This is a genomic window from Rhizobium sp. CFBP 13644 (assembly GCF_014842165.1).
In the GTDB taxonomy this organism is placed as follows: Bacteria; Pseudomonadota; Alphaproteobacteria; order Rhizobiales; family Rhizobiaceae; genus Agrobacterium; species Agrobacterium tumefaciens_C.
In genome coordinates, this window is the sequence record NZ_JACYVF010000006.1 from 57,672 (window position 1) to 115,342 (window position 57,671).

Genomic DNA, 57,671 nt, shown 5'->3' on the forward strand with positions numbered 1-57,671 from the left:
GCGCCAAGGCCTGAACAGACTGTTCACAATCATGGCGATACAATCGCTGATCGGCGCACTATATGTTTGGCAACGAAACATATGCAGATCAGGTGAAATAACATGAAGAAGATTGGCTTTCTGTCATTCGGTCACTGGGGACCCGGAGCCTATTCCCAGGCGCGCACCGCCAAGGACGTGCTGCACCAGTCCATCGATCTGGCCGTTGCCGCAGAAGAGATCGGGATCGATGGCGCTTATTACCGGGTGCACCATTTCGCCCGCCAGCTTGCCTCGCCCTTCCCGCTTCTGGCAGCGGTCGGCGCACGCACCAGCAAAATCGAAATCGGCACCGGCGTCATCGACATGCGCTATGAAAATCCGCTCTACATGGCGGAAGACGCAGGCGCTGCCGACCTCATTTCAGACGGTCGCCTGCAACTTGGCCTCAGCCGTGGCTCCCCCGAACAGGTCATCGAAGGCTGGCGTTATTTCGGTTATCAGCCGAAGGAAGGCGCAGATGATGCCGATATGGGCCGTAACAATGCGGAAGTCTTTCTGGAAGTTCTGAAAGGCGAAGGCTTTGCGGAGCCCAATCCCCGCCCGATGTTTCCCAACCCGCCGGGCTTGCTACGTCTGGAGCCCCATTCGGAGGGCCTGCGCGAGCGCATCTGGTGGGGTGCCGGTTCCAACGCCACCGCCGTCTGGGCGGCAAAACTCGGTATGAACCTGCAAAGCTCGACGCTGAAGAACGACGAGACCGGCGAGCCGTTCCACATTCAGCAGGCAGCGCAGATCCGCGCTTATCGTGAGGCATGGAAAGAAGCGGGCCATACCCGCACCCCTCGTGTGTCCGTCAGCCGCAGCATCTTCGCGCTGATGGATGACCGTGACCGGTCCTATTTCGGTGGAAGCGGCAAGGATGGCGACAGCATCGGCTATCTGGATGCGCAAACACGTGCCGTTTTCGGGCGCTCTTATGCGGCAGAACCGGAGCAACTCATCAAGCAACTGGCGCAGGATGAGGCCATTGCCGAGGCCGATACGCTGCTCCTCACGATCCCCAACCAGCTGGGCGTCGATTACAATGTGCATGTCCTTGATTCCATTCTGAAACATGTCGCGCCCGCACTCGGCTGGCGGTAATTGTTCCAAGTCCACGGCATTCCAATCTGAATGCCGTGGACCAAAGCTTACTCAGCAACATCCATCACAAGTCCCTTGGTCAGTTCCAGCGCCTGACGCTCGAACAGCCCGCGATAGATGCCGCCCTTTTTCTGGATGAGGCTGGCATGCGTCCCCTCTTCCGCAATGTTGCCGTGGCTGAACACCAGCAACCGGTCCAGCGACCGAACCGTGGACAGGCGGTGCGCGACCACAAGCGTCGTGCGCCCCTGCATCAACCGTTCCATCGCGGTCTGGATCAGCATTTCCGATTCCGAATCCAGACTTGATGTCGCCTCATCCAGAATGAGGATTGGCGCATCGGCCAGAAATGCCCGCGCAATGGCAATACGCTGGCGCTCGCCACCGGAAAGCTTCACGCCCCGCTCCCCCACCAGCGTTCCATAACCCTTGGGCAAGGCGCTGATGAAGCCATGGGCGCTGGCCAGTCTGGCCGCGTTTTCAATCTCCCGCTGCGTCGCGTTCGGCTTGGCATAGGCAATGTTTTCCGCCAGCGACCGGTGAAACAGGATCGGCTCCTGCTGCACGATGGCAATCTGCTGGCGAAGAGACGTTTGCGACACCTGCGAAATATCCTGCCCGTCAATGCGGATCGTTCCATCACTCACATCATGAAGCCGCTGGATGAGCTTGATGAATGTGGTCTTGCCAGAGCCGGAATGGCCGACAAGCCCCACCCGCTCACCCGGCTTGATGGTGACGGAAAAATCCTTGTAGAGCGGCGCCAGATGCTTTCCGTAATGGAAACTCACCCGCTCGAACTCGATTTTCCCCTCGTTGATCCGCAGTGCCTTTGCGTCCGGCACGTCATCAATGCCCAGCGGCTGCGAATGGATCGAGACCAGCTCTTCCATGTCGTTCACAGACCGTTGCAGATTGCGAATATGCATGCCGATTTCACGCAAATATCCCTGCAAAATGAAAAAGGACGTGAGCACGAAGGTGATATCGCCCGCATTGGCATTGCCGCTTGCCCACAGCATCAAGGCCAGACCGATGACGCCAGCGCGCATGATGCTGAGCAAACCGGCCTGAAGCGTGCCATTGATGGTGCCACGCACCCAGGTCCGCCGTGTCCGGTCCTCCCATTTGCGCATGACGCGGGTCAGCCGCGCATCCTCACGCTCTTCCGCGCCGAATGCTTTCACCACACCATTGCAGGTCACCGCATCGGCCAGCGAACCGCCCAGACGCGTGTCCCAGCTATTGGCAAGGCTTGCCATTGGTGCCACGAAACCGAGCGACATGGACATGGTGATGATGACGAAGAGCAACGAGCCGAGACCCACCAAGAGGCCCATCATCGGCCAGTACCATGTCATCAGCGCCGTTGTACCAATCAGCATGACAATGGATGGAAACAGCGCCACGAACACAGTGTCGTTCAGCACATCCAGCGCCCACATGCCACGCGTCACCTTGCGCACGGTGGAGCCGGCAAAGCTGTTGGCGTGCCAATCAGACGAAAACCGCTGAATACGGTGAAACGAACCCGCCGCAATATCCGTCATGGATCGCAACGTGAATTTGATGATGGTGAGAAACGTCGCGTGCCGCAGGATGACCGCTAAAACGGCAAGCCCCATCAGCCAGCCGAAGGCCGAGAGCGCGCTGTTCCACGCACCGGCATCGCTTGCCGAACCTGAGACAACGGCATCCACCAGACGCCCCGCGAACATGGGCGTCAGGACATCGGCCAGCGTCGAAAACAGAACGGCACACAGCATGAAGGCGACCCGGCCCGGTTGCTGTCGCCAATGGCCCCAGCAGAAGCGAAAAACGCTGCGAAACGCCTCACTGCGGCGCAATTTCAATCCAAAAGACATGATAAGCATCACCGGCTAAGACCGGTCCCAAGACAGATTTGAAAGGGAAATCCGCGCGCATTGGCTCGCGAAAAATTCTGACGAATGTGAGAAATGACCGGCCTACCGGTTGGTACGTGTCGATCTTTTGTCGGAAAAAGAGAGAGCGTCAGCTCTGCGCGGCGCTAGCCACCGGGGAGGTTGAAAAATATGACATCTATACCTCCCTCGTTCACGTTGATCTGCACATCTTATGCAAGCAGAAAGAAAACGCCAAGCTGGTTTTATGCGGTATGGTCGACTAAACCTCTAGGTGCGGCAAACTTGCCACAGGGCTTTCGTGGAAAACGGTTGTTGTCTGCGGGGCTGTGGCGAATAGATGTGCTCATCATTGCACATATTCTGGATGAATATTTGGCGACTTTGGGCAGCCAAACAGCGAAGATCAGCGCATAACCCTTCACCGGAGTATGCCATGACCTTGCGTATCAATCAGACCGCCCCTGACTTCACTGCCGATACAACACAAGGAGCCATCCATTTCCATGAGTGGATCGGGGATAGCTGGGCGGTTCTGTTTTCGCACCCGAAGAATTTCACGCCTGTCTGCACCACGGAGCTGGGCGCGATGGCGGGTCTGGATGGAGAGTTTAAGAAGCGCAACGTCAAGGTCATCGGCATCTCTGTCGATCCGGTCGAAAGCCATGCAAAGTGGAAGCAGGATATCCAGACGGCAACCGGTTTCGAGGTGGCCTACCCGTTGATCGGCGACAAGGATCTCAAGGTTGCCAAGCTCTATGACATGTTGCCGGATGATGCCGGTGACAGTTCCGAGGGACGCACCCCTGCCGATAACGCCACGGTTCGCTCGGTCTATGTTATAGGTCCCGACAAGAAGGTGAAGCTGATCCTCACCTACCCGATGACGACGGGCCGCAATTTCGATGAAATCCTGCGCACCATCGATTCCATCCAGCTCACCGCAAAACATCAGGTCGCCACACCGGCAAACTGGAAGCAGGGCGAAGATGTCATCATCACGGCTGCCGTTTCAAACGAGGATGCGATCACCCGTTTCGGCTCGTTCGACACCGTCCTGCCCTATCTGCGCAAGACGAAGCAGCCAGCGTAATCTCCCGAGACCTCGGGCCTTGCCATATGGCGGGCCCGAGGCTGACTATTTTTAGCCGTTGTCGCGCTTGAAGATCCAGTCGTGATCTGGATGGTTCTGGAACCGCCATTTGCGCATCGGTCCGGCCATCACGTTGAGATAATACATCTCATAGCCATAGGGCGCACCGCAGGGGTGGTGTCCCTTCGGCACCAGCACCACGTCGCCATCAGACACCGCCATGGTCTCATCCAGCGTGCCGTCTTCGGTAAAGACCCGCTGGAAACCGAAACCCTGCGCCGGGTTGAGACGGTGGTAATAGGTCTCTTCCAGATAAGTCATATCAGGGTAATTGTCTTCATCATGCCGGTGAGGCGGGTAGGATGACCAGTGGCCTGACGGCGTAAACACTTCCGTCACCAGCAGACTATCGGCCACATCGCGGTCTTCCATCGCAATCGGGAAAATATAGCGCGTGTTGGCACCCTTACCGCGTTCGCTGAGAGAAATCCCGGCAGGACCAATCACCTGCGCCTTGCGTCCGGGCTTTGCCGGTGCCGTGCACACACCGATGGTGCAATCGCTCGTGGCAGTCACCGACCAGGAAGAACCAGCGGGAATATAGACGCAATGCGGTGGCTTGCGCTCGAAGACATTCATGCGGTCGCCAAGTTCGCCGAAAGTCTGCTCTTCGCTCGAGACTTCCGCCTTGCCCTCTACAAGAACCAGAATGACTTCCTTGTCACCGGTTTCTTCCGTGGCCACCTCACCCGGCTTCAGCCGGTAGAGACCAAAACCGACATAGCCCCACTCGGCGCTTTCAGGCGTGATATCATGGACCTTGCCGGACTGGCCGGTCGGCTTGCGCAGCAGATTTGCCATCACTCATCTCCTCATTCAGGCTTTATCAAGCCCGGCTTCCTTGGCGAATGCCCGAAGCGATTTCAGCCCGAGGCTCTGATATTCGAAGGGGTTGCGAACATCAGGATCCTGCTCGGCCTCGATCACCAGCCAGCCACTGTAACCATGGTCTGCGGCAACTTTCAGAACGGGCAGAAAATCCACCCCGCCCTCGGCATCACCAGGCACGGTGAAAACGCCACGCCGCACACCTTCGAGGAAGGACAGCTTCTCGTCGCGCACCTGGCGTGCAATCTCAGGCCGCACATTTTTCGCGTGGATGTGGCCGACGCGGCCCATATGCTTCTTCGCAAGGCGCTCAGGGTTTCCACCGCCAAACAGGCAATGGCCGGTGTCCAGCAAAAGCTTGGCATGCGGCCCGGTATGCTCCATCAGCCGGTCGATCTCATCCTCGCTCTCGATGATGGTGCCCATATGATGATGGTAAACCAGCGCAATGCCCTGATCGGCAGCAAACTTTGCCAGCGCTTCCACGCCTTCGCCAAAGGATGCCCAATGCGCATCATCCAGTTTCGGGCGGTTATTCACCGGCTTTGCATCGTCACCGTGAATGGCATTGGACGTTTCGCAGACGATGATGACCTTGCAACCCATGGCCTTCAAAAGATCAAGCACCGGCTGCATCGCAGCCTTCTCGTCCTCGATGGAGTTGGTCAAAAGGTTCAGCGAATGCCAGCCGGAAACATAGCGCAGATTGCGCGGCTCAAGCACCGCTTTCAGCGCATCCGGTTCCTGCGGAAACTTGTGGCCCTTCTCGATGCCGTCGAAACCGATCTTCGATGTCTCATCCAGGCACTGCTCTAGGCTGATATGGGCGCCGAGCGTGCGGTCATCGTCATTGCTCCAGGCAATGGGGTTTGTGCCGTAGAGAATCATGATGACTGCCTTTCCTTCAACGCCGCTTCGTAAGCTGTGCGTGCATCGTTAACATTCTTGCGCTCAGAAACCTCCGGCACCGCCACATCCCACCAGTACCCACCCGCATCGGGCGTGGGGTAAGGGTCCGTGTCGATCACGATAACGGTTGTCACCGTTGCCGCGCGGGCCGCCTCAAGCGCTTTTTCAAGCTCTGCAATCGAGGTTACCTTGTACGCATCCGCGCCCATGCTGGCGGCGTGCTTGGTAAAATCGATGGCGATGGGGTTGGTGTGGTTGGTGTGGGCGTAAAGATTGTTGAACTCGGCCCCGCCGGTGCCCATCTGCAGCCGGTTGATGCAGCCATAGCCCCGGTTATCGGTGATCACGACCGTGATTTTCACCCCCATGGCAACGGCGGTGGCAAGTTCGGAATTCGCCATCATGTAGGATCCATCACCCACCATCACGATCACATCGCGCTCAGGCTGCGCCATCGCAATGCCAAGACCACCGGCAATCTCGTATCCCATGCAGGAAAAGCCGTATTCCATATGGTAGGAGAGCGGCAGCTTGGCCTTCCACAGCTGGTGCAATTCACCCGGCATGGTGCCTGCCGCACACATGACAACCGTGTTGTCACGCGAGGCACGCTGCACAGCGCCAATAACCTGCATGTCCGTCGGCAGGCTGTTGGCCTCAGCTGGCGCCGCCGTCACCGCGTCGGCCTTCGCAAACCACGCCTGTTTCAGCGCCGTATCAGGCGCTGCGAAGCGATGGCTTCCCAAAGCGTTAGAAAGCTTCTCAAGCCCAACCTTCGCATCCGCCGTCAGGCTGATCGCATCATGCTTGGCGCTGTCATAGGCCTGCACGTTGAGCGCCAGAAGCTTCCGTTGCGGGTTCTTGAACAACGCCCAGGAGCCTGTCGTAAAGTCCTGAAATCGGGTGCCGATACCGAAAATGAGATCGGCCTTTTCGGCAATCGCATTGGCGCTATCTGCACCCGTCACGCCCACGGGGCCGAAATTGAGCGCATGGTCCCAGGCCAGCGCAGATTTTCCCGCCTGCGTCTCGATCACGGGAATGGAATGCGTCTCGGCAAAGACTTTGAGCGTTTCCGTCGCACCGGAAAAATGCACACCGCCACCCGCAATGATGACAGGGTTCTTGGCAGCCTTCAGAGCCGCGACCGCCTCTTCAAACTCGGCATGGTCAGGCTCAGGGCGGCGCTGGCGCCAGACTTTTTTCTCAAAGAAGCTCGCCGGATAGTCATAAGCCTCAGCCTGCACATCCTGGCAGAAAGCCAGCGTCACGGGCCCGCAATCGGCAGGGTCCGTCATGGTGCGCATGGCGCGCGGCAGCGCGGTCAAAAGCTGTTCGGGGCGCGTGATGCGGTCGAAATAGCGGCTGACGGGCTTGAAGCAATCATTGGCGGACACGGTGCCATCGCCGAAATCCTCGATCTGCTGCAACACCGGGTCAGGGCCGCGATTGGCAAAGACATCGCCGGGAATGAGCAGCACCGGCAGACGGTTGACATGGGCAAGCGCCGCAGCCGTCACCATATTCGTGGCACCGGGACCGATGGAAGACGTGACCGCCATGGCACGACGGCGTCCAAGCTGCTTGGCGTAAGCAATGGCGGAATGCGCCATGGTCTGCTCGTTCTGGCCGCGATAGGTCTTCAACTCATCGCGGATGCCATAAAGCGCCTCACCGATACCGGCCACATTGCCATGGCCGAAAATGGCCCAGACACCGGCAATATAGGTATCGCCATCCTCATTCAGTTGCGCGGCCAGATAGCGCATCATCGCCTGCGCGGCTGTCAAACGGTATGTGGTCACGCTGCACCTCCCTTGTTGCTTGCGGCGCGCGCCTCATCCCATTTCTGGCAGAGTGCGCTGTAACGTTGCGTCATCTGCGCAACGGCCTCCTCATCGCTCATCTTGCCCGAAAGCCATGCGCGGGCCGCATCCGCAAAAATCGTGCGCCCCACCGCAAAGCCCTTCACAAGATCAAACCCTGCCGCCAGCCGGAAGCTCTCCTCCAGCTCCGCCTGCGGCGCATCCAGACCTAGCACCACGATGCCCCGCACGTAAGGGTCGTTGCGCTCCACGGCATCAGATGCGGCTCTCCACGCGGCTTCGCTTTTCATCGGTTCCAGCTTCCACCAGTCGGGATAAACGCCGATTTCGTAGAAACGCTCAATGATCCGCGCCGTCGTCGTGTCATCGACATTGCCAACCTTGGACGGGATGATTTCAAGAAGCAGTTCCAGCCGGTTGCGCCGCGCGGCTTGCGCCAGTCGCAGCACCGTGTCTTCCTGCTCTTTCCGCAACTCCTCGGCATCATCTGGGTGATAGAAGCACAGAACCTTGACGACATTGTTCGCCGGCCATTCATTCAGGCCACCAAAATCGAGGCCAAGTTCCGGCTCCAGCGTCAGCGGGCGCGAACCCGGCCATTCCACCGGTCGGCCAACCCACAGCTTGGTGCCGCTTGCCTCATAAAGCGCATCACGCCCCAAGCGGCTGTCGCACAAAATGCCGTATCCCGCATTATCTCCGGCCACTTCAAGGGCTGCTTTCAAACACAGCTGCTTGAATGCGCCAATCCTTGCGTGATCGACATCAGCCTCATCCGCCATGGCTTCCAGCTGCATGCGGTGGTCGAAGGCAAAGACGCGCATGGTGTTCCAGTCACCCTTGCGGTTGGTGGCCCAATGCACCTGCTCCAGCGCCGCATCCTTGCGCAGCGCCTTGTTTTTAATGCCGGTGCGGAAGAAATATTGCAGCTCTTCCCAGCTTGGATAGGCCGGTGTGCAGCCATGGCGAGACACCGCGAAAGCGCCACAGGCATTCGCGTATTTCAGCGTTGTCGGCCAATCCTCGCCACGCAACCACCCCCGGAACAGGCCCGCCATGAAGCCATCGCCCGCACCCAGCACATTGAACACCTCAATCGGAAAACCCTGACCGGATTCGCCATCATCAAGGCTTGCAGGAATATCGCCGGTAAAGACAGACGCGCCCATCGGGCCGCGCTTGCATACAAGCGTTGCCTTGGAAACCTTGCGCACGGCCTCCAACGCTTCCAGCGTATCGGTGGAACCACCGGCGATGTGAAACTCTTCTTCGGTCCCGACAATCAGATCAAAAAAGTGCAGCGTCGATTGAAGCTTCGCGGTCACTTTCGCAGATTCCACGAAACGGCTTTCACCATCGCCATGGCCCGCCACACCCCAGAGATTGGGCCGGTAATCGATATCGAGCGCCGTCTTCGCACCGTTTTCACGCGCCAGCCGCAGCGCCTTCAACACGGCAGCTTCCGTGCGCGGATGCGACAGATGCGTGCCGGTGGCGCAGATGCATTCCGCGCTGGCAATGAAATCCGGGTCGATATCGTCTTCGCACAGCGCCATGTCGGCGCAGTTTTCGCGGTAGAATATCAGCGGGAATTGGGCTTGATCGCGAATGCCGAGCAGCACCAGCGCCGTCAGCCGCTCCGCATCCGTCACCACGCCGCTCACGTCAACGCCTTCGCGCACCAGCTGCTCACGAATGAAGCGGCCCATATGCTCGTTGCCGACGCGGGTTATGACGGCAGTTTTCAAACCCAGCCGCGCAGCACCCGCCGCAATGTTGGTGGGGGAGCCGCCAATGTATTTGTTGAATGAGGACATGTCCTCCAGACGGCCACCCACCTGGGCGCCATAAAGATCAACCGACGAGCGGCCGATCGTAATCAGATCAAGCTTTTTCACGACCGTCCTCCTTCGCGATTTCGCGGCGCTGGAATGACACTCCAATATCATTCCATTTCATGCTATTTTTGGACTATAAATTCCATTTTGCCTGATTTCAACATAAATATTCAATCCGCGCGGTGTGTTCCCACGCCAACCGCCAGAGCAATTGCCACGCATAAAGTGGCTGAAAGCGAGCGGAATGCCCCGAAATCCACCTCGGAAACTGCAAGGATCGTTGCACCGAGTTTTCGCATCGGGCTGACGCTGCTGTCGCTCAGCGCCACCACGGGCACGTTCCGCGCAAGGCTGGATGAAACCAGCTCCATGGTCTCGGACGAGTAGGGTGAAAAGGTAATTGCCAGCACCACATCGCCTGACCGAATGGCGCTATCGCTGTGCAACTGCCCCACAGAGGCGTGCAGCATGGCAGGGACACGCATTTTCTCAAACGCATAGGCAAGATAGCTGGCAACAGGGAAGGATCGCCGCAACCCTATGATATGGATGATGTTTGCCGCCGAGAGAAGCCGGATCGCGGTTTCGAATTCCTGCGGATCGACCGTGTTCAGCACACCTTCCAGCGAAGCGCGGCCTGCCTCCACGAATTCGGCCAGAAGCAGCGAGCCGCTATCCTCATGATTATCGCGCAGATTGCTCAGACGGGTCGTATAGTCGGGCCAGCCACCGGTATAATGCTCGCGAAACAGCCGCTGCATCTCGGAAAAGCCTGAAAAGCCCATGATCTGGCTGAAGCGCATGATGGCCGAAGGCTGAACCCCCGCCCCTTCCGCCAGTTCCGCCACCGTCGATACCGCTATGCGGTCGGCATGGGCGGCAACATAGTCGGCGCATTGGCGCAGCCGTTTCGGCAAGCTGTCCGATAGTTCCAGCAATCGCTCCTGAAAGGCTTCCACTGTTGCCGGAGGCGTGTTCTCGCCCATGGCCTTCTCCTCACTTTTATCCCCACCCGCGATATGGAATATCCATTCCAAATTATTTGACAAGTATTCCAAGACGATTCATCGGGTGACAGTGCGGGTCGGGCGTGGCATAGGGACCGCCAAACCTCCAGCTTATCGGTTACACCACTCATGATCCGCATCGAAAATATCAGCAAATCCGCCAGCCATCGCATTCTCTTCATCGAGGCATCGGCCGCGCTTAATCGTGGGGAAAAGGTGGGTCTGGTCGGCCCCAACGGCGCGGGCAAGACCACGCTGTTTCGCATGATTACCGGCCAGGAAATGCCGGATGAGGGTCAGGTCGCCTCTGACAAGCATGTCACCATCGGTTATTTCAATCAGGATGTCGGCGAAATGGCAGGCCGCAGCGCGGTCGCCGAGGCCATGGAAGGTGCAGGCCCCGTCAGCGCGGTTGCGACCGAGCTTCGGGCGCTCGAAGCCCGCATGGTCGATCCCGATCAACTCGACCAGATGGACGAGATCATCGAACGCTACGGCGAGGTGCAGGCGCGCTATGAAGAGCTTGACGGCTATTCGCTGGAAGGCCGCGCCCGCGAGGTTCTGGCCGGCTTGAGCTTCAGCCAGGAGATGATGGACGGCGATGTCGGCAAACTCTCCGGCGGCTGGAAGATGCGCGTGGCGCTCGCCCGTATTCTTCTCATGCGCCCAGACGTCATGCTGCTCGACGAACCGAGCAACCATTTGGACATTGAAAGCCTGATCTGGCTCGAAAACTTCCTGAAGACCTATGACGGCGCGCTGTTAATGACCTCGCATGACCGCGAGTTCATGAACCGCATCGTCAACAAGATCATCGAAATCGATGCGGGCTCGCTCACCAGCTATACCGGCGATTACGGCTTTTACGAGCAGCAGCGCGCCCAGAACGAGAAGCAGCAGCAGGCGCAGTTCGAGCGTCAGCAGGCCATGCTTGCCAAGGAAATCAAGTTCATCGAGCGGTTCAAGGCTCGTGCCTCCCACGCCTCACAGGTACAGAGCCGCGTCAAGAAACTCGAAAAGATTGACCGCGTCGAGCCGCCCAAGCGCCGCCAGACGGTTGCTTTCGATTTTCAGGCACCGCCACGCTCCGGTGAAGATGTCGTCTCCCTGAAACAGGTCCACAAGGCCTATGGCCAGCGCACGATCTATGAAGGTCTGGATTTCATGATCCGCCGCAAGGAACGCTGGTGCATCATGGGCGTCAATGGCGCGGGCAAATCGACTCTGCTCAAGCTGATTGCGGGAACCTCTGAACCGGACACGGGCAGCGTCAATGTCGGTGCCAGCGTCAAGCTCGGCTATTTCGCCCAGCATTCCATGGATCTGCTGGATGGTGATGCGACCATTCTCCAATGGCTGGAACAGCGTTTCCCAAAAGCCGGTCAGGCTCCCCTGCGTGCACTCTCAGGCTGCTTCGGTTTTTCCGGTGATGACGTGGAGAAGAAGTGCCGCGTTCTTTCCGGCGGTGAAAAGGCGCGCCTCGTCATGGCCGCCATGCTGTTTGATCCACCGAATTTCCTCGTGCTGGACGAACCGACCAACCACTTGGACCTCGACACCAAGGAAATGCTGATCAAGGCGCTCAGCGAATATGAAGGCACCATGCTCTTCGTCTCGCATGATCGCCACTTTCTGGCCGCCCTTTCCAACCGCGTGCTGGAACTGACACCTGAGGGCATCCACCAATATGGCGGGGGTTATGTCGAATATGTCGAGCGCACGGGTGCAGAAGCACCGGGTCTGCTAAAGGCATAAAAAATGCGGCCCTCGGCCGCATTTTTCGATCTGGAATTGCCCGCTTAATTCAGTCTTTCCGGCCTAGAAAAGTGCGTCGGCAAAGAGGTCATCATCGTCGGCAGCGGCCGTTGAATGGCTCGCAGCAGCAGGCGCTGAACTGGACGAAGAAGCGTTGGCTGGCAGGAAGCGGAGGTGAATATCGCGCTCCTGAGACATGGTGTAGAGTTTGAACACCCGGCTCGTGAACGGGTTGATCTTGTCGGCAAAGCCAGACACATCGGCGTTGAAGCCCTGCGGCATCTGCGCGGCAATCTCGCAGCATTGCTTGAAGGTGTCACCGAGTTCGCTTTCGAAATCGAGGCTGACAACGGCCGAGCTGATGCGGCTAAACACCGCCTGGCCTTCTTCAGCCAGCGCATCGATGCCGGATTCCATCTGCGTCTTTGCCTCGCGAATGGTCGACAATGCTTCGTTCAGCGGCGCTGCCAGATCGCCGGAAAGCCCGCGTCCCTGCTGGGCCAGTTCCTTCGTCGTCGTTTCAACGCGATGCAGTTCGTCCACAATCGCGTCGGCTGGTGTTTCCAGCTTGCCCGCAAACACGCGCATTTCACCGCTGACGACGTTGACGGAGCGACCAGCGTCGCCCAGTTTCGAGCAGCGAAGGTTCGAGTTCAACGCCATGTAATGAATGTCGATCTTGATGGATCGCAGGATCTCAATGCCACGGGACAATTCCTGCGCGCTGTTCGTCACCGATTCCACCACTTCGTCGGCTTCTGCGCTGCTTTCCTGCACGCGGGCCACCAGATCGCAGGCTTCGGTAATGCCCTGCTCCATCAATGCCAGCACATTGCTGTCGCTGTTTTTGGTCTTGTCCACCAGCTCATCGCGCAGGGAAAGAATGCGTGCGGCATCATCGGCGAAGCTGGAAATGCTTGTGAAAATCTTGGCGCAATCACGCTGGAAGTCGGACGCCGTTTCGTCCATCTGTGCGCTGGCCATTTGCAGCACAGCCTCTCGCAGGATCACATTTTCATTGTGGTCGAGCGTCTTGCCTTCGGGCGAAGCGGTAAAATCATCCAGTGCTTCCAGCATGCTCTGGATATGCTCAATGCGCTGGCGCGTGATATCGCCGATCTGCAACAGAGACAGAACCGTTCCGATCTTGCCCTGAATGGCCTGGGCGATTTTCTTGGCCTGCGCGGCGGTATCGGCCATTTCCTGCTGCTGCTGGGCAATGCGGGTGGAATTTTCGTTGAGACCCTTGATGATCTGCGGGATCGTGTCGTCAAAATCCGCCTTCGTTCCCGAAGAGAACGAAAGCGCCTTGATCAATTGCATGCGCATGACGCCAAGGTTCTTGGCAAAGCGCCCCACTTCATCGGCACCGGATTGAATTCGCTCGCGGATTTCATCGGCAAAACCGGCAAATTCGGAAAGACCGGCACCGGTGATTTTCACCGTGATGGCAAAGGTCTTGAGATAACGGATGGTTTCAGAGATATCATCGATATGGCCACCCGTTGAGGCACACATATCGGCCAGCGACTGGAACCCGGCCTGGCGGTTTTCCTCGGTCTTTGGCAATTGGGCAAGATCGTTGATGGTGTTGTGGAAACCCTTGATATTATGCTCAACGGACCTGCCGTTCAGCGTGCCGGTCATGCCGTCGAGAATGCCTGTAAGGTTGCCCAGAATTTCCATCACGGAGACGAGCACCGCGCCACCATCGAGAAAGCGCTTTTCGATCTTTGCATGCGCAGCCGTCAGCTTGGCGCTGAGTTCGCCTTGCTTATCAAGTGTATATGCCATGTTAGGCTTATGCAAAGTATTCATCGTCGTTTCCGATCTTGCGTTATAGTTGAACGCTAAGCGGATTTAGGAAACGACAGGTAAATCCATCGGCCCCACGCCGCACTATTACCAAACACAGTTAACAGTTGAGTCACTACAGCTGGTTAACGGCGAGCGCGAAAAAGCACATTACGCTGCGGCGTATCGAAACGTCAGATTAAACCGCACAGAGCCCGCTTCATCATGCACCCCTTTCTTCAAAGGCAGGATGCCGTGAAAGAACAGGCGCGACGGGCCACCCCAGACAACCACATCGCCATGGCTGAGAATGAATTTGCGCACTGGATCAGCCCTGTTGAGGCCGCCAAACTGAAATGTAGCGGCTAAGCCAAGGGAAACGGAAACAATGGGATTGCTGAAATCCTTCTCGTCCTTATCCTGATGCAAAGACATTTTCGCACCCGGCTCATAGCGATTGATCAGGCAGGCATTGGGCACGAAATCAGGATACCCGGCTTCTTTCGCCGCGCTCAGCGCAAGCGCCATAAAGCTCTGCGGCATTGCCGGCCAAGGCTTTGCGCTTTCAGGGTCTGTCGCCTGATAGCGATACCCCCTGCGGTCCGTCACCCAGCCAAAATCACCACAATTGGTCATGGCGACAGACATGGAGAAACCACCCGGCGTGACCATGTGCCGAAAGGGCGCTACCGCAGAAATGCTGTCGATATCCCGCAACAATTGCCCCGCGACGCTAGAAGCCGACCGATGCAGCAGCCACGCACCCTCCGCCATCATCTCGCGAGACGGCTTTTCATTCTCCAATGCTGCAAACAGATCATCCATCATGGGTGCTGGCTCTTTTGATAGGCTTTGTGTTTCATACACTACAGAATACGATGCCTGACCACACCTTGCGAAGATGTCCATATGTTGACGCTACAGGGCCTGTAGCCGCGTTTCATATTGACGGACCCGTCATTTGGGATTATTCAAATAATCACTTCTAGGGTCAGCCGAGACCTCCTTAAACGGCAAATGCGAAAAAGCTCGCGGGGGTGATGACCTAGCGGGCTTTTTTGTTTGCAGACACAGTGCACGGGCACCGTATCTGCCTCAGTCATTTATCGCTTAAAGCGATCGACGATCTGCACAATAGCCAAAACCGCTGCCGGTATGGCCACAATCAGCAGAAGTACTTCTAGAGACATGAGGCCTCCTTTCTTTCGGCTGGGTTGGATTGTCTCTTGATGAGGGAGACCCCCACCCGTTGGACACGTTAGGCATCCCGTGATGCTTTACCGCTTTTCTAGTCCTTCGGATGTTGCCGGAAACACTCTATCTCACGTTGAAATGAGCTTTGCCAAGGCCTAGTTTGAAACCACAAGCACCCTTGTGAAGGTTCCCATGCGAAGGGGGGAAAGGTAGCTATCTCATAGGCATGCGGTAGTTAGGTTAATGGCACGGGCGTCCACTTACCGCATCCACGCCATCGTAATGTGGCGTTAAGTATAATGGTTCATACCTGCATACTAATATTCGCACCCATCCACTACCGCAAGGACGCTCCGCTCACCATGCCAGCCACCGAAATGCGCCGGAAGCTGTTTTCGCACGAAAGGCCCGATGTCATCTATGCGGTTGGTGATGTGCATGGTTGCCTCGACCAATTGGAGCGGCTGCAACACAAGATCCTGACCGATGCTGCCCAGCAGCATGGTTCGAAGTGGATCGTGATGCTGGGTGACTATGTTGATCGCGGCCCGAAATCCCGCGGCGTCATCGATGAGCTGATGAAACCGATGACGGGCGATATTGAACGCTTCTGCCTTGCAGGCAACCATGAAGCGACGATGCTGGATTTCTTGGGTGATCCGCGTCTGGATCACCTCTGGCTGCAATTTGGCGGCGTGGAAACCTTGCGCTCCTATGGCATTTCGGAACTGCCGGAAGACAGGCGCAGGCTGAAGGCGCTGGTGCAGGAGGCCATTCCGGCAAGCCATGTGGCGTTTCTCACCGAATTGCCATCGCTTCTGGCCGTTCCCGGCTTCTGCTTTGTGCATGCGGGCGTGGTCAATGGCGTTCCCCTTCAACGGCAGGAAGACAAGCACCTTCTGTGGATCAGACCGAAAGATCAGGTCGGGTCAGGCGCGGACAACCTGTTTCTCACCGTCCATGGTCACACGCCTGTGCGAACTGCTGCCCTTTCAGACAACCGCCTGAATGTCGATACCGGCGCCTTCATGACGGGCCGGCTATCTGCCGCAAGGCTTGCGCGCGATGGCACGATCAGCGTCATGCATGCCGAATAAAACAAATAGGGCGCGGTTTGGAACCGCGCCCGAAATATCAAGATGTCAGCACCTCACGCGGCTGAGATTTTCTCGCCCACGACGCGCCAGTTCACGAGATTTTCCAGCACGGCCTTGATGTGTTCAGGCTTGCGGTTTTCATAATCCACATAATAGGCATGCTCCCAGATATCGATGCCAAGATAGGCGGGGCGGCCGACGGCGACCGGGTTGTTGCCATCCTCATAACCCACCAGCGCCAGCTTGTTCTCATCATCGCGGGTCAGCCATACCCAACCGGTACCGAACACTTCATCCGATGTAGCAACGGCTTTCTCGATGAATTTGCCGTAATCGCCAAATGCGGCGTTGAGTTCATCAGCTGCCTTGCCCTCGGGCCGGTTCGGGCCGCCGGGAGTGAACTGCTCCCAGTAAACGACGTGGTTCCAGGCCTGTGCCGCATTGTTGAAAATCTTCTTGTCTGCAGCCTTACCGGCTGATCCTTTGACGATCTGCTCCAACTCCATGTCGGCATAGGGGGTGTCTTTCGCAAGCGTGTTCAGCTTGTCGAAATATGCCTTGTGATGCTTGCCGTAATGAAGAGAAAGGGTCTTGGCGGAGATATGCGGGGCGAGAGCGTCTTCGGCAAAAGGCAAAGCAGGCTGTTTCAGCGGAAGTGCGGCCTTTGCAATGGATGGAGCGGAAAGCGTGGCGGCGGCAGCGGTTGCTGCTGTGGCGGCCATAACGGCGCGTCTCGTCATTAACATGTCTCATTCTCCCGGTTGATATCCAAGTCAGGCAAACCGGTAGGCGTCGGAAAAGTTTCTTTTCGACCTTGCTTATTGATGCAGTTCCCGGTTTTGTTACCGCAAATGGACGTTTAAGGTCGAGGAGGACCGCATGCAGTCGCAAGGAATATCGGGCATGGGTGAGGAGCGCGCGCTCGTTCTCGAGGAATTGGGCAAGCTTTCGCTGCGGCCCTTCCCGCTGGAAGAACAGGTGGGCCCGCATGATGTGCGCATTGCCATTCACACGGTCGGCATTTGCGGCAGCGACGTGCATTATTACACCCACGGCGCCATCGGCAATTTCGTGGTTCGTGAGCCGATGATTCTCGGCCATGAGGCCTCCGGCACGGTGACCGAGGTCGGCTCCGGCGTAACAAACCTTTCCGTTGGCGACCGCGTTTGCATGGAACCGGGCATTCCCGATCCCATCAGCCGCGCCAGCCGCATCGGCCACTATAATCTCGATCCCGCCGTGCGCTTCTGGGCAACGCCACCCGTGCATGGAGTGCTGCGGGCGTCTGTTGTGCATCCCGCCGCCTATACGTTCAAACTGCCTGACAACGTGTCCTTTGCAGCAGGCGCGATGGTGGAGCCGCTGGCCGTTGGCGTTCAGGCGGCAACGCAGGCCAAGGTCAAGCCGGGCGATATCGCCGTCGTCATCGGTGCCGGTCCTATCGGTCTCGTCACCGTGCTGGCAGCCCTTGCAGCCGGTTGTGCCCGCGTCATCGTATCGGATGTCGATCCTGTGAAACTCGATATGGCCCGCTCCCTCGGTCCGGTCGAAACCGTCAATGTGCGCGAGGATAACCTCGCCGAGAAGGTGATGGCTTCCACAAGTGGCTGGGGTGCCGATCTCATATTCGAATGCTCTGGCGCAGAAGCGGCCATCTCACGGGTGTTTGAGGCCCTGCGTCCGGCTGGCACCGTTGTTTTCGTCGGCATGCCGACCAAGCTCGTGGCCTATGACATGGTGGCGGCGCAGGTTCGTGAGGCCCGCGTCGAGCATGTCTTCCGTTACGCCAATGTGTTTGGTCGTTGCGTCGATATGCTGGCATCCGGTGCCATTGATGTTGCGCCGCTGATTACCCGCACATTCGACTTCAATGACAGCATCAAGGCGTTCGATATCGCCGCCTCGGCACCCGCCGGTGAGGTCAAGATGCAAATTATCATGCCCGGCTGAGAATTCAGGGTTGCACGAAATTTAACAGCGGTTAGCTTGATCGCCGTTGACGGACGGAGGCTTGGACCGCTCAACTGTATCGATGCAGGAGGAAGAATTCATGAAGACGATCAAAGGGCCGGGTCTATTCCTCGGTCAGTTCGCAGGCGATGCTGCCCCCTTCAACACCTGGGACGGCATTACCAAATGGGCGGCTGAAAAGGGCTATCTCGGCGTGCAGGTTCCCACATGGGCCAGCCAGTTGATTGACCTTAAAAAAGCTGCCGAATCAAAAGATTATTGTGACGAGCTGGCCGGCGTCGCGCGCCAGAACGGCGTTGAAATCACCGAGCTTTCCACCCACCTGCAAGGTCAGCTGGTGGCGGTGCACCCGGCTTATGACGAAGCCTTCGATGGCTTTGCCGCACCGCATGTGCGCGGCAATCCAAAGGCACGTCAGGAATGGGCCGTCGAGCAGGTGAAAATGGCGCTGAAAGCATCGCGCAATCTCGGCATCGATGCCCATGCGACCTTCTCCGGTGCATTGGCGTGGCCCTTCATCTATCCATGGCCGCAGCGCCCCGCCGGTTTGGTGGAAGCCGCCTTTGACGAGCTTGCTAAGCGCTGGACGCCGATCCTTGACTATGCCGATGAGCAGGGCGTTGACGTCTGCTACGAAATCCATCCGGGCGAAGATCTGCACGACGGCGTGACCTTCGAGATGTTCCTGGAGCGGGTGAAGAACCATAGCCGCGCCAACATGCTCTATGACCCCTCGCATTACGTGCTGCAATGCCTGGATTATCTCGACAATATCGACATCTACAAAGACCGGATCAAGATGTTCCACGTCAAGGATGCCGAGTTCAACCCAACCGGCCGTCAGGGCGTCTATGGCGGATATCAGGGGTGGGTCAACCGCGCTGGCCGCTTCCGTTCGCTGGGCGATGGGCAGGTGGATTTCGGCGCTGTCTTCTCCAAGATGACCGCCAATGACTTCTCCGGCTGGGCCGTTGTGGAGTGGGAATGCGCACTGAAGCATCCGGAAGACGGGGCAGCAGAGGGTGCAGAATTCGTCAAGGCGCACATTATTCGCGTCACCGAGAAGGCATTCGATGACTTCGCATCTTCAGGCACCGACGATGCCGCCAACCGCCGCATGCTCGGCCTCTCGTAATTTGCAGGAGACACAATGACGATCGAAGGAAAAACGACCGACAAGGCCAATGCGCGCATTCGTCTGGGCATGGTGGGCGGCGGCTCCGGCGCGTTCATCGGCGGTGTACACCGCATGGCGGCACGGCTGGATAACCGGTTCGAACTGGTGGCGGGGGCTCTATCCTCCACGCCTGAAAAGTCCAAAGCATCAGGTCTGGAACTGGGTCTGGACGAAGACCGCTGCTACGGCTCGTTTGAAGAGATGGCGGAAAAGGAAGCGGCGCGGCCCGATGGCATTCAGGCGGTGTCCATCGTCACGCCCAACCATGTGCACTATCCGGCGGCGAAGGCCTTTCTGGAGCGGGGCATCCATGTCATCTGCGACAAGCCTCTCACCTCCAATCTGGAAGATGCAAAGAAGCTGAAAGCGGTTGCCGACAAGGCCGACGCCCTCTTCGTTCTGACCCATAACTACACCGGCTACCCCATGGCGCGGCATGCTCGCGAATTGGTGGAAACCGGCGCGCTGGGGGATATCCGCCTTGTGCAGATGGAATATCCGCAGGATTGGCTGGCCGAACCTGTGGAACAGACCGGAGCCAAACAGGCCGTGTGGCGCACGGACCCGGCGCAATCGGGTGCAGGTGGATCGACAGGGGATATCGGCACACACGCCTATAATCTCGGTTGCTTCATGTCCGGTCTTGAAGCCGATGAGCTGGCAGCCGATGTGCACACCTTCGTGGAAGGCCGTCGTCTTGACGATAATGCCCATGTGATGCTGCGCTTCAAGGCTGCACAGGGCAAGGCACCGGCCAAGGGCCTTCTGTGGTGCAGCCAGGTGGCAGTCGGCAACGAAAACGGCCTCAAGGTGCGCATCTATGGCACCAAGGCTGGTATCGAGTGGACGCAGGCCGATCCGAACTATCTCTGGTTCACAAAGCTGGGTGAGCCGAAGCAGCTCATTACCCGTGGTGGTGCCGGGGCCGGGGCCGCAGCAGGTCGCGTCAGCCGTATTCCATCCGGTCACCCGGAAGGCTATCTCGAAGCCTTTGCCACGATCTACACCGAAGCCGCCAACGCCATTCAGGCGCGCCGCGACGGCACGGCGTTGGATAGCGCCGTGCACTACCCAACCATCGATGATGGCGTCAAAGGCGTGGCCTTCGTGGAGGCCTGCATCGCCTCTTCGAAGCAGAACGGCAACTGGGTCAAACTCTAAGGTTTGCGAGAACAGGCCGGGGTGTTGCGCAGTCCGGCCGTTTTGCCTCGAATGAAAAATATCTTCGGCCAATCAATGGCTTGATAGAAATTTGCAAAAACTCGAAAAAAAGTTTCTCAATCTTCCCCCGACCCGAGCCTACAATCTCCCAGCTTCTCAAAGCCTAAGTGGATCGCGAGCCACGGTTGGTGAGAGAAGTGGCGTGTTGATGCCAGACCGGAACGTGCGGTCGGGAAACAAGGCGTCGATTGAGGCAGCCAATGGGTTGGACCGCTTGACCGAGATGCTATTCCGGGTCTCGAACGCGCAGCGCAAAACCCATTGGAGCGAAATACAAACGGCTGGACTGGGTCATTAACGCCCCGGCCCGGTCGTTCCACCTTTGAAACACCGAAAAGAGCAATGGCCACGCAAATGCGGACGCCAGACAGCCATACAGACCAGAGACATCACCGCATTTGCGTGTGCTCTTCCGGTTTGATGAAAGCAGATCACGGGCGCTCCTGCGCCGCGTGACGATTTACCCTGTCCGATTATCGGTCAGCCCGGCTTGGTTGCCGAAATGGCGAAGCGGTGCTGGATGCCTCTGGCTGCTGCTTTCAGCATATTCCAGTTCTTCGCCTGAGTTTTATGGATGGCGCGAAGATCGGTATCGATGACGACATTTTCAAAACCCGCCTCACGCAAAAGTGCCGCGACCGCCTCGGCCCGCGCGCCTTGAGAAAAATAGACACGTGACAGGATAGAGTTGTGGATACCCATCATCTCTGCCGTGGCATGCAACGGATCGGCTTTCAACACGCCATATTTTTGCAGCCAGGCGGCGAGTTTCTTCAACAGCTTTTCGGTCGTGCTAACATTGACAAAATCACCATCGACAATCAGCACCTTGCCGCCGGGCTTCAACACCCGCAGCCATTCCGTAAACGCCGCCTGCGGGTCCACCAATGTCCAGACCAGATGTCGGTTGATGATGACATCATGGGCGTTCTCAGGCTCCATGGTGTTCTCAGCATCGCCCATGCGAAATGTGATGCTGCGGTTTCGGCTTGCCGCTTTGGCCTTGGCGCGCTCCAGCATGGGCTCTGCCCAGTCCAGCCCGGTGACGCGGTAACCCAGATCATCCATGAGGTGTGAAATGACGCCGGTGCCGGAGGCAAGGTCGAGCGCAGTTCTACCCTCGCCGCGCCCAAGATGCTTTTCCACAAGACGGTGCCATGCAGCGCGCTCTTCCTCGGAGAAAATTTCGTGGCCGGGAGACAGATCAAATGTCGGGGCGCGCTGGGACCAATAGGCCTTGATCTCATCGCGCAGGCTGAAATTGTTACCGTATTTGTTAGCACCCGTTACCATTTCCGTCTTCCCAAATCTCTGCCTTAGAAACTGTCTAAAAGATAAAACTTGACTATTGCAATCATAAAACCATAAAGCGCAAACAGTTTTTACCGGAGAACAATTTCGATGCGCATTAGAGGCAAATCCGCCATTCTTGCAATGGGTCTTCTCGTTTCAACCGTCTTGCCCGCCTTTGCCGAAAAGGTAACGGTCAAGGATGTGACCGGTCGCGATGTCGAGGTCAATGTCCCGGTAAAGCACGTCATTCTGGGCGAAGGCCGCCAGATCTACTTCCTCGCAGCGCTGGACAAGAGCAACCCCTTCGAACACGTTGTGGGCTGGCGCGATGACCTGCCGAAGGCCGACCCTGAGTCCTATCAGGCCTATCTCGCAAAATACCCTGAAATCGCCAAGCTGCCGACATTCGGCGGCATGAAGGATGGCACGTTCGATATCGAACAGGCTGTTGCGCTGAAGCCCGACGTCATCCTGATGAACGTCGACGCCAAGACCGCAACGGAAGAAGCCGGCTACATCGAAAAGCTTGGCAAGGTCGGCATTCCCCTGGTTTACGTCGATTTCCGTGAAAAGCCGATGGAAAACACAGAGCCAAGCATGCGCGTCATGGGCAAGCTGATGGGCAAGTCGGATGTTGCGGAAGACTTCATCAAGTTCCGTGCAGACAGCATCAGCCGCGTCACCGACGTTCTGGCAAAAGAAAATCCAAAGCGCCCCGTCGTTTTCGTTGAGCGCGCCGGTGGATATTCCGAAGATTGCTGCATGTCCTTCGGCAACGAGAATTTCGGCAAGATGGTCGAACTCGCCGGTGGCATCAACATGGCCAAGGGCATCATCCCCGGCACTTTCGGCACTGTTAACCCAGAACAGATTATCGCATCCAACCCTGACCAGATCATCATCACCGGCGGCAAGTGGGAAGCCTATGTTCCCGGCGGCAACTGGGTGGGCGTTGGCTATGGCGCAGACCTGAAAGAAGCACGCCGCAAGCTGGAAAATCTGACCAAGCGCCCAGCCTTTACCGGCGTCAAGGCGGTTGCGGATGGCAATGTCCACGCCATCTGGCACCAGTTCTACAACAACCCGTACCAGTTCGTGGCCATTCAGGAAATTGCCAAGTGGCTGCACCCTGAGCTGTTCAAGGAACTCGACCCTGAAGCAACCTTCAAGGAACTGCATGCCCGTTTCCTGCCGCTTGATTACAAGCCCGGCTACTTCGTGTCCCTGAAGGACGACAAGTAAGACAGGGGCGGCGAAGGAGGAGCGCTGTCCAGCATCAAGGCAAGGCCTGACGACAGGGCCTTGCCGATTGCGTTTCCAGATCGAAAAGGAATGACCATGTCCCGCACCATGCTCACGCGGATCGCTGCCCTCGCCATCGCGCTCATCGCAGCACCTGCGCTTTCAGCAGAAATTATCGACGCTGCCGGTCGCAAGGTCGATATCGACCTGCCCGCAAAGCGCGTCATTGTTGGCGAAGCACGGCAGATCCACGTTATTGCGGCACTCAAGGGCGACAAGACATTCGACACCATTGTCGGCTGGCGCGATGATTTTCTGACCAAGGACCCTGATAGCTACAAGGCGTATGTCGAGCGCTTCCCGCAGATCGCCGATCTGCCGCGCTTCGGCTATATTCCGCAGGGCGATTTCAGCCTGGAAAAAGCCATTGCGCTTTCGCCTGATGTGCTCACCCTCAATCTTGAAGCGGAAAAGGGCGCCAAGGAAAGCGGCCTTGAAGAAAAGGCAGCCGCCGCGGGCATCAAGGTCGTCTATCTGGATTTCCGCCTCAACCCTGAAAAGAACAGCGAAAACTCGGTGCGAACCCTCGGCCAGATCTTCGGTGCCGAGCGCGGCGCGGAGGAATTCCTGGCCTACCGCAAAGACCAGATCGCGCTGGTCACCGACCGGCTGGCTTCCGTCAAAGACCTGAAGCGCCCCGTCGTCTTCATTGAGCGCGCACCGGGCATATCAGGCGAAAACAACTGCTGCCGCACATTCGGCCCGGCCAATTTCGGCAAGATGATTGATGAGGCCGGTGGAAAGAACATCGGCTCCGAAGTGTTCAAGACAACATTCGGCGATCTCAACCCAGAGCAGTTGATCGTGTCCAATCCCGAGCATGTCATCGTGACCGGCTCCAACTGGGCGGCAGAATCCGACATCAACCAGTTCGTCCCGGCAGGGCGCGGTGCCGATATGGTTGTGGCCCGTCAGCGGCTGGCAAAGCTGATGGAGCGCACTCCGTTTTCAGAGCTGGATGCCGTGAAGAAGGGCCATGTCCACGCGGTGTGGCACCAGTTTTATGGCGCACCGTATGAATTCGCGCCGATCCAGCAATTTGCCAAATGGTTCCACCCCGAGCTGTTTGCAGACCTCGACCCGGAAAAGAACTTCGCGGAATTTCATAAAAAATTCCTGCCCGTGACCTACAAGCCGGGATATTTCGTTTCACTGGAAGGCGCACAATAAATGGCATCCATCGTGGAAACCGTGACTGAAGAGACAGGTGGCGCGCAATACCGCGCCCTTGCCGCCCGGCGCATTCTGATCCTGATCGGGCTGGTCGTTGCCCTTTGTCTCAGCCTTGCGACAGATATGGCGCTTGGACCGGCTCGTTACACGCTCTCGCAAGTCGTCAGCGCGATCCTTGATCCCACGGGTGTTGCCAACCAGTTGCGCGTCGTCATCTGGGACATTCGCATGCCGATTGCGCTGATGGCGGTCACGGTTGGCGCATCGCTTTCCGTGGCTGGTGCGCAGATGCAGACCATTCTGGCCAACCCGCTTGCAAGCCCGTTTACGCTGGGCATTTCAGCGGCCGCCAGCTTCGGTGCCGCCCTTGCGCTGGTTGGCGGTGTCGCGCTTTTTCCCGGTGCGGTCGAATATATGGTGCCCATCAACGCCTTCGTCATGGCCATGGTCGCGGCTCTCTTCATTCACTTCGCATCGACCATGCGCGGCGTGACCGTTGAGACCATCGTGCTTTTGGGCATCGCGCTGGTCTTTACCTTCAACGCCGCTCTTTCCATGCTGGAATATCTGGCATCCGAACAGGCGCTGGCCGCCGTTGTGTTCTGGACGATGGGCAGCCTGACCAAGGCAACATGGGCCAAGGTCTATGTAACAGCCGCCATTCTGGTGCTGACCGTTCCCCTGTTCATGAAAAATGCCTGGGCACTAACGGCCCTGCGTCTGGGTGATGACAAGGCCGCGAGCATGGGCATCAATGTGCGCCGCCTGCGGCTTCACACCATGCTCACCGTCAGCCTGCTGGCCTCCATCCCCGTTTCCTTCGTCGGCACCATCGGCTTTATCGGCCTAGTCGGCCCGCATATTGCCCGCATGGTGGTGGGTGAGGACCAGCGCTTCTTCCTGCCCGGCTCGGTCATTTGCGGTGCGTTGCTGCTTTCGGTTACGTCAGTTGTCAGCAAGGTGCTGATCCCCGGCGCCATTCTGCCCATCGGCGTCATCACGGCACTGGTTGGCGTTCCCTTCTTCTTTGTCCTCATCTTCTCCAACAGGAGACGCGCATGGTAGCCCTCGCCCTTCAGGATGTTGGCGCCAAATACGGGCGCATCACGGTGCTGGCCGATGTGACCATGGACATGCTGGAAGCCGGAAGCGTGACTGCCGTGATCGGTCCCAATGCGGCTGGAAAATCTACGCTGTTCAAGCGCATTGCGGGCCTCATCAACGGCCCCGGTGTCGTGACCCTGTCACAGACGGATAAAGGCCCACGCACCATCTGCTACATGCCGCAGGATACGGGTGCCAATGCAGTTCTGACGGTCTACGAATCCATTCTTCTGTCTGCCAAGCAGGGCAGTAGCTGGAAGGTGCATGATGATGAGCTGGCGGAAATCGATGCCATATTGAAGGCGCTCAACATCGGCGAGCTGGCTTTCCGTGGCCTTGGTGAATTGTCTGGCGGACAACGCCAGCTCGTTTCGCTGGCGCAGGCGCTGGTGCGCAAGCCGGAAGTGCTGCTGATGGACGAGCCGACTTCGGCGCTGGACCTGCACAGACAGGTGGAGGTGCTCGATTTCATCTCCAAGCTTGCCCGCAGCCAAGGCATGATCGTGCTGATTGCGCTGCATGACCTGAACCATGCGCTGCGCTACTGCGAGCACACGCTCGTGATTGCCGGTGGTGCGATGGCGGTGAGTGGCCGCACGGGCGATGTCATCACCAGCGACATGCTGCGTCGAATCTACCGGGTGGAAGCGCGCATCGAGATGTGCTCCAAGGGACAGCCCTTCATTCTGGTGGATGGCACGGCTTGACGTGAGCAACAGACGTGCCGTCCAACAGGGCGGCATGTCTTAGACGGCCTACTCCACGAAAATGCGAACGCTCGATGCACGTCCGTCCGCATCGATGACCGTCAACGTCGAAAAGCCCTGCCCCTCAGGCAACCATTCGGAGCTTCGGCGGCGCGAAGGCTCTGGCAGCGGCTTGCCATTGGCCAGCCAATGGAACGGCGCACGGCCGCCTTGCAGCTTCAGAACCAGCGGCGACAGGCTGCCGCTCTGGCTTGTGAGTTCGATGCGTGCCCCTTCCGGCGGATAGACGATCTGCGGCGAGGCTTCGCGCCGCGATGTGGATAAAAGACCGCTACTCGTGACGCTGAAGCGGGCCTGGTTTGCGGGAAGATCCCGATAGGCCAGCCGTGTTATGCCTGACGGTGGTGCGGGAAAGGGCGTGATGGCGACGCCTGATTTCGCGAAGGCCTCAAACAGGATGGGCGCTGCCGACACATAACCCGCAAGCCCGGGAACCGAGCCATTGTCGGCCCGCCCGGCCCATACGCCGATGACGTAACGGCCATCAAAACCAACAGACCATGCGTCGCGATAACCATAGCTGGTGCCGGTCTTATAAGCGATGCCGCGCTGCTTCATGCCAAGCGGCGGCAGAACGTCGGAGAGAATATCGGTGATGTTCCAGATGGCCGCCTTTGAAAACAGCGGATCGACATCCAGCACTTCAGGCGCACTTCGAACACCATCCCCCAGCGCAACAGGTTGGCCGCCATTGGCAAGGGGGGCGTAAAGTTGCACGAGATCAACCAGGGACAGACCGGCACCACCAAGCGCAATGGCCAGCCCCGGAGCCTCGGCCTTTGGCAGGGTCAGCTTCACCGAGGCGCGGCGAAAGCGGACCATGAGGGCAGCGGGGCTGACGGCATCCAGCAGGCGCACCGAGGGCACGTTGAGGGAAAGTTGCAGGGCCTGGCGAATGGAGACATCGCCCTGATATTGCATGTCGAAATTGCGCGGACGATAACCGGAAAAATCCGCCGGGCGATCTTCGATGACCGTTTCCTGCGCGATGAGGCCGTTCTCGAAGGCCAGACCATAGATGAAGGGCTTCAGCGTCGAACCGGGAGAGCGCACGGCACGCGACATTTCCACCCAGCCCCGGCGGGAACTATCGAGAAAATCGGACGAGCCGACCTCGGCTATGATGTCGCCCGTCGTGCTGTCTGCCATGACGATGGCGATGGAAACTCTGTCGCCCAGTTTTTCAGCCGAACGGCGTGCCAGATCTTCCAGCTCTTTTTGAACGGGCAGACGCAGCGTCGAGCCTATGGTGACGGACGTTGGAAATTTGGCGCGGGCCGCTTGCGCGAGATGCGGAGCATAAGACGGCAGGTCTATGCGCCTTGCCGGAATGGCGGCGATAGAAGCCCGCGCCGCCTCGCCTTCTCCCACAACTTCGGAAACGGCAAGCCGTTGCAGCACGCGTTCCCGCGCCTGTTTTGCGGCTTGCGGGTAACGATCCGGCCTCCGTTTTTCCGGCAATTGCGGAAGCGCGACGAGAAGGGCAGCTTCAGCCGTTTCAAGCCGTCGCGGGTCCTTGCCGAACCACGCGAGGCTCGCGGCCCTGACACCTTCCAGATTGCCGCCATAGGGCGCGATGTTGAGATAGAGGTCGATAATTTGGCTCTTAGTCAGCCGCCGCTCGATCTGGATGGCGCGCACCATCTGGAGCAGCTTGGCGCTGAGTGAACGGTCGGCACGCGGCTCTATCAACCGCGCCACCTGCATGGACAGGGTCGATGCGCCCGAGACGATGCGGCCATTGGTGAGCAACTGCCATCCGGCCCGTGCCAGCGCCTGAAAATCCACGCCGCCATGCTCGAAGAACCGCTGATCCTCATAGGCGACCAGCATTTTCACAAATTGCGGATCGACATCGGCGGCACTCGTGTGGAGCTGCCAGCGCCCCTCAGGCGTGGCGAAGGCGCGAAGCAGCTTGCCGTCTTTATCCAGCAGTTCCTGCGAGACTACCCGGGCGTTTTGCAAAGGTGGCGGAAAGGCGCGGTCCAGACGGTCGAGCCCGTAAACCGCAGCGCCGGTCAGGGCTGCTGCGAACACGAACCCGCCAATGAACGCCCGCCACCTGATCATTGCTGCGCCGCGCTGACCTCCATTCGGCCAGTGGCCGTGCGGGCCGAAAACTGCGGACGATACATATCTTCCACCGATGCCGCCGGGTTATCGTAAGTTCCGGGTGTGACAGCACGAACCACATAGGCAAGCGTGATATCGCCGCTTTCGCCAGCGGTACGATCAAAAGCTGCGACGAAACGGTCATAGCGGAATTCGGTATGGGCGGCTTCAGTTTCCGGCAACCAGTCGAAGTTGGACAGGGCCGCACTGTTGACGAGGCTCGGATTATCGATCTCAAAGCCCGAGGGCAGAAGATCTGTTAGCATAATGCGCTGTTGCCAATCATGTTTGGGCGTGACCGAGAGAACCACCACATAACGCTCGTTTTGCGTGGCCTCGCTGATATTCACTTCCTCGCCCTCAAGCGAATAATAGGTCTTGGTGATCTCGAAACCATCGCCGCCCGCAGGCAGTGGCTGGGCCGGTGGAGCGACCGTGGTGATGACAGCCGTAACAGGATCTTTCGACACGTTGGTGATCTTGATCGGAGATTGCAGAAGATCATCGCCAGCTATGTTTTTGGCATATCCGCCCGTTTCAAGTGAACCATTGATATCCAGCTTCACATCCTTGTCTTCGCCCTTCAGCGCGCGTGCGGCGAGAAGCATCCACGCCTGTTCCTGCGTGCTGGTATAGGCTTTTGCATCCCATGCCTTGGAAACAGCGCTGGCCAGTTGCGGCACGACCGCTGGCACAGGGCGGCTTTCGGCGGCGAGGGCGAGCGAGGCTGCGCTATCGCGCAGCACCGAGCCATAATCCGACCGCGCAAGGCTGACCTTGGTGGTGGCGGCCGCCATGGAAAGCGATGCACCGAAGACGGCCTTGGACCGCGCCGCATCTCCATAGAGCGACAACGCCGAAGCCAGTTGCGCCTTGGCAAGCGGGGTCGGGAAATCCTTCAGAGCCGTATCCGCATAATAGCGCAGATCATTGATGGCGGCCTTGCGGTTGCGGGCGAGAACATAGAGCGAGTAGGCGATTTCGTTGCCGCGATCCTTGACATTGCTGTCATAGGCCAGACCATTTTGCAGATTGGTCAGCGCCTGCACCATGGCGGCCTCAGGCACGTCATAGGACTGTTCGCGGGCGCGGGTCAGGAAGTCCGTGATGTAGGAATCCAGCCACAAATCGCCCTCACCCGGAGCCCACAAGCCAAAGCTTCCCGAGGAAGACTGGAAGGATAGCACGCGATAGATCGCATCCTGCACCCGCTTGCGCAGATCCGGATCCTCGGCACCGCCGCGTTGCTTCATCAGCTCTGTCACGTAGAGCAGAGGCAAGGCGCGGCTGGTGGTCTGCTCGGCGCAGCCATAGGGGTATTTGTCGAGCATCATGACCAATGCGGGCACATCGAAAGCTGGAGACCGGGTGACGTTGACCGCGACGGATGAGCCTAGAAGCATGCTGTCTGCAAGCAATGCGCCATCCACCGAGAGGCTGCTATTGGGTGCGATCTTGATATTGCGCCTTGTTGTGACCGGCAGCACGGAAGGGCGCACCGGAATGTTCAACACCTGCTCCAACGACAGGCCGTTTGCATTGGCAAGCGTGATGGTGATGGCACCATCGCCGGGATTTTCGCCGGTCAACGGAACAGTCAGCGATGTCTTGCCGCCCTTCTGCAAGGCGAGTGTCTGCGAGACTTCACCCTGATCAACCGTCAGCGCCATGTTGCTGGCGATGCCGAGCGTATAATCGCCCGCCTCACCATCCGTATTGGCGATATCGATGCGCATTTGCGAGACATCGCCGGGGCTAAGGAATTTCGGTGCGCTGGCGGTGATCACAACGGGATCGCGGATGACGACATCGGACACGGCATGGCCGACACCGGTTTTTGTCCAGGCCACAGCCATGACGCGGGCCGTGCCGTTGAACTGCGGAATATCAAAACGGATCGTTGCCTTGCCATCGCCATCCAGTTCAACCGGACCGGCAAAGAAGGCCACAAGCTTTTCCTTCGGTGGGCTGCCCTGAAGGGCGACCTGACCACCATCACCACCGGTTCTGAGACGCCCGGTGGCACCCAGCGAACCATCGATCAGACGGCCATAGATATCGCGGATTTCAAGGCCGAGACGCCGCTGGCCGAAATACCATTCATCCGGCTTGGGTGGTTCGTAACGGGTAAGGTTGAGAATGCCGACATCCACAGCCGCGACCGTGACATAGGCCTTGTCGCCAGCACCGGCGCCCGACACGTGCACGGGTATTTCCAGCGCCTGACGCGGCAGTGTTTGCTTGGGAATATCCAATGCGATGCCGAGCTTGCGTTCACCGGGATCGACCGCCAGCCATTTCACGCCGATGGCGCGCATGGGCATGCGGCTTTCCTGCGCATCACCGGGACGAAACAGGGTGGCGGTAACGTAGGAACCCGCGCCCCATGCTTCGGTAACGGGAATTTCGACCTCTCCGCCCTTCTCTCCGATATCGACATTCTGAACGGCGATCAGCTTTTCAGAGCCTGAAACCACCATCAACTGGCCAGCATAGCGGGATGTGACCTGCAATTTGGCAGTATCGCCGATTTTATAGCTTTGCCTGTCGAGCGCGATTTCCAGCGCATCCGGGGTTTCGGTCGAGCTTGCGGAGACGAACCAGCCAGCATCGAATTCCACGCTCGATGTCGGTCCACCAGCCTCTGCGGATTCGACCTCCAGACGGTAGCGGCCCCATGTGGCGGGAACGGAAATCTCGCCGCCGTTTGCATCCACCGACAAGGCGCCGGTCTCAACCTGCTTGGTGTAGACGACAGGTTCATAGCGCCAGGAACTGCCCTGACGATACCACTGATAGTTCCGCTCGACCTTGATGAGCTTCCATGTCAGCCTGCTCATCGGCTGTTTGACGCCATCGGCACCCAAGCCGATGACGTGGAAACGGCCAATGGCGTTTTCCGGAAGATCGCCGGAAAATTGCGGCTTGATGCCGATCATCGGTGTTTCGGATTTGACCGGCAGCGTCAATGAACGCTCGACAGCGCGGCCACCGGCCTCGCGCATGCGCACGGTGATGTTGGCGGACAGAAACTGTGTGGTGGATGGAAGATCGCCCAGCGACACATCGAAACTCGCCTTACCCTCTTCATCCAGCACCGGCAGGGCATCCAGCGTGGTGCGGCTTTCTTCCTGTGATTCCTCATCGGCGAGGCCGAAAACATAGCCTTCGTAATCCGGCCGGGTGCGTGTTGCCTTCAGAGCAACCTCGCCCTCAAGCTCAAGGCCGGATGCAGGCGCGCCATAGAGATAGCGGCCATCGACATTCACAGCCGTATCAGCGGCGGGATCGATCTGCTTGGCGTCGCTGGTCAGGGTGAATTCGGTGCGATCCGGCACGAAATCATCGACCAGAAAGGATTTTTCGCTGATGGCTGAGGTTTTCGGGTCGGTGTGAACACGCACGGTCCAGGTGCCCCGCATGGCGCTGTCCTGCAAGGCGAAGTCCACGGCGTAGCCGCCCAATGCTTCGCCACTGCGCACGAAGCGACGATCTTCCACGCCATCGGGGCGCGAGAAAATGAAGGTGAGCGGCAGGTTCTCCACCGCATTGCCTTCGATATCACGCGCTAGCGCCGCCGCATGCACGGTTTCGCCAGCGCGGTAGATGCCCCGTTCCGTCCAGCTGAAAACATCCAGCGCGCCGGGGGCGGCGCGACCAGTGACGCCACGGTCCGACAGATCGAAACCGGCGCGGGTCATATCCAGAAAAACATAGTCATCGGCACCGTTGCGTGCCGTGATGATGGCAGGTGCCTGACCCGCCGTGCCGCGCATCAGCCCCGCAGAAAACACGGCGCGGCCATCCGCATCCGTCTTGGCGGTGCCGAGGATTTCATTGTTCTTGGCCAGAAGCTGAAGATCAACGCCCGCAAGCGGTTTTGCGGTGCTTAAAGCCCGCACGAAGACATTGAGACCATCCGTTCCGGCATAGGTGGTGATGCCGGTATCGGAGACGAGGAACCATTGCGTCGCGCGTGAATCCCAGTTCTCACCCGGTGTTGTGGGGGGAACGGCTGTCAGAACATAAATGCCGGGCTTGCGCTGCGGCAAGGCTTCATCAACGGGCACGCTGGTGACGACATCCTTGTTCAGCTCGTTCTGGATATCGATGCCGCCCTGCCAGACGAGTTCGCCGATTTCGCTTTCAATGCGGTCCGTGCCGTAACCATCCATCTGCGTCAGGAATTGCGAGTTGCTGAGCAGCGCGGTGATGTTGCGATCACCCACACGGTAAAGCTTGAGATTGGCGCTGGTGACATTGACGGACACAAGCGGAATGCCGCGGCGGGCGGTGCCGGGAAGCACGAAATTCTCCCCCGTAAAGCGCACCGAACCGGATCTATCGCGCACGTAAATATCGAGATCGACCTGCTTTTCCAGCGGTTCTGCAACCGAAGACGGAAGACCGGCGCGCAGCGCGATCTTGTAGCGCTGGCCGTGGGTCAAGCCTTCCACGCAAATCTCGGAACCCTTGGCTTCCATGGCTTTTGGCGCTGCGCCATCCAAAGTGACGAAGGAGGAATAATCCACGCCCTGTTTGACGAGCGCCTCTGAAAACTGGATGCAGGCACGCGGGCTGACACTATCGGTATCGACCGTGTTGTTGATGACGCGGAAGCCCTGACGGGTCTTCAAATCGGCATAGGTGGCGCGGGTCTGGGCATTATCGGAAAGCGCAAGGCTTGCCTTGTAGCTGTTGAGGGCAGCGCGGTAGCTCTGCGTCTTTTCAAACGCAAATGCCAGCGCGTTGAGCGCCTCCACCCGTGCGGACACGGTGCGGCTGAGCGAATAGGCGTTGAGCGCGGCTGCTGCCGCCTGGCCCGACACTTCGTAATTATTCTCGACTTTGGCCGCAGTGCGCGCAAGGCCGGCCCAGACGGCGCTATCTTCCGGGTCCAGCGCAAGCGCTGCCTTGTAATTGTCAGTCGCCGCTATGAGATTGGTCGCATCGGATTGCTGTTGGGCGAGCGAAAGCAGGCTTTCAACATCTTGTCCGTCTACGGCGTCTGGCAGGCCAGCCTTCAGGCGTCTGGCTTGCAGATAAAGGCTGTCATCGACGAAAGAGAGCTTTTGCGGCGCGCCGATATCCGGCTCGCTGGCAACCTCCACGACCTTTCCAGCTACAGCGCCGGGAAAGGCGTTAAGCTGGTTGAAATCCGATTTCAGGAAGCACCATTGCACCTTGGGATTATAGGTGAAAGCCTTGCAGGAGGTGTCATTGATGCAGATGTCTTCGCATTGCGGCAGGGAGACATTCTGCTCCGTGCGCAAATCGAAACCGAAATAATCGCCGTTTTGGGTGGTGACGACCTTGCGCGTCGCTTCCTGCGCTGCGAGCGGTTGAACGGTCAATGCCGCGACAACGAACAACAGGATTTTCATAACACCACGCATGGACATCAGTCCCTCCCCCGGTCTGCATGACCGCGCCGACTCTGGGGGGATTTATAAGCGAAAGTCAACGCAAAGTGATGAAGAGGAATAAGGGGTGTGGGTAGAGCGGCGCTTGATTGCGGCCACCGGCTTTCAACTCATATTACGACTTATAGAGATTAATGGCCCAATATGTGGCGTGAAAGCGCATTCAAGCAGACGCCACCACAATCCGGCACGAATTGATGTCGATTGACATGCGCTTGCCATGCCATATAGATATGATGACTTGTAAAGAAATATGATTGGGCAGGATATGAGCCAGACACAATATACCAACCGCTTCGCAATCGACCCGAAGACCGCGGCCAAATTCGGCACCGAGGAGCTGCGCGAAAACTTTCTGTTGCCGCCGCTGTTTGTGAATGACACCGTTCAGCTGCACTACACGAATTACGACCGCTTGATCGTGGGTGGCGCGGTGCCTGTGTCTGGCGCTCTGGAATTGGAAGCCATCAAGCCGACGGGTACGAAATCCTTCCTCGACCGCCGCGAACTGATCGTTGTCAACATTGGCGGAAAGGGCACTGTTACCGTCGATGGCACAGCATTCGAGACCGGCACGCGCGACATGGTCTATGCAGGCCTTGGCGCAAAAGTGTCATTTTCGTCTGCCTCAGCAGATGCGCCTGCGAAATTCTACCTGCTGAGCGCGCCCGCGCATGCTGCCTATCCGGCAAAGCATATCAGCATCAACGACGCAAAGCGCGTCGATCTCGGCTCACAGGCCACCAGCAATGAACGCTCGATCTTCCAGTTCATTCACCCCGAAGGCGTGAAGACCTGCCAGCTGGTGGTGGGCATGACCAGCCTTGCACCGGGATCGGTGTGGAACACGATGCCATGCCACATTCACGACCGGCGCATGGAAGCCTATCTCTATTTCGACCTGCCGGAAACAGCCCGCGTCTTCCATTTCCTCGGTGAACCGAACGAAACGCGCCATCTGGTGATGAAGAACGAGGAGGCCGCTCTTTCGCCGGGTTGGTCGATCCATTCGGGCGCTGGAACCGCGAATTATTCCTTTATCTGGGCGATGGCCGGTGACAATGTCGACTATACCGACGTCGATCTCGTGACCATGGATGACCTCAAATAAGGGACTGCGACATGAGCGAGAGCAACGCATTTGTACAGGCCGGTGACGGCACATGGACGCCGACGGAGCCCGGCGTTTCCCGGCGCATCATGGCCTATCTGCCTGAAATGATGATGGTCGAAGTCGTTTTCGAGGAAGGCGCTATCGGCTCGCTGCACTCGCATCCGCATATCCAGGCTAGCTATGTTGCCGAGGGTCGCTTCGAGGTAACGATTGATGGCGTGACTAAGGAGCTTGGGCAGGGCGGAACATTCATCGTGAAGCCGGATCTGGTCCATGGCGTGAAGGCTCTGGCCAAGGGTCGGCTAATCGATACATTCACGCCGCACCGCGCAGAGTTTCTGTAAGATTAAAGAGGGCTGGCGGTAACGCCGGCCCTCAAGCCCTAAACCTCAATCGTGCGGGCTTCCGACATCAGCATGATCGGCACGCCATCCCGGATGGGATAGGCAAGTCTTGCGCTTTCCGACACGAGTTCGCTTTTCTCACGATCATAGGACAGCCGACCTTTGGTCAGCGGGCAGACAAGCAGATCCAGAAGTTTGGGATCCACGCGGCTTACTTTTTCATCCATGATCGCGGCCTATTGCAACAGCGTGCCGGGCTCACTGCTGCCCTGAGCCAAAGCGATTTCCGTGATGGCAACCAAGGTGTCTGCGCGCGCCTTGAGATCCGGCGCCTCAAGCAGCGCCTGCTTTTCTGCAGGGCCGAAAGGCGACATCATGGACAGTGAATTGACGAGCACGCGGTTTCCTGCGCGCTCCACACTGTCCCAGTCAGCCTCAAGCTGATTTGCGTCGAGAAAGGAGCGGAACACCCGCAACAGGCTTTCGCGATCAACCGCATCCTCATCATCTTCGCCGGTCAGATCCGAGATGAAGGGCGCGTGACGGAAGATACGGTAGGGCTTGGTGGATGGCGCTTCTTCCAAAAGACGGAACCTGCAGACGCCGCTGAGCGACACCATGTAGCGGCCATCGCCTGTTTCGGAAAAGGATGTTATGCGCCCGAGGCACCCGATCTGGCTCAGCGCCCCGGTGCCGGTGCCGCTATCCAGCACTTGCAATGAGGGCTGCACCATACCGATCAGCCTGTCTCCAGCCAGCGCATCGTCCAACATGGCAAGGTAGCGCGGCTCGAAGATATTCAGCGGCAATTGCCCTTCCGGCAGCAGCAAAACGCCCTGCAAAGGAAATACAGGCACCAGTTCCGGCAGATCGGTGCTCTTGAGATATCGCGCATTTCCGACATGCATTGGGTGGCTCCTCACGTGAACAGAGATTGATGGTGCATCGGGTGGATGCCGCGACCCGCAAGTCCAGAGCGAACTGCGCGGGCGGCGACAGCCATGCACATCTCAGGAAAACAGGATGGATGACATCTTGCGGCGGGCAGAGACAGACGCCGGGTCCTTGAAGCCCCAGCCTTCCAGAAACTCGACCAGCTGCTTGCGCGCGCCGTCATCCTCAAAGGTCCGGTCACGGCGCATGACGGTCAACAACTGCTCGGCAGCCTCATCACGACGGCCCTGCGCGTTGAAAATCCGGGCAAGCTTCATGCGTGCATCATGATTGTCAGGATTGGCGACCAGATCACGCTCGAGAGCTGCGGGATCACCCAACAGACGGGCTTCCTCAAACTGCGCCAGCTTTTTGGAGGCGGCCTGAATGGCGGCATCTGCCATGAGTTCTTCAGGAACCGATGCCAGAAGATCGCTGGCGCGCTGATGCTCGCCCACGGCAATCATGCATTCTGCAATACCGGCGATCGCTGCCGCATTATCCGGGTCTACCTGCATGACGAAGCCGAAAAGCTGGGCCGCACCCTGATGATCACCATCGGCAAAAAGCTGCTTGGCTTCGGCCAGCGCGGCGTCGATTTCCGCCTGCGGATCATTGGCGGCAGGACCTGCAATCTTGTCGATGAATTCGCGAATCTGGCTTTCCGGCACGGCACCCATGAATCCATCCACAGGACGACCATCCTGAAACGCGACGATGGCCGGGATGGACTGGATGCCCAGCTGGCCGGGAATGGAGGGGTGGTCATCAATGTTGAGCTTGACCAGCTTGACGCGGCCACCAGCCTCGTTGACGACTTTCTCGATCACCGGCGTCAGTTGCTTGCAGGGGCCGCACCATGGCGCCCAGAAATCCACCAGCACCGGCTGCTTGCGGGAGGCCTCGACGACATCCTTGCCAAAATTGGCGGTGGTCGTATCAGAAACATGCGAGGCAGCAGCACTTTCAGGCGCGCCGCCAAACTGAACGGAGCCGGTCATCTGTCCACCCATTGATGTTCCGTAAGGATTGTCGCTCATTCAAGGTCTCCGTTCATTTCACATCATCTTGGCATCTTTGGCCCAAAGATCGTACTTTATTCGGTGACTTTCAAGACGAGCGGCACATGACCTGTCGCCTCCAGGAACCGAATGAGGTCATCTCGACCGATTGTGGTGGTCGCATCATTGGAAAGCGGATGGCCGTTAATGAGGTCGTGGCGCATCAGCTCCTCGTCCAGCACGAAGGTGACATTGTTTGCCGTATCGTTGATGGCACCAAAAACCGTGACGGAGCCTGGAACGACGCCCAGATATTCCAGCATCTTTTCCGGCTTGCCGAATGACACCCGGCTCGATGCGTCGATAACCTTGTGGACCGTCTTCAAATCCACCACCGCGTTTTCCTCGACGGTCAGGACGAAATACTGGTCCTTCTTGTCTTTGACGAAAAGGTTCTTGGTGTGGCCACCGGGAATACGGTCTCGCAACGATTCCGACTCCGCGACAGTGAAGACCGGCTCATGTTGCGTGGTCTTGTGTTCAATGCCGAGCCCATCCAGCATTGAGAAAAGATCCTGTGCTGTCTTGGGTGTTTGCTCTGTCATATCAGCCTTCCCGCTCCCTCGGATTCGCTACTCCATGGCATCGTCATTAGGCCTTCGGACAAGCATTTGCAATCACCCCGTCAATTTTCCCATCAAAAAAAGCGAATGATTTCCGTAGCTTGTATGCTTTTTTTCAAAAATTCCGCACCTTTTGTCATTTCCCTGTTGCATTTAAAAAGCGGTTGAGCGATATAGCCCTCGTCGCAGCAATGCAGCGGCCCGCGGTTCAGCGATCTACCCCGAACCAGCGGACTATGAGCGGGTGTAGCTCAGGGGTAGAGCACAACCTTGCCAAGGTTGGGGTCGAGGGTTCAAATCCCTTCGCCCGCTCCAGTCTTTCCAATAGATTAAGTTGCTTGCCCGGCTAGGGCGTTTCCACCATGGGCCACTCTTCCAGAACCATGCGAGCAAGCGTCTTTCAGACGACATTGCTTGCAGATGCATTGTCCGATCAACGTCGATGCGATTGGCCCTGCGCTCCGAAAACGAAGCGCCACTCAAAATAACACTTGAAAGACCATCATTTTTTTGGCTTCTGATCGCACTGGCTGTTGCATTTGAAAAGCGGTTGAGCGATATAGCGCTCGTCGCCGCAATGCAGCGACCCGCGGTTCAGCGAACTACCCCGAACCAGCGGATTATGAGCGGGTGTAGCTCAGGGGTAGAGCACAACCTTGCCAAGGTTGGGGTCGAGGGTTCAAATCCCTTCGCCCGCTCCAATTTTCTCTAAGTAACAGAATTGCACACAGGTCCTGATATCTGGACCTAGCCAACCTTCAATTCTCAATCCGTTTTATTGAATTTTCTAAACTTCATTCTCCAATCCCAGATTCGCTGAGCCTGTCGAAAATACGCGAGCGATAATGGCGCGGAGCGAGTCGTGGATGCTGTGCGCTTTTTCATCCGACGTTCACATCGCATAGCTCATCGTGATGCTGCGGCATGGAACCGCTGATCCCTGTAAACGTTATTGGGCATCACAAGGAGAGATCACATGAAAATTGTTACGGCGGCTTTGTGCCTGCTATCGGTCGGCGTTTTGAGCGGCTGCGTAGACGACCGTGGCTACCGGGGCGGTGGCGGGTACTACGCCTCCAGCACCGTGACGCGGACATACGACCGTGACCGGTATAACAGATACAACAGACATTATGACCGCGACTACCGACGCGACCGTGACTATCGCGGAGACCGTGGCAACTGGCGCGGCGACCACCGTCGTTACCCGCCAGCCAGCGGCGGAACGCAATATGGCGTCATCATTCGCTAAATGTCATCCTGCTTCACCGACCGCGCCCCAAAAGCGCGGTCGTTCTGCTTTGGGCACCTAGGCCGCAAGCCGCTGTTCGGCGAGCTTGACCCAGTATGAGATGCCGTAAGCGATGGCTTCATCGTTGAAGTCATAGCCGGGATTGTGCAGCCCCGCGCTGTCGCCGTTTCCGAGAAAGATGAAGGCGCCCGGGCGCTCTTTCAGCATGTAAGAGAAATCTTCTCCGGCCATGGATGGATCGACATCGGGATCCACGTTTTTCTCACCCACAATATCTCTCGCAACGCGTATCGCGTGGTCTGTCTCATCGGCGTGATTGACGGTGACGGGACAGAACCGGTCATAGATAGCCTCAACTTCCGCGCCATTGGCGTGGGCGATGCCTTCTGCCATCTGTTTGATGCGCGCTTCGGCCTCGTCGCGCACACCTTCATCCAGCGTTCTGACAGTGCCGGCAATCAGCGCCTCGTTGGGGATGATATTGTGGCTGGAACCCGCCTGAAAGCGTGTCACGGAAACCACGACCGAGCGGATGGGATCGGTATTGCGAGAAGCGATCATCTGCAGGTTGGTGACGATCTGCGCGCCGATGGCAATTGGGTCAATCGTGCGATGCGGTTGCGCGGCATGACCGCCCCGGCCTTTGACCAGAATCGAAAACTTATCCGGTGCTGCCATGATGCCGCCTTTGCGAATGGCAAAGGAGCCCAAGGGTATGCCCGGCATATTGTGCATCCCATAGACCTCATCCATGTCGAACCGGGTCATCAAACCGTCTTCGACCATTGCCAGCGCACCTGCGCCACCCTCTTCGGCAGGCTGGAAAATCAGGGCGATGGAGCCTGCGAAATTGCGTGTTTCGGCCAGATGCTTCGCGGCACCCAGCAACATGGCCATGTGGCCATCATGACCGCAGGCGTGCATCTTGCCCGGCACTTTTGATGCCCATGGCTTGGCCGTTTCCTCAACGATAGGAAGCGCATCCATATCCGACCGGAAGCCAACCATGCGGCCCTTGCCGTGGCGACCGTGGATGACACCCACGACGCCGGTGCGGCCAATGCCTGTGACGATCTCGTCAACGCCGAAGGATTTCAGCTTATCGGCAACGAAGGCTGCCGTATCGTTCACATCGTAAAGCAGCTCAGGGTTTTCATGAAGATGACGCCGCCACTCGGTTGCTTCCGCCTGCAATTGCGCGGCACTATTTAAAACTGGCATTCATTAATTCCCGATGTTCCATTCCGGCATGTTGACTGACGCTCCTCCAAGCGGTGGATATTGCGCCGTATATTTGACGCAATCAATGTACTTTGCCATTGCGAGGCCATATATGTTGAATATTGCAAATCCCGTAACGAAGACGGGAATCCGAGGATACGCCTTGCAACATACATCGATATCCAGCCGCACCGCAGGGCGGCTCGTAAAAACCTTTGCCGCTGTAACGGCCAGCATACTGGCCATGACATCCGTTGCCCAAGCTAATCCCAAGATGGTGATTGATGTGAGGACTGGCAAGGTGATTTCCCATCAGGATGCGTTTCGCAAGTGGTATCCCGCTTCGCTGACCAAGCTGATGACCGCCTATCTGGCCTTCAGCGCCATGAAAACCGGCAGGCTTAGCCCTGAAACTGAAGTGGTGATGAGCAAGAAGGCGGCAGACCAGCCCGCCAGCAAGATGTATTTCAAGCCCGGCTCCAGGCTGACGCTGGACAGCGCGCTGAAACTGCTTCTGATCAAATCCGCCAATGACGTGGCGGTGGCCATTGCCGAGACGGTGGGTGGCACAAACGAGAATTTTGTGGCGCAGATGAATGCGCAAGCCGCACGGCTTGGCATGTCGTCCACCCATTTCATCAATGCCAATGGCCTGCCCGGCAAGGGGCAGTATACGACGGCACGCGATCTGGCCGTTCTGGCGCTTGTTCTGAAGCGTGAATTTCCCGAATATGCGACCTATTTCTCGCTGGAAGGCGTCAGCACCGGCAAAAAGAATTACGCCAATTACAACATGCTCGTCGGCCGCTTTCAGGGCGCCGATGGCATGAAGACCGGCTTCATCTGCGCGTCCGGCTTCAATCAGGTCTCATCTGCCTCGCGCAATGGCCGTCAGGTCATCAGCGTTGTTTTGGGCGCTGACAGCCTTGCAGGCCGCACGGAACAATCCGCAGAACTTTTGCAGATGGGGCTGACATCGGCGAACAATCAGGGTGTTTCGATTGCATCGCTGGCACCTTATGGCGAAACGCAGTTCGTCAATGATATCAGTTCCGATATCTGCAACCCGAAAGCCGCCAAGGTGCGCAGCGAAGGTCGCGATGATGCGGGCCGGATGATCATCAAATCGCCTTTCGTGCAAGAATTGACGCGCCCGCCCGTCTATTCCTATGCGGGTCTGCTGCCCGGTAGCGAGACCGTTGCGGCCAACACGGGTGGCAATACTGGCGCGTCCAGCGGGACTGCGGCCAATGTGCCTATTCCCATGCCACGCCCGACATTCTGATCCGCGCTTATGGAGGGCTTCGTCGCAGATGGACAAGGCCCTCCTCCCATGTTTCAGCGCTGATTTCGCAAATCCATGCTTCCGTCTTGCGCATTCATTGCTATAAGGCGTCATTCAGCATGTAATGTTCTAACGCTACAGGTCTTCAATGGCACAGCCTCGCATCCCGGTTTCCATCATCACTGGCTTTCTCGGCGCGGGAAAATCAACGCTGCTCAATCAGCTGCTGAAAGACCCTGACATGCAGGATGCGGCCATTATCATCAATGAATTCGGCGATGTGAGCATTGACCATCTGCTGGTGGCGCGCTCTGGCGATGGCATTATCGAACTGGCCGAGGGATGCCTGTGCTGCACGGTGCGCGGCGAGCTGGTGGATACGCTGGCGGAACTGATGGACGGTATCCAGACCGGCAAGCTCAAGGCGGTCAACCGGGTCGTTATCGAGACGACGGGGCTTGCCGATCCGGCACCGGTCATGCAATCCATCATCGGCAACCCGGTCATTTCACAGAATTTTTCGCTCAACGGCATGGTCACGGTGGTGGACGCCGTAAACGGCCTCGCCACGCTCGATAATCATCCAGAAGCCGTCAAGCAGGTGGCGGTGGCGGACCGTCTGGTGTTGACGAAGCGCAAGCTGAGCACCGAGGCGCAGATCTCTGCCCTGACGACAAGACTTCTAAGCCTCAATCCGCGTGCGACCATCGAAGATGGCGACGTCGACGGGTGGAAGGCGGTGGCGCTCCTGGAAAACGGTCTCTACGACGCAACGAACAAGATGGGCGATGTTGCCCGCTGGCTGGGCGAAGAGGCCCATCACGATCATCATCATCACGACCATTCCCATGATCATGACCACCATCATGGCGACCATGGACATCACCACCATGACGTCAACCGGCACAATGCATCGATCCGCTCCTTCTCGATCGTGCATGACAAGCCTATCGACCCCATGGCGATTGAGATGTTCATCGATCTCTTGCGCTCGGCCCATGGCGAAAAGCTGTTGCGGATGAAGGCTATCGTGCAGCTTTCCGACAATCCCGACAGGCCGCTTGTGCTGCACGGCGTGCAGTCCATTTTCCATTCGCCGCAGCGGCTGGCGGAATGGCCTGACCCGGCAGACCGGCGCACGCGCATGGTGCTGATCACGGATGGTTTGCCCGAAGCCTTCGTGAAGGATCTGTTCGGCGCGTTTACCGGCGCTGTGAATGTCGACAGGCCGGACCGGCAGGCGGTGACAGACAATCCGCTCGCCGTGCCCGGCATGCGGTTCTAAAGCGTTTCTCTCGCGCTCACGAAATCAAAACCTATGACCGCTGCGCCAATCAGGCCCGGCTCGATCTGACATTTGGCCTGCACCACAAGCGGGCGGACAAAGCGGCGCAGGATGCGGGAGCGCACGGCCTGATCCAGCGCCTCCAGCAAAGCCGGCGCGTTCGAAAGCCCGCCGCCGACAGGCACGATGGTGGCGCCGGTAACATTGACAATCATCGCCAGCGGGCCTGAAAGCATGTCGATATAGATATCCATGGTCCGGGCCGCGTCAGCATCGCCCGATTGCCAGCTTTCGATGATCTCTTCGGCGGCGAAGTTTTTGTCCGTCAGATGCCGGTGCAGCTTTTCCATGCCGCGAGCGCTGCAGATGGCATCAAGACAGCCTTCCAGCCCGCAGCCGCAGGAAAAGCGCGGCAGGTCCAAAGGCGGATTGCCCGCGCGCGTTGCCGCCACTGGCCCATGGCCCCACTCTCCGGCAAAGCCACCGGAGCTGTTGATGAGTTTTCCATCCACCACCAACGCGCCACCGACACCGGTGCCGAGAATGGTGCTGAACACCACACGGTGTCCCTGCCCGGCGCCAACGCTATATTCGGCGAGCGCGAAACAATCGGCATCATTGGCGATGAGGACCGGCAGGCCAAGTGTGGCCTCCAGATCCGCTTTCAACGGCCTTTGATGGGCACAGGGAATGTTCGCGATGAAGGAGAGACCTGTGTCAGGGTCGATGATGCCGGTGATCGACAGGGCGACGCATTCCGGCGCACCGCCGATTTCCGCTATCACCGACTTCAGCACACTGACAAAGGCATCGAAATCATGAATGGGCGTGTTGCGTCGCGGAAGCGGTCGGACATCATCCGCCGCATAGGCCGCGGCACCCTTGATGGCGGTTCCGCCAATATCGAAACAGACGATCAATCAATAGCTCCCGGCAAATGCACAAACAACGAACGCTCTATGCCAGATAGCGTTGGTTAAGTCTTGCCCCAATGGAACCGCTGCGCTCCAACGCAGTTTTCCGTCGGCAAAAGCGCATGAAGAGATCGGGGCAGCATTGACATTTCTGGGAACGATCGAGGAAATCTGGCGCTATCCCGTCAGCTCGCTTGGTGGCGAAAAACTGACGTGTGTCGAGATTGACGAGACGGGGATTGTCGGTGACCGGCAGTGGTGCATTGCCGATGCAAAATCGGGCGAAGTCGCAACACCTGAAAAGCAGGAGCGCTGGCGGCCGGCGCTCTTTCTAAACTCCCGTTTGACTAGCAATTCAGCAGAGATCGGTTTTACCGACGGGTCATGGCTTGATGTTGCCGATGAAGGAATCGACGCGAAACTGACACTGCATTTCGGTTTCGAAACCACCCTGTTGGCCTATGAAAAAGTAGGCGTCCGCGACCCCTCCGTCCGTGGCATTGGCGTGAACCGCTATGAGCCAAGCCCGCTGCACCTCATTACATCAAGCTCTCTGGATCAGCTTTCAAACCTGCTCGGCAACGAGACGGTGGACAGCCGACGCTTTCGCCCGAACGTGGTTTTGCGCACTGAAGGACAAGCGGAGTTTCGGGAAAAGGGATGGATCGGCCAGCGCCTGGAGCTTGGCTCCAGCGTCACCATCGAGGCATCCGAGGAGACCAAGAGATGCGGCATGACGTTGATCGCCCAGCCAGATATTCACGAGAATGCCGACATTCTGCGCACCATCCTGCGGCAGAACCGACGCAACTTCGGCATTTATGCCTCGGTGACAAAGACGGGCGCCATCACTTTGGGTGACAGCGTCCATCTGCAGGATGTGTAGTGAGGGCCGATCAGGCGGCTGATCGCTCCGGGGTAGCCGTTGCTTCGAGGATCGCTTTCGACACGGTGTAGCCGATATCTCTTGCACTGGTGATGCCCTGCACGAAGGGCAGCTTGTGGAGGAGAAAAGCAATGGACCCGCAGTAAAGCTGATTGCTCAGATTATCGTGGAAGACAGGTCTGAATTTCTCATCCAGATCGACGCCGCCGGTGCGCACAACCTTCTCATCAAAGCCTAGCAAGGTCGTTGCCACGCTTGTTGTTGCGCGGCGCACGACGCCCTGCTCTTTCAACGTTGGGAAAGGAATATCCCGCGCTGACAGCGTGTGCTGGCCGGTCGCATCGATGAAGGCGTCGAACTGGTGGGTTTCGCCCTTGGCTTGAACGGTGGCACCGCGTTCGACGCCCTTATTGTCGATTTCGCTCTCATTGCCCAGAGCCATAATTTCCAGTTTGCCGGCGCGGTGCAGCGCAAGCAGCCTGTGGATGGATGCGTGCGGGACGGTGGCATAATCATCCACAAACACAGTCTTGAAATGGCTGTGGAAGCGTTTCAGATCGATGTCGTCCAGATGCGGAATGGCCGCCGCAATGACTTCGTGCATGCGCAGGATCGCGTAGCGCCACTCTACCGTATACTGGTTCTGCTTGTTGGCCTCGGCTTCAGCCAGATTGCGCGCGGCCCAGACGAAGGGCGGGGTGGTTTCGCGAGCATGGAAATAGGCTTTTGATATGGTTTCCACAGTCAGTTGCGAAAGACCGATGCGCGAGGCGTAATCGGGATCGCAGAAGGCAAGCTCTGTCTTGAACAACTCGAAGATCGCGTCCAGCAGATCGCTCTGGCGCGTTTCAATTGCGTTCTGGACAGCGGCTTCTGTGCAGAACTGAAGCGGACGATAGGGAATTTCACAATAGAAATCCGCTTCCGGCAGAACGCCCTTGCGCGACATCATGGTGACGTGCAGCCCTTCGGTCTCGGGCAACGCGTGATATTGCAGGATGCCATGCTCATCGAGCAGGAAACTGCCATGGGCTGTCGCAACCGTAATCAACGCATCGATGCCGCTCAGCGACGTCCCGAGAATGCCAACGCGGACAGGCTTGATGGATTTCAACATGGGTGCTGGCCATGGCGACACGAAGTAGCCCGGCTTGATCTCGGTCGTCTCGGGGAAATCATGGCCGGTGGCCATGACCACATGGTCGAAAGCATATTCGAGCGGTTCGCTCTCAGGTGCCGTGACCGAAAGCCGGATATCCGATGGCCTCAGCTCGATGTCTGCAACGCGGTGCGATGCCTTGACCTCGATCGTATGGCCATTGGCCGCACCGATTTTAAGAAGCTGCATGAACTGGGCGTAGAAAAACTCACCCAGCACGACGCGTGGATAATATTCGCGCTCGGCGATGAGCGAACGCTCGATACCCAGACGCTGCAATTCCTCATCGCTCTGGCGCACAAGCCAGGCCATCAGGGTCTCGCACACCGGCGGCAACTCGATGCTGGCGATGTTGGACAGCATGGCACGGTCGTTGAGAGCGGGATGATAGGGCGTTCCCTTGCCGGGATCGGATTCGCTTTCAAAGATGGTGATCGAAAGCGGGGCTGATTTTCCAATCAGACCCTTTAACGTGTAAATGCCTGTCGGGCCCGAGCCGATGATGGCAACTCTAGGTGTCATATGCGCAAAATACCCCTTGGCGAAACGTCTGATGACGTCAGGTAGAAACCGAAATGTCGGGCTGAAGTTCCCCATGCAAGAGGCCAAGACATAAGATAATCTCAATATCTCTGGATGATGATATTCTACTGAACAAATATCCCTTCTAACCCAGTGGGCTTGCATGATGAATGAAGACAATGCGTGCTTTACCTCTCTTCCCGCAGGCTTCGGTGCCGTGGTCATCGGCGCAAGCGGCGGCATCGGCTCTGCTCTGTGCGAGCGGTTGCGGCAGGAACCCAATCTGGGAGAGCTGTTTGAGCTTTCCCGGCGCGATGACCAGCTCGATTTTAGCGATGAAAACTCCATTCAGGCCGCCGCAGCAAATCTGCGGGGCAAGCCGATCCATCTGGTGATCTGCGCAACAGGCGCGCTTGGCGTCGATGGCAACCCGCCGGAAAAATCTTTGCGGCAGCTCGATCCCGATGCGATGCTGCGCCAGTTCACCGTCAACGCCGTGGGGCCTGCCCTCATTGCCAAGCATTTCCTGCCCTTGCTGGATCGCAAGGAACGATCCGTGGTGGCATTCCTTTCAGCCCGCGTCGGCTCCATTGGCGATAACAGGCTGGGTGGATGGATTTCCTACAGAGCCTCGAAATCAGCGCTCAACCAGATTGTCCGCACCGCATCCATCGAATATGCGCGAACGCACCCCGAACTGGTCATGGCCGCCATCCACCCCGGTACCGTCAGAACAAGCCTGTCCGAAAAATATTCCGGCAGCCATCCGACCGTGAGTGCCGACGAGGCGGCGCTGAACATTCTGACGGCGTTGAATGCACTGACCGCAGACCGGACAGGCTCCTTCATGGCCTATGACGGCAGCGAAATTCCCTGGTAGAGATGGTTTGCGGGTCATCGCCACGGAATCTTTTGAAGGGAAAAGACCCATTCGCTCTGGTATGAACCGTCTAGCATCCGCTTTGCTGTGTGCTCTTGGCGGGGCAAGTGGCATGTCTCTACTGCCGCCTCAAACAGCGCTGGCGGCTGAGGGTGACGGTGATGCCTGCCTCTATGAACGAAAAGATGGGCCCCACCCGATCTGCATCGGCCGAAAAACTTTCAATGCCGATCTGTGCCGTACGATGGAGCATTTTGCGCGCAAGAATGACCTACCGCCTGCGTTTTTTGCCCGCCTGATCTGGCGCGAAAGCCTATTTCGGCCCGAGGCCCTGAGCCACAAGGGGGCGGAAGGCATCGCCCAGTTCATGCCATCCACCGCAAGGAGCCGCGGATTGAGCAATAGCTTCGATGTGATCGACGCGCTGGAAACCTCGGCTACCTATCTGAGCGAGCTGAAGACACGGTTCGGTAATTTCGGCTTTGCCGCAGCCGCTTATAATGCCGGTGAAAACGGTCTTGCGCGGTTTTTGTCGCAAGGGCGTCTGCCGATAGAGACACGCGATTACGTGTTTGCCATAACCGGCAACCCAATCGAGACCTGGCGGGATGCGGCACCGGACGTTGCCGCTCCAGAGCTTGCCGATGGCCAGCCCTTTCAAACTGCGTGCGTGACACTTGCCGAAACCAGACGGATGCAGGAACCGGTTTTTGCGGGATCAGCCGACTGGGCGCCCTGGGGCGTGCAACTGTCTGCGCATTACCGTCCAGCCATTGTGGACCGGCTTTTCACCCGTGCCATCACCCGCCTGCCTTCACCGCTGAATGAAGAACGGGCGCTGATTGTGCGCCAGCGCGGCGGCAATTTCGGCAATCGGCCCCGCTATGCGGCGAGAATTGGCCGCGAAACCCGCGGGGGAGCAAACCAGCTCTGTGCGCAAATCCGCGCGGCTGGAACACCCTGCACCGTTCTGCGCAATCGCTGATCCGATGGCAGGCTGCTCTCAAACCTTGCTGCGCATGCTGGCCCGATATTGCTTCGGGCGCATCGCGACCCGTTCCGAAAAGGCCTGATAAAAGCGCGAGACAGACCCAAAACCCGATTCGAAGGCGACATCGGTGATGGGCATGTCGGTTGCGATCAAAAGCGACTGCGCCGTATCGAGGCGGTGGCGGATGATTGCGCGGTTGATGGTCATGCCAACGGCGCGCTTGAACACCGACATCGCATAATTGGGGTGAAGACCTGCATCGCGGCCCACATCTTCTGCCGAGATATCGTTGAGCGCATTTTCCGCGATGAAGCGCAGCATGCGCTCCACATGTTCCATACGCTCGCTATCATTGGCGCCGAGGCTTGCAATGGCCGAGCCTTCCTCGCGCAGATCGCGCCAGCCATCACGCTCGATGCGCAGAACGCGGGCGCTGAGTTCATTGCGGACGATCTCGATGAGGCCCTCATCGCCGGAGCGCAATTCATCCCGCCACCGCTCGAAAATTTCATGGTCATAGGAACGGAGCTCCAGTGCCTCGATCATCGCCCCGCGAAACACCGCGTCTCTGAACCGCGTGAGGCTGGCAAGGCCCAGAAAGAATGACATCGGCACATAGAGGCAGACAAACGAGGTGCCCTCTGCACGGCTAATCACCTGATGCGGGATCATGCCCCAGAACAGGCAAAGCCGTCCCTTATCGACGGTCAGCTCGCGCCCATCGAACCAGTAGGTCATCTGCCCTTCCAGAACGAAATTCAGTTCCACTTGACTGTGCATATGCGGCCCGGCCATGACCTGCACCAGCGATGCTTCGCCTGCGCAAAAGCGGTGGTCTCCGAAGACAACCAGCGGATGTCTCGGGTCATGCTCTGCATGTACCGGTACGGATTCGTCCTGAACTTCTGATGGTACAGAGGCCATAATCTTAGGATCCTGGAGAAACTATGCGGAATTTCGGTAGCTTATTGCGGGTTTCGGTTCAATGATCAAGCCGAACTTGGATTTGGCCTGGGAGGGCGTGCTTTTGGTTCACGGTCTCCACGGCAATGTGTCACGGTCATAGGGAGGAAACACATGACCCTTTTGAAAAGCCTCAGCGGACTTGCTCTGTCGGTAGCGCTGTTTTCGTCCGCCTTCGCTGGCGAGATCACCATCAACTCCGACCACTCGGACCCGGTGCCGAAGAAGGCCATGGAAGAGTTGATTGCAGACTTCCAGAAGGCAAACCCCGGCATTACGGTGAAGTGGAACAACTTCGACCACGAAGGCTTCAAATCTGCCATTCGCAACTTTCTGACCGCAGATGCGCCTGATGTCGTTGCCTGGTACGCCGGCAACCGCATGGAGCCTTTCGTCAAGGCTGGTCTGTTCGAAGATGTGACCGATGTGTGGACGGCCAATGGCCTTGAAGAGCAACTGAAGTCTGCCTCCCCTTCCATGACGATTGACGGTAAGAAATGGGGTGTTCCCTACACCTACTACCAGTGGGGCATTTACTACCGCAAAGACATTTTCCAGCAACAGAGCATCACGCCACCCAAGACCTGGGATGAGCTTCTCGCTGCATCGAAGAAGCTGAAAGACGCTGGCATCACGCCATTCACAATCGGCACCAAGGCCCTTTGGCCAACGGCTGGATGGTTCGACTATCTCGACCTGCGCATCAACGGCTATGATTTCCATATGGAACTCACATCGGGCAAGGTTCCCTATACCGACCCGCGCGTAAAGGCCGTGTTCGAGAAGTGGGCCGAACTGGTCAAGCCGGGCTACTTCATTGAAAACCATGCCGCAATCGACTGGCAGGATGCCGTTCCACAGCTGGTGCAGGGCAAGGCCGCCATGTATCTGATGGGCAACTTCGCGGTTGCCACCTTCAAGAATGGGGGACTGAAAGAAGAGCAGATCGGCTTCATGCCCTTCCCGGAAATCACCGCTGGTCTTCCCGTTGCCGAGGAAGCACCGACCGACACGTTCCACATTCCAAAGGGTGCGAAGAACAAGGACGATGCGAAGAAATTCCTCGCTTATGTCGCATCACCGGAAGCGCAGTCGAAAATGAACGCGACGATGGGGCAGCTGCCCGTCAACAACAAGGCGGAAAAGCCGACGGACCCGTTCCTTCTGGCTGGCTTCGAGATGCTGTCCAAGGCAACCGCCATCGCGCAGTTCTATGACCGCGATGCACAGGCGGAAATGGCAAAGGTCGGCATGGAAGGCTTCCAGGAATTCATGGTCAAGCCTGACAAGATCGACGCCATCCTGGCACGTCTCGAAAAAGTTCGCGCCCGCGTCTATAAATAATACCCCTTCCTCCCAGCTCCGGGTGCCATAAGAGGCACTGCCCAGGCACCCGGCCGCTCTCTTATATATATTTTCCCAAAGGTGCCGCCGTGAGCAACGCCGTTTCACCATCGCCCAGTTTCTGGAAGCGCAATCAGCAAAAACTAGCGCCCTGGCTGTTTCTCGCCCCCGGCCTGTTGATGTTTGTCCTCTACGTTCTGGTGCCAATCTTCCAATCCATCTGGATCAGTTTTCACGACTGGGACGGAATGGGTGAGATGAGCTGGATCGGCTTTGGCAACTACGCCGAGCTGCTTCAGGACGATACATTCTATGTCTCGCTGAAAAACAACATCATCTGGCTGGTGCTGTATCTGCTGTCCATTCCTGCAGGTCTGGCGGTGGCGCTGTTTCTGAACCAGAATGTTCGCGGCATCCGGCTTTATAAATCGCTGTTCTTCTTCCCCTTCGTCATCAGTCAGGTCGTCGTCGGCTTGATGTTCACCTGGTTCTACGCCCCGGATTTCGGGCTGTTTTCGAAGCTTCTGGAATGGCTGACCGGCGAGCAGATCGCCATTCTCGCCGACGAGCGTTTCGTGACCTACGGCATCATCGTGGCTGGCCTCTGGCCGCAGACGGCCTATTGCATGATCCTTTATCTGACGGGTCTCAACAACATCAATCCCGAGCAGGTGGAAGCCGCGCGCATGGATGGTGCCAAGGGTTTCAAGCTGTTGTGGAACATCATTCTGCCGCAGCTGGCACCCGCCACATTCATCGCCATGGTCGTGACAGTCATCGGCTCGCTGCGGTCCTTCGACCTCGTCTCCGTCATGACCGCTGGCGGTCCTTATGGCTCCAGCTCGGTGCTCTCCTATTTCATGTATGAGCAGGCGCTTTCGGAATATGGTTTCCGCATGGGTTATGGCGCAGCCATCGCCGTCGTTCTCTTTCTCATCATGATGATCTTCATCACGCTCTTCATCGTGCGCATGCTGAGCCAGGAAAGGAATTCCTGATGTTCCCCGCACCTATTCAGACAGCCTCACCCTTCATTCGTTGGGGCTATAAAATCATACTGCCGATTGCGCTCATTCTCTGGCTGTTGCCATTGATCGGCGTGGCGATTACCTCCGTCAGACCGGCGGGCGATTTTGCCGCTGGCAATTACTTCGGCATACCGTCAGGCTTTGCGGGCGTTGAAAACTATACGGCCGTCTTTCGGGATTCGCCCATCGGGCTCTATATTCTGAACTCGTTCAAGGTCACGATCCCCACCGTCATCGGCGCTGTTGCGCTCTCCTGCCTCACCGGCTTTGCGCTGGCCGTCTACAAGTTCAAGGCCAATCTGCTGCTATTCTTCATGTTCGTGGCGGGCAACTTCATTCCGTTCCAGATCCTGATGGTGCCGGTGCGTGACATGACGCTGCGGGCCGGTCTTTACGACACGACCATGGGCCTTGTGCTGTTCCATGTCGCCTTCCAGACCGGGTTCTGCACGCTGTTCATGCGCAACTTCATCAAGGGTCTGCCCTTTGCGCTGATTGAATCCGCCCGTGTCGAAGGCGTTTCGGAATGGAGGATTTTCCGCCACATCGTGCTGCCGCTGATGCGTCCGGCCATTGCGGCACTCTCGGTGTTGGTCTTCACCTTCGTCTGGAATGATTATTTCTGGGCCACGGTTCTGGTGCAGGGACAGCACGCCATGCCGGTGACCGCCGGTCTCTATTCGCTGAACGGACAATGGGTTGCTGCCTGGCATCTGGTTTCCGCAGGCTCGCTGGTTGCGGCTCTGCCACCCGTTGCCATGTTCTTCATCATGCAAAAGCATTTCATTGCCGGACTGACACTGGGAGCGACCAAGGGATGAGCCATATCATCACAATCGGCAAAGGAAGCTTTACGCTGAACCTTCGCCTGCCCGAACTCGGCATGCCGGAGATCCTGTCTTTTGCAACAGCGGCAACCTCTGCCGATCCACTGTTTGACATCGAACGCTCCAGCCGGGTGAACGGCATGGACGTGGCTGTGCCCACATCGGTGCTGCTGCCAACGAGTGGTATGGGCTTTTTCGGCTGGCCTGCCATTTCAGGCCACCGTCAGGGTCGTGATTTCACGCTCCAGTTCGGCGCGTGGAAGGTGGAAACCGCAGGAAATGCAACGACGCTGCGCGGCCATGACGCCGTGGCGAAAATCGAAATTGCCATCACGCTGACCGACCATGCGTCCGCGCTGATTTCGATGTCCACAGCGCTGACCAACCGCGCAGACACCGACTACCAGCTGGACCGCTGCATGGCGGCCACCTTTGCCGCACCGGCAGGCGAAACGGAACTGACGAGCTTTACCGGCATGTGGGGCCGCGAGTTCCAGACGCGGCAAGAAGTTCTCGGCAACGGCATCTGGTCTCAGGAAAGCCGACGCGGTCGCACATCGCATGACCGGTTCCCGATGATCTTTGTCGAGACCGCTGGGCAGCGTTTCGGCGTGACGCTCGGATGGAGCGGCAACCACCATGTTGTCATCGACCGCACGGATGATGGCCAGCGGCTGATCCATATGGGCGAATTGTTCGAGCCGGGCGAGGTCATTCTGGCATCCGGCGAAACCTACCAAAGCCCTGTTGCCTATGCCGGGCCGGATACTGAGGCATTTCATGCCTTCGTGCGTGGTGAGCTTCTGGACTGGCCAGGCGGCAAGATGTCTCCACGTCCGGTGACGCTGAACACCTGGGAAGGCAACTATTTCGACCACAAGATGGACTCTCTGAAGGCGCAGGCAACGGCTGCGGCAGAGATCGGCATTGAGCGCTTCGTGCTGGATGATGGCTGGTTCGGCAAACGCGATGACGACACCACAAGCCTTGGCGACTGGGATATCGATGCCCGTAAATATCCTGAAGGCCTGAAGCCACTGGTGGACCACGTAACCGGTCTCGGCATGCAGTTCGGCATCTGGTTCGAGCCTGAAATGATCAACCCGGTCTCGGAGCTTTACAAGAAGCACCCAGACTGGGCCTTGCAGATTGATGGACGCCCGCTGCTGCAATCGCGCACCCAGCTTGTGCTCGACCTGACACGGCAGGAGGTGTCCGACTACCTGTTTGCCAAGATCGACGCTGTCCTTGCAAACCATGCCGTTTCCTATGTGAAGTGGGATATGAACCGCGACCTGACCCATGCGGGCGGGCGTGACGGGCGGGTAAAGACATCTGCCCAGACACGCGCCGTCTATGCGCTGATGGACCGCGTGCGCAAGGCGCATCCGAATGTCGAAATCGAGAGCTGCGCTTCAGGCGGCGGCCGCATCGACTTGGGCGTTCTGGCCCGCACGCACCGGGTCTGGACATCCGATTGCACCGACGCGCTGGAACGGCTGGAAATTCAGCGCGGCGCGTCACTGTTCGTGCCGCCGGAAATTCTCGGAAGCCACATCTCCGCCTCCCCCAACCACCAGACGGGGCGGCGCCACACGCTGGCCTTCCGGGCGCTGGTTGCCATGGCCTATCATCTCGGCGTCGAGCTCAACCCACTGGAGCTGACAGCGTCAGAGCGCAGCGAGCTGAAACTTTACATCGAAACCTACAAGCGGCTTCGAGCCCTGCTGCATGCGCCAGAGGCGAATTTTCAGGCAGAGCCTGTGGACGGGCGTTACGTCTGGGGTGCGGCAAGTGCCGACAAGATCGTCGTCATCATTGCGCAGGGACCGCAAATGGTGGGCGAGCAACCGGCACCGCTCAAACTGCCTGCCAGCGTGACCAAGCTGGGCGGCACATGGAAAATTACCAATTCACTTCCGGCGCAGCCGGAATTCATTCGCATCTCCGAGGGCCAGACCAAGCTGCTCTCCGGCGATATCAGCTTCGAGCTTTCCAGCGTGGGCCTTGCAGGTCTGCCATTGCCGATGCTGAAACCGGAAAGCGCGCTGCTCCTCGAACTGGAACCTGTCAAGGGAGGCAAGATCAATGGCTGACGTAAGCCTGCGCAACGTCAAGAAAGAGTTTGGCGCTCTCAGCGTCATCAAGGGTGTCGACCTCGACGTGAAGGATGGCGAATTCTGCGTCTTCGTCGGCCCCTCCGGCTGCGGAAAATCCACCCTGTTGCGAATGATTGCCGGTCTTGAGGAAATATCTTCCGGTGCGCTTTCCATCGGCGGCAAGGACATGACCAAGATCGGCCCCTCGGAACGGGGTGTGGCCATGGTTTTCCAGTCCTATGCGCTTTACCCGCACATGACGGTTGCTGAAAACATTGGCTTCGGTCTGAAAATGACCGGCCATGCGCCAGCCATGATCGCCGAGCGCACGGCCCATGCCGCAAAAATGTTGCAGCTTGAACCGCTTTTGAAGCGCAAGCCGGGCCAGCTTTCCGGCGGCCAGCGCCAGCGTGTGGCGATTGGCCGTGCCATCGTTCGCAACCCGGAAGTCTTCCTTTTCGATGAGCCGCTGTCCAACCTCGATGCAGCCCTGCGCGTGCAGATGCGCGGCGAGCTTTCCAAGCTGCATAAGGATCTGAAGGCAACGATGATCTATGTGACCCATGATCAGGTGGAAGCCATGACCATGGCTGACAAGATCGTGGTTCTGTCTGCGGGCAAGATCGAGCAGGTCGGATCGCCGCTTGAGCTTTACCACCGTCCGGCAAATCTCTTCGTGGCGGGCTTCATCGGCTCGCCGAAGATGAATGTGCTGAAAGTGCCCGCAGCAAACCAGGACGGCAAAATCGCGCTGACGCTGCCGGGCGGCGCGACGCTTGCGCTCGATGCCCCCAACACGGCTACGCTCAGCAATGCAAGCTTCGGCATCCGCCCCGAGCACATCAGCGCCAGTGGCGAGGGCGATGTGGTGCTGGAAGGCACGGTGCGGCTTGCGGAATATCTCGGCTCGGAAACGCTGTTCTTCGTGGAACTGGCGGATGGCTCGGAAATCTCGGTCAAGGCCGACGGTCTGGCCAGTGCCAAGCCGGGCGACACACTGAAACTCGGCATCAATGCCAAGGCCTGCCATGTTTTTGACGAGCAGGGCCATGCCATCATCAATGGGGATTTGACGCGATAATGCTGGGCGTATGTTATTATCCAGAGCACTGGGACGAAAGCCGTTGGGCTGAAGACGCACGCCGCATGCGCGAGCTTGGCATTTCCTTCGTGCGCATTGGTGAGTTTGCCTGGTCGCGGCTTGAGCCTGCGCGTGGGGAATTCGATTTCGGTTGGCTGGACCGCGCAATGGACGTGCTCCATGCCGCTGGCCTCAAGGTCGTGCTGGGAACCCCAACCGCCACGCCACCGAAATGGCTCGTGGATGAGCATCCTGATATTCTGCCCTATGACGAAGACGGCAAGGTGCGCGGCTTTGGCTCGCGCCGGCATTACACATTCTCGTCACAGACGTGGTGGCGCGAAAGCGCACGCATTGTCGAGATTATTGCGCAGCGTTATGGCGCGCATCCTGGCCTCGTGGGCTGGCAGACGGACAATGAATATGGCTGCCATGACACGACCGCATCATGGGGGGCCGAAGACCTCAAGCAGTTCAAGCAATGGCTGCGGCTGCGCTATCAATCACCGCAGCAGCTGAACGAAGCCTGGGGCTCGGTGTTCTGGTCGATGGAACTGAAGAGTTTCGACGATGTGCGGCTGCCGAACCTGACGGTGACGGAACCCAACCCTGCCACCCGGCTGGATTTCTGGCGCTTCCAGTCCGATCAGGTTGCCGCCTACGACAAGATGCAATGCGATATCCTTCGCAAGCACTCGCCAGACCGCTGGATCACGCACAATTTCATGGGTTTCGTTTCGGATTTCGACCACTTCAAGGTGGGCGACAATCTGGATCTCGCATCCTGGGACAGCTACCCGATTGGTTTTGTCGAGAAGTTTCCATTCACGGAAGAAGAGCGCAATCGCTGGGCGCAGACATCGCACCCCGATATCGCCCCCTACCACCATGATCTCTATCGCGGCGTTGGCAAGGGCCGTTTCTGGGTGATGGAACAGCAGCCCGGACCGGTGAACTGGGCGCCGTGGAACCCGGTGCCGAAGCCGGGCATGGTGCGGCTCTGGACATGGGAAGCGCTTGCCCATGGCGCAGAAGTGGTCAGCTATTTCCGCTGGCGCCAGGCACCCTTTGCGCAGGAACAGATGCATGCGGGCCTCAACATGTCGGGTCTGGACGAGCTATCGCCCGGCGGACTGGAGGCACAGCAGGTCGGGGAAGAGCTGAAGGCTTTGGCCGACCTGCCGGCCAGCGAAAAGGCCCATGTCGCGCTGGTGTTCGACTATCAGAGCTACTGGACAACGATGATCCAGCCGCAGGGCAAGGATTTCCGCTACGAGGAGCTTTGCTTCCGCTGGTATGAAAGCCTTCGCCGTCTCGGCCTCGATATCGATTTCGTTCGCCCGGGCGATAGTCTCGAGGGCTATGCGCTTGTCGTCGTTCCCTGCATGACGGAGGTTGATGTCGCCACCGAAGCAGCTCTTTCCAAGGCCACCGGTCACATCGTGATCGGCGCACGGACCGGCTCTCGTGACCGCAATTTCGTGATCCCGAAAAACCTGCCACCCGGCCCGCTCGGCCAACGCACCGGCAACCGCGTCATTCAGGTTTCAACCCTGCGGCCCGGTCTTTCCGACGCCGTTTCAGGCGCTGTATCCGGTGCGGCGATCCGTTGGCGCGAAACGGTGCAGACCTCGGCAGAGGTGCTGGCGCGTTTTACAAATGGCGATCCGGCGCTGACGCAAAGCGGCAATATGCTCTATCTCGCCTGCTGGGCCGATGAGGAACTGCTTTCAAGCGTGCTTGCGCTGGCCGCGAAAAAGGCTGGCCTCGAAACCATTGAATTGCCGGATACCATCCGTATCCGTCGCCGCGGCAACCTCACCTTTGCCTTCAACTATGGCGCCGAGGCGTGGACGGTTCCCGAAGGCGCGAAGATTGTGCTGGGAGAGAGCGTTCTGGAGCCGCAGGCCGTTTCCATCTGGACGAAATAACGAACATCTGAGAGCCCGCAAACATCATTACGGGCT

Annotated in this window: 46 protein-coding genes and 2 tRNA genes (1 of these 48 only partly in view); 28 read left to right on the forward strand and 20 right to left on the reverse strand. The window is 58.1% G+C overall.

Features of this window, described 5'->3' with window-relative positions; all coding sequences use genetic code 11:
• Positions 1-14, forward strand: the final stretch of a protein-coding gene (locus IFT53_RS15610) for a quaternary amine ABC transporter ATP-binding protein (protein ID WP_192066229.1). 1,072 nt of this gene lie to the left of the window's left edge; only the last 14 of its 1,086 coding nucleotides appear in the window; its start codon lies beyond the left edge, outside the window; its stop codon occupies positions 12-14.
• A gap of 88 nt (positions 15-102) precedes the next feature.
• Complete coding sequence (locus tag IFT53_RS15615) at positions 103-1,125, forward strand: LLM class flavin-dependent oxidoreductase (protein WP_192066227.1); 1,023 nt, start codon at positions 103-105, stop codon at positions 1,123-1,125.
• Between the two features lie 47 nt (positions 1,126-1,172).
• On the opposite strand, the gene IFT53_RS15620 is transcribed toward IFT53_RS15615, so the two are convergent.
• Positions 1,173-2,990: an ABC transporter ATP-binding protein gene (locus IFT53_RS15620; protein WP_192066225.1), complete on the reverse strand. Its 1,818-nt coding sequence runs from the start codon at positions 2,988-2,990 to the stop codon at positions 1,173-1,175.
• Positions 2,991-3,444: 454 nt separating this feature from the next.
• Between IFT53_RS15620 and IFT53_RS15625 the strand changes: the two genes are divergently transcribed.
• A complete protein-coding gene (locus IFT53_RS15625) occupies positions 3,445-4,101 on the forward strand; it encodes a peroxiredoxin (RefSeq protein ID WP_192066224.1) in 657 nt (218 codons plus the stop codon).
• A gap of 51 nt (positions 4,102-4,152) precedes the next feature.
• On the opposite strand, the gene iolB is transcribed toward IFT53_RS15625, so the two are convergent.
• From iolB to IFT53_RS15650, 5 genes are all read right to left on the reverse strand, one after another.
• The gene (iolB, locus tag IFT53_RS15630; protein ID WP_192066222.1) at positions 4,153-4,962 is read right to left on the reverse strand and encodes a 5-deoxy-glucuronate isomerase; all 810 of its coding nucleotides are present in this window, start codon (positions 4,960-4,962) and stop codon (positions 4,153-4,155) included.
• A gap of 15 nt (positions 4,963-4,977) precedes the next feature.
• Entirely contained in the window at positions 4,978-5,877 is a 900-nt protein-coding gene (gene iolE / locus IFT53_RS15635) for a myo-inosose-2 dehydratase (protein WP_192066221.1), read from the reverse strand.
• The gene (iolD, locus tag IFT53_RS15640) at positions 5,874-7,703 is read right to left on the reverse strand and encodes a 3D-(3,5/4)-trihydroxycyclohexane-1,2-dione acylhydrolase (decyclizing) (protein ID WP_192066219.1); all 1,830 of its coding nucleotides are present in this window, start codon (positions 7,701-7,703) and stop codon (positions 5,874-5,876) included. The genes iolE and iolD overlap by 4 nt, the downstream gene beginning before the upstream one ends.
• Positions 7,700-9,622 carry a bifunctional 5-dehydro-2-deoxygluconokinase/5-dehydro-2-deoxyphosphogluconate aldolase gene (locus tag IFT53_RS15645; RefSeq protein WP_446737682.1) on the reverse strand — a complete coding sequence of 641 codons (1,923 nt, stop codon included), beginning with the start codon at positions 9,620-9,622 and terminating at the stop codon, positions 7,700-7,702. The genes iolD and IFT53_RS15645 overlap by 4 nt, the downstream gene beginning before the upstream one ends.
• Positions 9,623-9,732: 110 nt before the next feature.
• On the reverse strand, positions 9,733-10,548 hold the full coding sequence (locus IFT53_RS15650; protein ID WP_192066215.1) for a MurR/RpiR family transcriptional regulator: 816 nt from the start codon (positions 10,546-10,548) through the stop codon (positions 9,733-9,735).
• Positions 10,549-10,698: 150 nt separating this feature from the next.
• On the opposite strand from IFT53_RS15650, the gene IFT53_RS15655 reads away from it, so the two are divergent.
• Positions 10,699-12,324, forward strand: coding sequence for an ABC-F family ATP-binding cassette domain-containing protein (locus IFT53_RS15655; RefSeq protein WP_192066214.1), 1,626 nt, complete (start codon positions 10,699-10,701; stop codon positions 12,322-12,324).
• 63 nt (positions 12,325-12,387) lie between these two features.
• Here IFT53_RS15655 and IFT53_RS15660 read toward each other — a convergent pair whose 3' ends face one another.
• Both IFT53_RS15660 and alkB read right to left on the reverse strand, forming a co-directional pair.
• On the reverse strand, positions 12,388-14,118 hold the full coding sequence (locus IFT53_RS15660; RefSeq protein ID WP_192066212.1) for a chemotaxis protein: 1,731 nt from the start codon (positions 14,116-14,118) through the stop codon (positions 12,388-12,390).
• 171 nt (positions 14,119-14,289) lie between these two features.
• Entirely contained in the window at positions 14,290-14,943 is a 654-nt protein-coding gene (gene alkB, locus IFT53_RS15665; RefSeq protein WP_192066309.1) for a DNA oxidative demethylase AlkB, read from the reverse strand.
• Positions 14,944-15,611: 668 nt separating this feature from the next.
• Between alkB and IFT53_RS15670 the strand changes: the two genes are divergently transcribed.
• A complete protein-coding gene (locus IFT53_RS15670) occupies positions 15,612-16,409 on the forward strand; it encodes a metallophosphoesterase family protein (RefSeq protein ID WP_192066211.1) in 798 nt (265 codons plus the stop codon).
• 53 nt (positions 16,410-16,462) lie between these two features.
• Here IFT53_RS15670 and IFT53_RS15675 read toward each other — a convergent pair whose 3' ends face one another.
• Positions 16,463-17,155 carry a superoxide dismutase gene (locus IFT53_RS15675; protein WP_192066210.1) on the reverse strand — a complete coding sequence of 231 codons (693 nt, stop codon included), beginning with the start codon at positions 17,153-17,155 and terminating at the stop codon, positions 16,463-16,465.
• Positions 17,156-17,288: 133 nt separating this feature from the next.
• Between IFT53_RS15675 and IFT53_RS15680 the strand changes: the two genes are divergently transcribed.
• The 3 genes from IFT53_RS15680 to IFT53_RS15690 all read left to right on the forward strand — a co-directional run bounded on the left by IFT53_RS15680 (position 17,289) and on the right by IFT53_RS15690 (position 20,718).
• Positions 17,289-18,359, forward strand: coding sequence for an NAD(P)-dependent alcohol dehydrogenase (locus IFT53_RS15680; protein WP_244656355.1), 1,071 nt, complete (start codon positions 17,289-17,291; stop codon positions 18,357-18,359).
• A gap of 100 nt (positions 18,360-18,459) precedes the next feature.
• On the forward strand, positions 18,460-19,515 hold the full coding sequence (locus tag IFT53_RS15685; protein ID WP_192066209.1) for a sugar phosphate isomerase/epimerase family protein: 1,056 nt from the start codon (positions 18,460-18,462) through the stop codon (positions 19,513-19,515).
• A 15-nt stretch (positions 19,516-19,530) separates the two neighbouring features.
• The gene (locus IFT53_RS15690; RefSeq protein ID WP_192066208.1) at positions 19,531-20,718 is read left to right on the forward strand and encodes a Gfo/Idh/MocA family protein; all 1,188 of its coding nucleotides are present in this window, start codon (positions 19,531-19,533) and stop codon (positions 20,716-20,718) included.
• 540 nt (positions 20,719-21,258) lie between these two features.
• Here the strand turns inward: IFT53_RS15690 and IFT53_RS15695 are convergent.
• A complete protein-coding gene (locus IFT53_RS15695) occupies positions 21,259-22,071 on the reverse strand; it encodes a class I SAM-dependent methyltransferase (protein ID WP_192066206.1) in 813 nt (270 codons plus the stop codon).
• A 108-nt stretch (positions 22,072-22,179) separates the two neighbouring features.
• On the opposite strand from IFT53_RS15695, the gene IFT53_RS15700 reads away from it, so the two are divergent.
• The 4 genes from IFT53_RS15700 to IFT53_RS15715 all read left to right on the forward strand — a co-directional run bounded on the left by IFT53_RS15700 (position 22,180) and on the right by IFT53_RS15715 (position 26,357).
• Positions 22,180-23,313 carry an ABC transporter substrate-binding protein gene (locus IFT53_RS15700; RefSeq protein ID WP_192066204.1) on the forward strand — a complete coding sequence of 378 codons (1,134 nt, stop codon included), beginning with the start codon at positions 22,180-22,182 and terminating at the stop codon, positions 23,311-23,313.
• A gap of 96 nt (positions 23,314-23,409) precedes the next feature.
• Positions 23,410-24,543 carry an ABC transporter substrate-binding protein gene (locus IFT53_RS15705; protein WP_446737683.1) on the forward strand — a complete coding sequence of 378 codons (1,134 nt, stop codon included), beginning with the start codon at positions 23,410-23,412 and terminating at the stop codon, positions 24,541-24,543.
• A complete protein-coding gene (locus IFT53_RS15710) occupies positions 24,544-25,611 on the forward strand; it encodes a FecCD family ABC transporter permease (RefSeq protein ID WP_042616900.1) in 1,068 nt (355 codons plus the stop codon).
• Positions 25,605-26,357: an ABC transporter ATP-binding protein gene (locus IFT53_RS15715; RefSeq protein WP_192066201.1), complete on the forward strand. Its 753-nt coding sequence runs from the start codon at positions 25,605-25,607 to the stop codon at positions 26,355-26,357. The genes IFT53_RS15710 and IFT53_RS15715 overlap by 7 nt, the downstream gene beginning before the upstream one ends.
• Before the next feature lie 48 nt (positions 26,358-26,405).
• Here IFT53_RS15715 and pbpC read toward each other — a convergent pair whose 3' ends face one another.
• Entirely contained in the window at positions 26,406-28,487 is a 2,082-nt protein-coding gene (pbpC, locus tag IFT53_RS15720) for a penicillin-binding protein 1C (protein WP_192066200.1), read from the reverse strand.
• Positions 28,484-33,931, reverse strand: a complete 5,448-nt coding sequence (locus IFT53_RS15725) for an alpha-2-macroglobulin family protein (protein WP_192066198.1) — start codon at positions 33,929-33,931, stop codon at positions 28,484-28,486. Before IFT53_RS15725 ends, pbpC begins: the two co-directional genes overlap by 4 nt.
• Before the next feature lie 289 nt (positions 33,932-34,220).
• On the opposite strand from IFT53_RS15725, the gene kduI reads away from it, so the two are divergent.
• Positions 34,221-35,063: a 5-dehydro-4-deoxy-D-glucuronate isomerase gene (gene kduI, locus IFT53_RS15730; RefSeq protein WP_192066196.1), complete on the forward strand. Its 843-nt coding sequence runs from the start codon at positions 34,221-34,223 to the stop codon at positions 35,061-35,063.
• A gap of 11 nt (positions 35,064-35,074) precedes the next feature.
• Positions 35,075-35,410 carry a cupin domain-containing protein gene (locus IFT53_RS15735; RefSeq protein WP_192066195.1) on the forward strand — a complete coding sequence of 112 codons (336 nt, stop codon included), beginning with the start codon at positions 35,075-35,077 and terminating at the stop codon, positions 35,408-35,410.
• Between the two features lie 38 nt (positions 35,411-35,448).
• On the opposite strand, the gene IFT53_RS15740 is transcribed toward IFT53_RS15735, so the two are convergent.
• The 4 genes from IFT53_RS15740 to IFT53_RS15755 all read right to left on the reverse strand — a co-directional run bounded on the left by IFT53_RS15740 (position 35,449) and on the right by IFT53_RS15755 (position 37,949).
• Positions 35,449-35,637, reverse strand: coding sequence for a Trm112 family protein (locus tag IFT53_RS15740; RefSeq protein ID WP_042616895.1), 189 nt, complete (start codon positions 35,635-35,637; stop codon positions 35,449-35,451).
• A 9-nt stretch (positions 35,638-35,646) separates the two neighbouring features.
• A complete protein-coding gene (locus IFT53_RS15745) occupies positions 35,647-36,318 on the reverse strand; it encodes an LON peptidase substrate-binding domain-containing protein (protein ID WP_192066193.1) in 672 nt (223 codons plus the stop codon).
• Between the two features lie 102 nt (positions 36,319-36,420).
• Entirely contained in the window at positions 36,421-37,383 is a 963-nt protein-coding gene (trxA, locus tag IFT53_RS15750; RefSeq protein WP_192066191.1) for a thioredoxin, read from the reverse strand.
• Between the two features lie 56 nt (positions 37,384-37,439).
• Positions 37,440-37,949, reverse strand: a complete 510-nt coding sequence (locus tag IFT53_RS15755; protein ID WP_192066190.1) for a prolyl-tRNA synthetase associated domain-containing protein — start codon at positions 37,947-37,949, stop codon at positions 37,440-37,442.
• Positions 37,950-38,207: 258 nt separating this feature from the next.
• Between IFT53_RS15755 and IFT53_RS15760 the strand changes: the two genes are divergently transcribed.
• The 3 genes from IFT53_RS15760 (at position 38,208) to IFT53_RS15770 (ending at position 39,219) form a co-directional block, all read left to right on the forward strand.
• Positions 38,208-38,282: transfer RNA gene (locus tag IFT53_RS15760), tRNA-Gly, on the forward strand.
• A gap of 311 nt (positions 38,283-38,593) precedes the next feature.
• A tRNA-Gly gene (locus tag IFT53_RS15765) sits at positions 38,594-38,668 on the forward strand.
• Between the two features lie 275 nt (positions 38,669-38,943).
• Positions 38,944-39,219, forward strand: coding sequence for a hypothetical protein (locus IFT53_RS15770; protein ID WP_192066188.1), 276 nt, complete (start codon positions 38,944-38,946; stop codon positions 39,217-39,219).
• A gap of 57 nt (positions 39,220-39,276) precedes the next feature.
• Here the strand turns inward: IFT53_RS15770 and IFT53_RS15775 are convergent, their stop codons facing one another.
• Complete coding sequence (locus IFT53_RS15775) at positions 39,277-40,440, reverse strand: M20 aminoacylase family protein (RefSeq protein ID WP_192066186.1); 1,164 nt, start codon at positions 40,438-40,440, stop codon at positions 39,277-39,279.
• Positions 40,441-40,603: 163 nt separating this feature from the next.
• Between IFT53_RS15775 and IFT53_RS15780 the strand changes: the two genes are divergently transcribed.
• Both IFT53_RS15780 and IFT53_RS15785 read left to right on the forward strand, forming a co-directional pair.
• On the forward strand, positions 40,604-41,725 hold the full coding sequence (locus IFT53_RS15780) for a D-alanyl-D-alanine carboxypeptidase family protein (protein ID WP_446737684.1): 1,122 nt from the start codon (positions 40,604-40,606) through the stop codon (positions 41,723-41,725).
• A gap of 148 nt (positions 41,726-41,873) precedes the next feature.
• The gene (locus IFT53_RS15785; RefSeq protein ID WP_192066183.1) at positions 41,874-43,010 is read left to right on the forward strand and encodes a CobW family GTP-binding protein; all 1,137 of its coding nucleotides are present in this window, start codon (positions 41,874-41,876) and stop codon (positions 43,008-43,010) included.
• On the opposite strand, the gene IFT53_RS15790 is transcribed toward IFT53_RS15785, so the two are convergent.
• Positions 43,007-43,930: an ROK family protein gene (locus tag IFT53_RS15790; RefSeq protein ID WP_192066181.1), complete on the reverse strand. Its 924-nt coding sequence runs from the start codon at positions 43,928-43,930 to the stop codon at positions 43,007-43,009. The genes IFT53_RS15785 and IFT53_RS15790 overlap by 4 nt on opposite strands.
• Positions 43,931-44,066: 136 nt before the next feature.
• On the opposite strand from IFT53_RS15790, the gene IFT53_RS15795 reads away from it, so the two are divergent.
• On the forward strand, positions 44,067-44,810 hold the full coding sequence (locus IFT53_RS15795) for an MOSC domain-containing protein (protein WP_192066179.1): 744 nt from the start codon (positions 44,067-44,069) through the stop codon (positions 44,808-44,810).
• A 10-nt stretch (positions 44,811-44,820) separates the two neighbouring features.
• Here the strand turns inward: IFT53_RS15795 and IFT53_RS15800 are convergent, their stop codons facing one another.
• Complete coding sequence (locus IFT53_RS15800) at positions 44,821-46,491, reverse strand: FAD/NAD(P)-binding protein (RefSeq protein ID WP_192066177.1); 1,671 nt, start codon at positions 46,489-46,491, stop codon at positions 44,821-44,823.
• 163 nt (positions 46,492-46,654) lie between these two features.
• On the opposite strand from IFT53_RS15800, the gene IFT53_RS15805 reads away from it, so the two are divergent.
• The gene (locus IFT53_RS15805; RefSeq protein WP_244656354.1) at positions 46,655-47,371 is read left to right on the forward strand and encodes an SDR family NAD(P)-dependent oxidoreductase; all 717 of its coding nucleotides are present in this window, start codon (positions 46,655-46,657) and stop codon (positions 47,369-47,371) included.
• Between the two features lie 112 nt (positions 47,372-47,483).
• Positions 47,484-48,356, forward strand: a complete 873-nt coding sequence (locus IFT53_RS15810; protein WP_244656353.1) for a lytic transglycosylase domain-containing protein — start codon at positions 47,484-47,486, stop codon at positions 48,354-48,356.
• An 18-nt stretch (positions 48,357-48,374) separates the two neighbouring features.
• On the opposite strand, the gene IFT53_RS15815 is transcribed toward IFT53_RS15810, so the two are convergent.
• Positions 48,375-49,286, reverse strand: a complete 912-nt coding sequence (locus IFT53_RS15815) for a helix-turn-helix domain-containing protein (protein ID WP_042616885.1) — start codon at positions 49,284-49,286, stop codon at positions 48,375-48,377.
• 153 nt (positions 49,287-49,439) lie between these two features.
• On the opposite strand from IFT53_RS15815, the gene IFT53_RS15820 reads away from it, so the two are divergent.
• From IFT53_RS15820 to IFT53_RS15845, 6 genes are all read left to right on the forward strand, one after another.
• On the forward strand, positions 49,440-50,669 hold the full coding sequence (locus IFT53_RS15820; protein ID WP_192066174.1) for an ABC transporter substrate-binding protein: 1,230 nt from the start codon (positions 49,440-49,442) through the stop codon (positions 50,667-50,669).
• Between the two features lie 89 nt (positions 50,670-50,758).
• Positions 50,759-51,667 (forward strand): carbohydrate ABC transporter permease, encoded by a 909-nt coding sequence (locus tag IFT53_RS15825; RefSeq protein WP_042616883.1) that lies wholly within the window; start codon positions 50,759-50,761, stop codon positions 51,665-51,667.
• Positions 51,667-52,518, forward strand: coding sequence for a carbohydrate ABC transporter permease (locus IFT53_RS15830; protein ID WP_192066172.1), 852 nt, complete (start codon positions 51,667-51,669; stop codon positions 52,516-52,518). Before IFT53_RS15825 ends, IFT53_RS15830 begins: the two co-directional genes overlap by 1 nt.
• On the forward strand, positions 52,515-54,620 hold the full coding sequence (locus IFT53_RS15835; protein WP_192066170.1) for an alpha-galactosidase: 2,106 nt from the start codon (positions 52,515-52,517) through the stop codon (positions 54,618-54,620). Before IFT53_RS15830 ends, IFT53_RS15835 begins: the two co-directional genes overlap by 4 nt.
• On the forward strand, positions 54,613-55,704 hold the full coding sequence (locus tag IFT53_RS15840; RefSeq protein WP_192066169.1) for an ABC transporter ATP-binding protein: 1,092 nt from the start codon (positions 54,613-54,615) through the stop codon (positions 55,702-55,704). The genes IFT53_RS15835 and IFT53_RS15840 overlap by 8 nt, the downstream gene beginning before the upstream one ends.
• The gene (locus IFT53_RS15845) at positions 55,704-57,635 is read left to right on the forward strand and encodes a beta-galactosidase (RefSeq protein ID WP_192066167.1); all 1,932 of its coding nucleotides are present in this window, start codon (positions 55,704-55,706) and stop codon (positions 57,633-57,635) included. The genes IFT53_RS15840 and IFT53_RS15845 overlap by 1 nt, the downstream gene beginning before the upstream one ends.
• Positions 57,636-57,671: the final 36 nt, after the last annotated feature.

What these genes read in the sequence shown, in the direction of transcription:
- IFT53_RS15615 (WP_192066227.1), top strand. Translation starts at nt 103, where the DNA reads ATGAAGAAGATTGGCTTTCTGTCATTCGGTCACTGGGGACCCGGAGCC.
- IFT53_RS15620 (WP_192066225.1), bottom strand. Translation starts at nt 2,990, where the DNA reads ATGTCTTTTGGATTGAAATTGCGCCGCAGTGAGGCGTTTCGCAGCGTT.
- IFT53_RS15625 (WP_192066224.1), top strand. Translation starts at nt 3,445, where the DNA reads ATGACCTTGCGTATCAATCAGACCGCCCCTGACTTCACTGCCGATACA.
- iolB (WP_192066222.1), bottom strand. Translation starts at nt 4,962, where the DNA reads ATGGCAAATCTGCTGCGCAAGCCGACCGGCCAGTCCGGCAAGGTCCAT.
- iolE (WP_192066221.1), bottom strand. Translation starts at nt 5,877, where the DNA reads ATGATTCTCTACGGCACAAACCCCATTGCCTGGAGCAATGACGATGAC.
- IFT53_RS15650 (WP_192066215.1), bottom strand. Translation starts at nt 10,548, where the DNA reads ATGGGCGAGAACACGCCTCCGGCAACAGTGGAAGCCTTTCAGGAGCGA.
- IFT53_RS15655 (WP_192066214.1), top strand. Translation starts at nt 10,699, where the DNA reads ATGATCCGCATCGAAAATATCAGCAAATCCGCCAGCCATCGCATTCTC.
- IFT53_RS15660 (WP_192066212.1), bottom strand. Translation starts at nt 14,118, where the DNA reads ATGGCATATACACTTGATAAGCAAGGCGAACTCAGCGCCAAGCTGACG.
- alkB (WP_192066309.1), bottom strand. Translation starts at nt 14,943, where the DNA reads ATGGATGATCTGTTTGCAGCATTGGAGAATGAAAAGCCGTCTCGCGAG.
- IFT53_RS15670 (WP_192066211.1), top strand. Translation starts at nt 15,612, where the DNA reads ATGGTTCATACCTGCATACTAATATTCGCACCCATCCACTACCGCAAG.
- IFT53_RS15675 (WP_192066210.1), bottom strand. Translation starts at nt 17,155, where the DNA reads ATGTTAATGACGAGACGCGCCGTTATGGCCGCCACAGCAGCAACCGCT.
- IFT53_RS15680 (WP_244656355.1), top strand. Translation starts at nt 17,289, where the DNA reads ATGCAGTCGCAAGGAATATCGGGCATGGGTGAGGAGCGCGCGCTCGTT.
- IFT53_RS15685 (WP_192066209.1), top strand. Translation starts at nt 18,460, where the DNA reads ATGAAGACGATCAAAGGGCCGGGTCTATTCCTCGGTCAGTTCGCAGGC.
- IFT53_RS15690 (WP_192066208.1), top strand. Translation starts at nt 19,531, where the DNA reads ATGACGATCGAAGGAAAAACGACCGACAAGGCCAATGCGCGCATTCGT.
- IFT53_RS15695 (WP_192066206.1), bottom strand. Translation starts at nt 22,071, where the DNA reads ATGGTAACGGGTGCTAACAAATACGGTAACAATTTCAGCCTGCGCGAT.
- IFT53_RS15700 (WP_192066204.1), top strand. Translation starts at nt 22,180, where the DNA reads ATGCGCATTAGAGGCAAATCCGCCATTCTTGCAATGGGTCTTCTCGTT.
- IFT53_RS15705 (WP_446737683.1), top strand. Translation starts at nt 23,410, where the DNA reads ATGTCCCGCACCATGCTCACGCGGATCGCTGCCCTCGCCATCGCGCTC.
- IFT53_RS15710 (WP_042616900.1), top strand. Translation starts at nt 24,544, where the DNA reads ATGGCATCCATCGTGGAAACCGTGACTGAAGAGACAGGTGGCGCGCAA.
- IFT53_RS15715 (WP_192066201.1), top strand. Translation starts at nt 25,605, where the DNA reads ATGGTAGCCCTCGCCCTTCAGGATGTTGGCGCCAAATACGGGCGCATC.
- pbpC (WP_192066200.1), bottom strand. Translation starts at nt 28,487, where the DNA reads ATGATCAGGTGGCGGGCGTTCATTGGCGGGTTCGTGTTCGCAGCAGCC.
- IFT53_RS15725 (WP_192066198.1), bottom strand. Translation starts at nt 33,931, where the DNA reads ATGTCCATGCGTGGTGTTATGAAAATCCTGTTGTTCGTTGTCGCGGCA.
- kduI (WP_192066196.1), top strand. Translation starts at nt 34,221, where the DNA reads ATGAGCCAGACACAATATACCAACCGCTTCGCAATCGACCCGAAGACC.
- IFT53_RS15735 (WP_192066195.1), top strand. Translation starts at nt 35,075, where the DNA reads ATGAGCGAGAGCAACGCATTTGTACAGGCCGGTGACGGCACATGGACG.
- IFT53_RS15740 (WP_042616895.1), bottom strand. Translation starts at nt 35,637, where the DNA reads ATGGATGAAAAAGTAAGCCGCGTGGATCCCAAACTTCTGGATCTGCTT.
- IFT53_RS15745 (WP_192066193.1), bottom strand. Translation starts at nt 36,318, where the DNA reads ATGCATGTCGGAAATGCGCGATATCTCAAGAGCACCGATCTGCCGGAA.
- trxA (WP_192066191.1), bottom strand. Translation starts at nt 37,383, where the DNA reads ATGAGCGACAATCCTTACGGAACATCAATGGGTGGACAGATGACCGGC.
- IFT53_RS15755 (WP_192066190.1), bottom strand. Translation starts at nt 37,949, where the DNA reads ATGACAGAGCAAACACCCAAGACAGCACAGGATCTTTTCTCAATGCTG.
- IFT53_RS15770 (WP_192066188.1), top strand. Translation starts at nt 38,944, where the DNA reads ATGAAAATTGTTACGGCGGCTTTGTGCCTGCTATCGGTCGGCGTTTTG.
- IFT53_RS15775 (WP_192066186.1), bottom strand. Translation starts at nt 40,440, where the DNA reads ATGCCAGTTTTAAATAGTGCCGCGCAATTGCAGGCGGAAGCAACCGAG.
- IFT53_RS15785 (WP_192066183.1), top strand. Translation starts at nt 41,874, where the DNA reads ATGGCACAGCCTCGCATCCCGGTTTCCATCATCACTGGCTTTCTCGGC.
- IFT53_RS15800 (WP_192066177.1), bottom strand. Translation starts at nt 46,491, where the DNA reads ATGACACCTAGAGTTGCCATCATCGGCTCGGGCCCGACAGGCATTTAC.
- IFT53_RS15805 (WP_244656354.1), top strand. Translation starts at nt 46,655, where the DNA reads ATGATGAATGAAGACAATGCGTGCTTTACCTCTCTTCCCGCAGGCTTC.
- IFT53_RS15810 (WP_244656353.1), top strand. Translation starts at nt 47,484, where the DNA reads ATGTCTCTACTGCCGCCTCAAACAGCGCTGGCGGCTGAGGGTGACGGT.
- IFT53_RS15815 (WP_042616885.1), bottom strand. Translation starts at nt 49,286, where the DNA reads ATGGCCTCTGTACCATCAGAAGTTCAGGACGAATCCGTACCGGTACAT.
- IFT53_RS15820 (WP_192066174.1), top strand. Translation starts at nt 49,440, where the DNA reads ATGACCCTTTTGAAAAGCCTCAGCGGACTTGCTCTGTCGGTAGCGCTG.
- IFT53_RS15830 (WP_192066172.1), top strand. Translation starts at nt 51,667, where the DNA reads ATGTTCCCCGCACCTATTCAGACAGCCTCACCCTTCATTCGTTGGGGC.
- IFT53_RS15835 (WP_192066170.1), top strand. Translation starts at nt 52,515, where the DNA reads ATGAGCCATATCATCACAATCGGCAAAGGAAGCTTTACGCTGAACCTT.
- IFT53_RS15840 (WP_192066169.1), top strand. Translation starts at nt 54,613, where the DNA reads ATGGCTGACGTAAGCCTGCGCAACGTCAAGAAAGAGTTTGGCGCTCTC.
- IFT53_RS15845 (WP_192066167.1), top strand. Translation starts at nt 55,704, where the DNA reads ATGCTGGGCGTATGTTATTATCCAGAGCACTGGGACGAAAGCCGTTGG.